At 29.6% G+C, this 57,671-nt stretch carries 56 protein-coding genes (1 of these 56 running past the window's edge); 13 read left to right on the forward strand and 43 right to left on the reverse strand.

Translation table 11 applies throughout. The features are described 5' to 3' along the window. Window positions 1–28 precede the first annotated feature (28 nt). The 3 genes from L8W55_RS02110 to ribA are packed head-to-tail and all read right to left on the reverse strand — an operon-like array spanning window position 29 to window position 1,535. Window positions 29–391 carry a hypothetical protein gene (locus tag L8W55_RS02110; RefSeq protein WP_263677100.1) on the reverse strand — a complete coding sequence of 121 codons (363 nt, stop codon included), beginning with the start codon at window positions 389–391 and terminating at the stop codon, window positions 29–31. Then, the gene (rsmG, locus tag L8W55_RS02115) at window positions 385–978 is read right to left on the reverse strand and encodes a 16S rRNA (guanine(527)-N(7))-methyltransferase RsmG (protein WP_263677102.1); all 594 of its coding nucleotides are present in this window, start codon (window positions 976–978) and stop codon (window positions 385–387) included. The genes L8W55_RS02110 and rsmG overlap by 7 nt, the downstream gene beginning before the upstream one ends. Next, window positions 975–1,535, reverse strand: a complete 561-nt coding sequence (gene ribA / locus L8W55_RS02120) for a GTP cyclohydrolase II (RefSeq protein WP_263677104.1) — start codon at window positions 1,533–1,535, stop codon at window positions 975–977. The genes rsmG and ribA overlap by 4 nt, the downstream gene beginning before the upstream one ends. A gap of 70 nt (window positions 1,536–1,605) precedes the next feature. Between ribA and hemB the strand changes: the two genes are divergently transcribed. Genes hemB through L8W55_RS02140 form a run of 4 tightly spaced genes read left to right on the forward strand, consistent with a single transcriptional unit; the run spans window position 1,606 to window position 5,686 of the window. Further along, window positions 1,606–2,586 carry a porphobilinogen synthase gene (hemB, locus tag L8W55_RS02125; protein WP_263677106.1) on the forward strand — a complete coding sequence of 327 codons (981 nt, stop codon included), beginning with the start codon at window positions 1,606–1,608 and terminating at the stop codon, window positions 2,584–2,586. A 2-nt stretch (window positions 2,587–2,588) separates the two neighbouring features. Beyond that, window positions 2,589–3,074, forward strand: coding sequence for a DUF2603 domain-containing protein (locus L8W55_RS02130; RefSeq protein WP_263677108.1), 486 nt, complete (start codon window positions 2,589–2,591; stop codon window positions 3,072–3,074). Continuing rightward, window positions 3,061–4,416, forward strand: a complete 1,356-nt coding sequence (gene hemN, locus L8W55_RS02135) for an oxygen-independent coproporphyrinogen III oxidase (RefSeq protein ID WP_263677109.1) — start codon at window positions 3,061–3,063, stop codon at window positions 4,414–4,416. The genes L8W55_RS02130 and hemN overlap by 14 nt, the downstream gene beginning before the upstream one ends. 1 nt (window position 4,417) lies before the next feature. Next, entirely contained in the window at window positions 4,418–5,686 is a 1,269-nt protein-coding gene (locus L8W55_RS02140; RefSeq protein WP_263677111.1) for a (Fe-S)-binding protein, read from the forward strand. 5 nt (window positions 5,687–5,691) lie between these two features. Here L8W55_RS02140 and L8W55_RS02145 read toward each other — a convergent pair whose 3' ends face one another. From L8W55_RS02145 to L8W55_RS02155, 3 genes are read right to left on the reverse strand one after another with little or no spacing between them, the layout of a single operon-like run. Next, the gene (locus tag L8W55_RS02145) at window positions 5,692–5,901 is read right to left on the reverse strand and encodes a hypothetical protein (protein WP_263675514.1); all 210 of its coding nucleotides are present in this window, start codon (window positions 5,899–5,901) and stop codon (window positions 5,692–5,694) included. A 37-nt stretch (window positions 5,902–5,938) separates the two neighbouring features. Beyond that, window positions 5,939–6,946 carry an alanine racemase gene (locus tag L8W55_RS02150; RefSeq protein WP_263677112.1) on the reverse strand — a complete coding sequence of 336 codons (1,008 nt, stop codon included), beginning with the start codon at window positions 6,944–6,946 and terminating at the stop codon, window positions 5,939–5,941. After that, the gene (locus L8W55_RS02155) at window positions 6,946–7,938 is read right to left on the reverse strand and encodes a L,D-transpeptidase family protein (RefSeq protein WP_263675542.1); all 993 of its coding nucleotides are present in this window, start codon (window positions 7,936–7,938) and stop codon (window positions 6,946–6,948) included. The genes L8W55_RS02150 and L8W55_RS02155 overlap by 1 nt, the downstream gene beginning before the upstream one ends. Before the next feature lie 102 nt (window positions 7,939–8,040). Between L8W55_RS02155 and L8W55_RS02160 the strand changes: the two genes are divergently transcribed. Genes L8W55_RS02160 through L8W55_RS02170 form a run of 3 tightly spaced genes read left to right on the forward strand, consistent with a single transcriptional unit; the run spans window position 8,041 to window position 9,467 of the window. Next, complete coding sequence (locus L8W55_RS02160; RefSeq protein WP_263677113.1) at window positions 8,041–8,460, forward strand: copper chaperone PCu(A)C; 420 nt, start codon at window positions 8,041–8,043, stop codon at window positions 8,458–8,460. Then, window positions 8,460–8,906, forward strand: a complete 447-nt coding sequence (locus L8W55_RS02165; protein WP_263677114.1) for a hypothetical protein — start codon at window positions 8,460–8,462, stop codon at window positions 8,904–8,906. Before L8W55_RS02160 ends, L8W55_RS02165 begins: the two co-directional genes overlap by 1 nt. A 3-nt stretch (window positions 8,907–8,909) precedes the next feature. Beyond that, complete coding sequence (locus L8W55_RS02170; RefSeq protein WP_263677115.1) at window positions 8,910–9,467, forward strand: SCO family protein; 558 nt, start codon at window positions 8,910–8,912, stop codon at window positions 9,465–9,467. 13 nt (window positions 9,468–9,480) lie between these two features. Here the strand turns inward: L8W55_RS02170 and L8W55_RS02175 are convergent, their stop codons facing one another. From L8W55_RS02175 to mapA, 6 genes are all read right to left on the reverse strand, one after another. Next, window positions 9,481–10,683, reverse strand: a complete 1,203-nt coding sequence (locus L8W55_RS02175) for an ABC transporter permease (protein WP_263677116.1) — start codon at window positions 10,681–10,683, stop codon at window positions 9,481–9,483. Between the two features lie 62 nt (window positions 10,684–10,745). Next, window positions 10,746–11,192, reverse strand: a complete 447-nt coding sequence (locus tag L8W55_RS02180; protein ID WP_263677117.1) for a hypothetical protein — start codon at window positions 11,190–11,192, stop codon at window positions 10,746–10,748. After that, window positions 11,168–11,686: an LPP20 family lipoprotein gene (locus L8W55_RS02185; protein ID WP_263675521.1), complete on the reverse strand. Its 519-nt coding sequence runs from the start codon at window positions 11,684–11,686 to the stop codon at window positions 11,168–11,170. The genes L8W55_RS02180 and L8W55_RS02185 overlap by 25 nt, the downstream gene beginning before the upstream one ends. Before the next feature lie 61 nt (window positions 11,687–11,747). After that, window positions 11,748–14,315: a DNA gyrase subunit A gene (gene gyrA, locus L8W55_RS02190; protein WP_263677118.1), complete on the reverse strand. Its 2,568-nt coding sequence runs from the start codon at window positions 14,313–14,315 to the stop codon at window positions 11,748–11,750. A gap of 21 nt (window positions 14,316–14,336) precedes the next feature. Beyond that, window positions 14,337–14,918: a ComF family protein gene (locus L8W55_RS02195; RefSeq protein WP_263677119.1), complete on the reverse strand. Its 582-nt coding sequence runs from the start codon at window positions 14,916–14,918 to the stop codon at window positions 14,337–14,339. Beyond that, window positions 14,915–15,562 (reverse strand): outer membrane lipoprotein MapA, encoded by a 648-nt coding sequence (gene mapA / locus L8W55_RS02200; RefSeq protein ID WP_263675524.1) that lies wholly within the window; start codon window positions 15,560–15,562, stop codon window positions 14,915–14,917. The genes L8W55_RS02195 and mapA overlap by 4 nt, the downstream gene beginning before the upstream one ends. Before the next feature lie 204 nt (window positions 15,563–15,766). On the opposite strand from mapA, the gene L8W55_RS02205 reads away from it, so the two are divergent. Beyond that, a complete protein-coding gene (locus tag L8W55_RS02205; protein WP_263677120.1) occupies window positions 15,767–17,128 on the forward strand; it encodes a DASS family sodium-coupled anion symporter in 1,362 nt (453 codons plus the stop codon). Between the two features lie 4 nt (window positions 17,129–17,132). Here the strand turns inward: L8W55_RS02205 and L8W55_RS02210 are convergent, their stop codons facing one another. The 19 genes from L8W55_RS02210 to ileS all read right to left on the reverse strand — a co-directional run bounded on the left by L8W55_RS02210 (window position 17,133) and on the right by ileS (window position 40,295). Continuing rightward, window positions 17,133–17,747, reverse strand: coding sequence for a thiamine phosphate synthase (locus L8W55_RS02210; RefSeq protein WP_263677121.1), 615 nt, complete (start codon window positions 17,745–17,747; stop codon window positions 17,133–17,135). Continuing rightward, window positions 17,737–18,870, reverse strand: coding sequence for a 2-iminoacetate synthase ThiH (gene thiH / locus L8W55_RS02215; RefSeq protein ID WP_263677122.1), 1,134 nt, complete (start codon window positions 18,868–18,870; stop codon window positions 17,737–17,739). Before thiH ends, L8W55_RS02210 begins: the two co-directional genes overlap by 11 nt. A 1-nt stretch (window position 18,871) precedes the next feature. Then, window positions 18,872–19,630 (reverse strand): thiazole synthase, encoded by a 759-nt coding sequence (locus L8W55_RS02220; protein WP_263677123.1) that lies wholly within the window; start codon window positions 19,628–19,630, stop codon window positions 18,872–18,874. Beyond that, window positions 19,630–20,430, reverse strand: a complete 801-nt coding sequence (thiF, locus tag L8W55_RS02225) for a thiamine biosynthesis protein ThiF (RefSeq protein ID WP_263677124.1) — start codon at window positions 20,428–20,430, stop codon at window positions 19,630–19,632. Before thiF ends, L8W55_RS02220 begins: the two co-directional genes overlap by 1 nt. Continuing rightward, window positions 20,427–20,618, reverse strand: coding sequence for a sulfur carrier protein ThiS (gene thiS / locus L8W55_RS02230; protein WP_039618872.1), 192 nt, complete (start codon window positions 20,616–20,618; stop codon window positions 20,427–20,429). The genes thiF and thiS overlap by 4 nt, the downstream gene beginning before the upstream one ends. 31 nt (window positions 20,619–20,649) lie before the next feature. Beyond that, window positions 20,650–21,408 (reverse strand): hypothetical protein, encoded by a 759-nt coding sequence (locus L8W55_RS02235; protein ID WP_052243108.1) that lies wholly within the window; start codon window positions 21,406–21,408, stop codon window positions 20,650–20,652. Between the two features lie 135 nt (window positions 21,409–21,543). Then, complete coding sequence (gene dapE, locus L8W55_RS02240) at window positions 21,544–22,644, reverse strand: succinyl-diaminopimelate desuccinylase (protein WP_214135197.1); 1,101 nt, start codon at window positions 22,642–22,644, stop codon at window positions 21,544–21,546. Window positions 22,645–22,647: 3 nt separating this feature from the next. Beyond that, complete coding sequence (locus L8W55_RS02245; protein ID WP_263677125.1) at window positions 22,648–23,241, reverse strand: LysE family translocator; 594 nt, start codon at window positions 23,239–23,241, stop codon at window positions 22,648–22,650. Next, the gene (locus L8W55_RS02250; protein WP_263677126.1) at window positions 23,235–23,933 is read right to left on the reverse strand and encodes an SIR2 family NAD-dependent protein deacylase; all 699 of its coding nucleotides are present in this window, start codon (window positions 23,931–23,933) and stop codon (window positions 23,235–23,237) included. Before L8W55_RS02250 ends, L8W55_RS02245 begins: the two co-directional genes overlap by 7 nt. Before the next feature lie 43 nt (window positions 23,934–23,976). Next, the gene (locus L8W55_RS02255; protein WP_263677127.1) at window positions 23,977–27,843 is read right to left on the reverse strand and encodes a restriction endonuclease subunit S; all 3,867 of its coding nucleotides are present in this window, start codon (window positions 27,841–27,843) and stop codon (window positions 23,977–23,979) included. An 8-nt stretch (window positions 27,844–27,851) separates the two neighbouring features. Further along, the gene (locus tag L8W55_RS02260) at window positions 27,852–30,050 is read right to left on the reverse strand and encodes an endonuclease MutS2 (RefSeq protein ID WP_263677128.1); all 2,199 of its coding nucleotides are present in this window, start codon (window positions 30,048–30,050) and stop codon (window positions 27,852–27,854) included. Further along, window positions 30,050–30,397 carry a hypothetical protein gene (locus L8W55_RS02265; protein ID WP_214100544.1) on the reverse strand — a complete coding sequence of 116 codons (348 nt, stop codon included), beginning with the start codon at window positions 30,395–30,397 and terminating at the stop codon, window positions 30,050–30,052. The genes L8W55_RS02260 and L8W55_RS02265 overlap by 1 nt, the downstream gene beginning before the upstream one ends. Then, complete coding sequence (gene murC, locus L8W55_RS02270) at window positions 30,390–31,682, reverse strand: UDP-N-acetylmuramate--L-alanine ligase (protein ID WP_263677130.1); 1,293 nt, start codon at window positions 31,680–31,682, stop codon at window positions 30,390–30,392. The genes L8W55_RS02265 and murC overlap by 8 nt, the downstream gene beginning before the upstream one ends. An 88-nt stretch (window positions 31,683–31,770) precedes the next feature. Further along, a complete protein-coding gene (locus tag L8W55_RS02275; protein WP_318529899.1) occupies window positions 31,771–33,501 on the reverse strand; it encodes an LTA synthase family protein in 1,731 nt (576 codons plus the stop codon). 148 nt (window positions 33,502–33,649) lie between these two features. Further along, window positions 33,650–34,438 (reverse strand): carbon-nitrogen hydrolase family protein, encoded by a 789-nt coding sequence (locus tag L8W55_RS02280; RefSeq protein ID WP_263677133.1) that lies wholly within the window; start codon window positions 34,436–34,438, stop codon window positions 33,650–33,652. Next, window positions 34,431–34,604: an exodeoxyribonuclease VII small subunit gene (gene xseB, locus L8W55_RS02285; RefSeq protein WP_039618888.1), complete on the reverse strand. Its 174-nt coding sequence runs from the start codon at window positions 34,602–34,604 to the stop codon at window positions 34,431–34,433. The genes L8W55_RS02280 and xseB overlap by 8 nt, the downstream gene beginning before the upstream one ends. Next, complete coding sequence (gene guaB, locus L8W55_RS02290) at window positions 34,604–36,055, reverse strand: IMP dehydrogenase (protein ID WP_039618890.1); 1,452 nt, start codon at window positions 36,053–36,055, stop codon at window positions 34,604–34,606. Before guaB ends, xseB begins: the two co-directional genes overlap by 1 nt. Before the next feature lie 10 nt (window positions 36,056–36,065). Continuing rightward, window positions 36,066–37,430: an Asp-tRNA(Asn)/Glu-tRNA(Gln) amidotransferase subunit GatA gene (gene gatA, locus L8W55_RS02295; protein WP_257939076.1), complete on the reverse strand. Its 1,365-nt coding sequence runs from the start codon at window positions 37,428–37,430 to the stop codon at window positions 36,066–36,068. Window positions 37,431–37,529: 99 nt separating this feature from the next. Then, on the reverse strand, window positions 37,530–40,295 hold the full coding sequence (gene ileS / locus L8W55_RS02300) for an isoleucine--tRNA ligase (protein ID WP_263677134.1): 2,766 nt from the start codon (window positions 40,293–40,295) through the stop codon (window positions 37,530–37,532). Between the two features lie 101 nt (window positions 40,296–40,396). Here ileS and L8W55_RS02305 point away from each other — a divergent pair, with 101 nt between their 5' ends. Continuing rightward, window positions 40,397–41,488, forward strand: a complete 1,092-nt coding sequence (locus L8W55_RS02305) for a CinA family protein (protein ID WP_263677135.1) — start codon at window positions 40,397–40,399, stop codon at window positions 41,486–41,488. Between the two features lie 46 nt (window positions 41,489–41,534). Here the strand turns inward: L8W55_RS02305 and L8W55_RS02310 are convergent, their stop codons facing one another. The 8 genes from L8W55_RS02310 to L8W55_RS02345 all read right to left on the reverse strand — a co-directional run bounded on the left by L8W55_RS02310 (window position 41,535) and on the right by L8W55_RS02345 (window position 49,584). Next, window positions 41,535–42,032 carry a TlpA family protein disulfide reductase gene (locus L8W55_RS02310; RefSeq protein ID WP_263677136.1) on the reverse strand — a complete coding sequence of 166 codons (498 nt, stop codon included), beginning with the start codon at window positions 42,030–42,032 and terminating at the stop codon, window positions 41,535–41,537. Next, window positions 41,993–42,484: a TlpA family protein disulfide reductase gene (locus tag L8W55_RS02315; protein ID WP_263677137.1), complete on the reverse strand. Its 492-nt coding sequence runs from the start codon at window positions 42,482–42,484 to the stop codon at window positions 41,993–41,995. Before L8W55_RS02315 ends, L8W55_RS02310 begins: the two co-directional genes overlap by 40 nt. After that, entirely contained in the window at window positions 42,474–43,130 is a 657-nt protein-coding gene (locus L8W55_RS02320; protein ID WP_012661870.1) for an ABC transporter ATP-binding protein, read from the reverse strand. The genes L8W55_RS02315 and L8W55_RS02320 overlap by 11 nt, the downstream gene beginning before the upstream one ends. Beyond that, complete coding sequence (locus tag L8W55_RS02325) at window positions 43,130–44,245, reverse strand: ABC transporter permease (RefSeq protein WP_263677138.1); 1,116 nt, start codon at window positions 44,243–44,245, stop codon at window positions 43,130–43,132. Before L8W55_RS02325 ends, L8W55_RS02320 begins: the two co-directional genes overlap by 1 nt. Continuing rightward, entirely contained in the window at window positions 44,235–45,527 is a 1,293-nt protein-coding gene (locus L8W55_RS02330) for an ABC transporter permease (protein WP_263677139.1), read from the reverse strand. The genes L8W55_RS02325 and L8W55_RS02330 overlap by 11 nt, the downstream gene beginning before the upstream one ends. Further along, window positions 45,517–46,938, reverse strand: a complete 1,422-nt coding sequence (locus tag L8W55_RS02335) for a Fe-S-containing protein (protein ID WP_263677140.1) — start codon at window positions 46,936–46,938, stop codon at window positions 45,517–45,519. The genes L8W55_RS02330 and L8W55_RS02335 overlap by 11 nt, the downstream gene beginning before the upstream one ends. Window positions 46,939–47,014: 76 nt before the next feature. Continuing rightward, window positions 47,015–47,536 (reverse strand): ferrirhodotorulic acid transporter, periplasmic binding protein, encoded by a 522-nt coding sequence (locus L8W55_RS02340; protein ID WP_012661874.1) that lies wholly within the window; start codon window positions 47,534–47,536, stop codon window positions 47,015–47,017. Beyond that, the gene (locus L8W55_RS02345; RefSeq protein WP_263677141.1) at window positions 47,533–49,584 is read right to left on the reverse strand and encodes an FTR1 family iron permease; all 2,052 of its coding nucleotides are present in this window, start codon (window positions 49,582–49,584) and stop codon (window positions 47,533–47,535) included. The genes L8W55_RS02340 and L8W55_RS02345 overlap by 4 nt, the downstream gene beginning before the upstream one ends. A gap of 325 nt (window positions 49,585–49,909) precedes the next feature. On the opposite strand from L8W55_RS02345, the gene L8W55_RS02350 reads away from it, so the two are divergent. Next, the gene (locus L8W55_RS02350; RefSeq protein ID WP_263677205.1) at window positions 49,910–51,244 is read left to right on the forward strand and encodes a cation:dicarboxylate symporter family transporter; all 1,335 of its coding nucleotides are present in this window, start codon (window positions 49,910–49,912) and stop codon (window positions 51,242–51,244) included. Here L8W55_RS02350 and L8W55_RS02355 read toward each other — a convergent pair. Next, window positions 51,241–52,098, reverse strand: a complete 858-nt coding sequence (locus L8W55_RS02355) for a D-amino acid aminotransferase (RefSeq protein ID WP_263677142.1) — start codon at window positions 52,096–52,098, stop codon at window positions 51,241–51,243. The two genes, L8W55_RS02350 and L8W55_RS02355, sit on opposite strands and share 4 nt — an antisense overlap. Window positions 52,099–52,109: 11 nt before the next feature. Then, window positions 52,110–53,084 carry a glycosyl transferase family 90 gene (locus tag L8W55_RS02360; protein WP_263677143.1) on the reverse strand — a complete coding sequence of 325 codons (975 nt, stop codon included), beginning with the start codon at window positions 53,082–53,084 and terminating at the stop codon, window positions 52,110–52,112. A gap of 133 nt (window positions 53,085–53,217) precedes the next feature. Here L8W55_RS02360 and L8W55_RS02365 point away from each other — a divergent pair, with 133 nt between their 5' ends. Further along, window positions 53,218–53,709, forward strand: coding sequence for a hypothetical protein (locus tag L8W55_RS02365; RefSeq protein WP_087700007.1), 492 nt, complete (start codon window positions 53,218–53,220; stop codon window positions 53,707–53,709). On the opposite strand, the gene L8W55_RS02370 is transcribed toward L8W55_RS02365, so the two are convergent. Next, window positions 53,706–54,623, reverse strand: a complete 918-nt coding sequence (locus L8W55_RS02370) for a hypothetical protein (RefSeq protein ID WP_263677144.1) — start codon at window positions 54,621–54,623, stop codon at window positions 53,706–53,708. The genes L8W55_RS02365 and L8W55_RS02370 overlap by 4 nt on opposite strands. A 3-nt stretch (window positions 54,624–54,626) precedes the next feature. Then, on the reverse strand, window positions 54,627–55,544 hold the full coding sequence (gene rsmH / locus L8W55_RS02375; RefSeq protein ID WP_263677145.1) for a 16S rRNA (cytosine(1402)-N(4))-methyltransferase RsmH: 918 nt from the start codon (window positions 55,542–55,544) through the stop codon (window positions 54,627–54,629). Window positions 55,545–55,605: 61 nt separating this feature from the next. Between rsmH and L8W55_RS02380 the strand changes: the two genes are divergently transcribed. Beyond that, complete coding sequence (locus L8W55_RS02380; RefSeq protein WP_263677146.1) at window positions 55,606–56,184, forward strand: class II aldolase and adducin N-terminal domain-containing protein; 579 nt, start codon at window positions 55,606–55,608, stop codon at window positions 56,182–56,184. 82 nt (window positions 56,185–56,266) lie between these two features. Beyond that, window positions 56,267–57,671: the 5' portion of a peptidylprolyl isomerase gene (locus L8W55_RS02385; protein WP_263677147.1), read on the forward strand. 74 nt of this gene lie beyond the right edge of the window; only the first 1,405 of its 1,479 coding nucleotides appear in the window; its start codon is at window positions 56,267–56,269; the stop codon falls past the right edge of the window.

Raw genomic sequence — 57,671 nt, forward strand, 5'->3', positions numbered from 1 at the left:
AGAAGTTAAACCCATCAAGGGTTTAACTTTACCCAATATAAGATTTTAAACAAACCCCATCAACGCATAACTCGTAAGCTTTTTTTAGATTGTTTTTAAAAGTATCAAGCAAAAATAAAATTTTAGAATCAAACATGTAAAACTCGGCCATTTTTGAAGCAATTTTTGCCAAATTCTCATCTTCTATTAAAATATATTTAGCACCCAATGCATTTGAAAGTAAAATTTCTTCTTCATTCTTAGCATATATAGCAAAGTCTATTTTTTCCTCTTTTGCACTTTTTATATTTTGCTCATTATAGTTAAAACAATTTACATTTGTTTTGATAAAAATATTTTCATAATGACTAAATTTTTGCATATTTATCAAAGGATGTCCAAAAATCAACATATTTTTTCCTTTATCTTTAAAAGACAGTAATTCCTAAAGCCTTGATTAAAAATTTTATAATCTTTCAATCCTTGTAATTCATCATAAACCTCACTACCTTTATAAAGTAAAAACAAAGTATTTTCATTATAAAAACCACTTGAAATTTCTACTAAAGGTTTTATATCCATCAAAGCTCTTGAAGTGATTAAATCTACTCTAAAAGGTGGATAGTTTTGTAATTTTTCTTTTATAATGTTCGCATTTATTAAATTAAGTTCAGTTTTAACCACCCTTAAAAACGAAGCTTTTTTAGCACTAGGCTCAAAAAGAAAAAATTCACTATCTTGCAAAATACAAGCTAAAAATAATGCAGGAAAACCAGCCCCACTTCCAATATCGATAATCTTTTTTTTATCAGTCAAACCATAAAAGTCTAAAATTTTAACACTATCAATAATATTATCATCTATGTTTTCAAGGTGAGTTAAATTATGCACAGCATTAAATTTTTCTAATAACTCTTTATAGAGCGTGATTTTTTTAAAAAAATCATCTTTATTTGCAAAATCTTTTAAAAAATTTAATTGTTCTTCGTATTTTTTCAATTTAAATGTCCCATTTGTGTGTATTTGATTTCTAAATAATCTTTGTTAAAACGATTTGCCTTTATCAAAATAGGCACCCTTAAATTAATTTTTTCTTTTAATGAATTTAGTTTTTCAGGATTATTAGTCAAAAGATTAATTTTAGAAATCTTATAATGTTTGAGTATAAAATCTACTATTTCATAACTGCGCTCATCTGCTTTAAAACCTAATTGATGATTTGCCTCTATAGTATTAAAACCCTTATCTTGTAAAGCATAAGCATTAATTTTATTAAAAAGTCCTATGCCTCTTCCTTCTTGTCTTAGATAAATCACCATGCCACCATGTTCTTGGATATATTTTAAAGAAAAATCAAGCTGTTCTCCACAATCACACTTTAAACTTCCCAAAACATCACCCGTTAAACATTCTGAATGAATTCTAATATTAACTTCTTTATCTAATTTTCCTTTAAAAATACAAAGGTGTTCTTTATCATTTTCTTTGAAACTTTGTATATTAAATTCTCCAAAACGAGTGGGAAGTTTTGCTATTTCAGAAATTTGAATAGTCATTATTTTACTTTACCTTTTTATAAAAAATATGCTAGAATTTAAGCAATTTTAACAAACAAAAAGGAAATTTATGTTTAAACGCTTCAGAAGATTAAGACTTAATGAGAATATTAGAAGCTTAGTAAAAGAAAATACCTTAAATTTAGATGATTTAATCTATCCACTTTTTGTTGTCAATGGCACTAATATTAAAAATGAAATCACGTCTATGCCAGGTGTGTTTCAAATGAGCTTAGATGAAATTTTAAAAGAATGCGAAGAGTTAGTTAATCTTGGTATTAAAGCGATTATTTTATTTGGTGTGTTGGAAAGCTCTAAAAAAGATAGCTGTGGCAGTGATGCATTAAGTGATGATGGTTTGATAGCTACAAGTCTAAGAGCTATTAAGGCAAAATTTCCTGATTTAGTAGTGATTACTGATCTTTGTTTTTGTGAGTATACCGATCATGGTCATTGTGGCATTATTGATCCAAAAAGCAAAAGCGTAGACAATGACTTAACTTTGGAAATTTCAGCCAAACAAGCTCTAATTCATGCTAAAAACGGCGCTGATATGATAGCACCAAGCGGTATGATGGATGGTATTATTGAAACTTTAAGAAAAACCTTAGATGAAAATGGTTTTGAAAATTTACCTATTATGGCTTATTCTACTAAATTTGCCTCAGCTTATTATGGGCCTTTTAGAGATGTGGCTGATTCTGCACCAAGTTATGGAGATAGAAAAACCTATCAAATGGATTTTGCTAATGGTAAAGAAGCCTTATGTGAAAGCTTAGAAGATGAAAAACAAGGTGCTGATATTTTGATGGTTAAACCAGCACTTGCATATTTAGATGTAGTTAAAGATATAGCAAATCATTCCAAACTTCCACTTTGTGTGTATAATGTAAGTGGAGAATATGCTTTATTAAAAGCGGGACAAAAAGCAGGTGTGATTGACTATGAAAAAATAGTACTTGAAACTATGTTTGCATTTAAAAGAGCAGGAGCTAAGCTTATCATAACTTATCATGCAAAAGAAATTGCAAAATTATTAAACAAGGAGTAAGATTGAATAGTCTAAGTAAAAAAAGTTCCCAAGATATTATCAACGAATTATCAAGCTATTTAGGCATAGAAAAACATAATCAAACCATATTTCATCTCACCCATATTAATGAAAAAGAAAAAAAATTAAGTCTAAAAAATGGTCATGAGTTAGCACCTGAACCATGGTTTATAGTAGATGAAAATGATGATGTTAAGACTATGTTTTCTGTAAAAACCTTAATCGAGTTTTTGCAAAATGCCAAGGAAATGCAAAAAGATAATTTTGAGCTTAAATTAGAAAAGGCTATTTATCAACAAATTCCTATTGACTTTAATGATGTTTGGACGGTTGCTATGGATGAGATTAAACATCAAGTTGCCAAAGGTATAAAAGAAGTAAATATTGATTTAGATCAATTAATCAGCAATATTCATATAAAACATCCTAATTTATTTATTGATATGAAAGAAATGATGCAAAAGGTAAAGCCAAATGAAAGATTATAAAAGCTTTGTTAAATACTCTAAAGCAGGCCCAAGATACACTTCTTATCCCACTGCAGTGGAGTTTAACACTCAGTTTAAATATGAAGATTATATACAAATTTTAAAAGATCAAAAAGCACAATTGTCTTTGTATTTTCACTTACCTTTTTGTAGAAGTGCTTGTTATTTTTGTGGTTGTAATGTAATATATACTGCTAAAGAAGAAAGCAAAGAAAGATATTTAAACTATCTTTTTAAAGAGCTTGATCTTTTAGCAAATATCATCAACACTCAAAGAGAAGTAGCTCAAATGCATTTTGGTGGTGGTACACCCACTTTCTTTTCTGCCAAACAATTACAAAGTTTGATTTTAAAAATAAAAAGTATTTTTCCAAATTTTGCCCAAGATAGTGAAGTGAGCTGTGAGATTGATCCTAGATTTTTAAATGAAGAACAAGCTGATGTTTTGATCCAAAATGGTTTTAACCGTATTAGTTTTGGCGTGCAAGATTTTGATGAAAAAGTTCAAAAGGAAATTCATAGAATTCAACCTTTTGAATTAACCAAAAATGCAGTAGATATGGTAAGAAAAAAAGGAATTAACTCAGTAAATATGGACTTAATCTATGGTCTTCCTTATCAAAGCCTAGAAAGTTTTAAGCAAACTTTAGAAAAAGCATTACTAATCAATCCTGATCGTTTTGCTATTTTTAACTATGCACATGTGCCTTGGCTTAAAAAAAATATGAGAAAATTCGATGAAAGCACATTACCAAGCCCTGATGTAAAACTTCAGATTTTAGAATACTGTGAAAAATTTTTAACTCAAAATGGTTATAAAATGATAGGAATGGATCATTTTGCAAAACCACAAGATGAACTTTTTAAAGCTTTAGAAAATGGTAGCTTACATAGAAATTTCCAAGGTTATACTACAAAAGGTGGAACTGATTTAATTGGCATTGGCTTAACAAGCATAGGCGAAGGAAAAAGACATTATATGCAAAATTTCAAAGACATGCCAAGCTACGAAAAAGCTATTGATGAGGGTAGATTACCTTGCGAAAAAGGTATTATGCTTGATGATGATGATGAACTAAGAAAAGCTGTTATTATGGAACTTATGAGTAATTTTGCCCTTAATATAAAAAATATAGAAAATAAATTTAAGATTGATTTTTTTGAATATTTTCAACAAGATCTAAAAGAACTTGAGGAGCTTAGCGAATTTGTTACTATAGATGAAAATTATATCAAAGTTAATGAAACGGGAGTACTTTTAATACGTAATATTGCTATGTGTTTTGATAAATATTTAAAACGCATTAGCGAAGATAAAAAAGTATTTTCTAAAACGGTTTAATATGCTAAATGTTAATGAAATTTCTAATGCCTGCGTAAAATGTGGCAAATGCATACCAGTTTGTACTATACATGAAATAAACCGCGATGAGAGTACTTCTCCTCGTGGTTTTTTAGATTTAATTAGTGCTTATGAAAATCAAGAACTAGAACTTGATAAAAATCTTAAAAAAACTTTTGAATCATGTTTTTTATGCACAAATTGTGTTGAAGTTTGCCCAAGTCATTTAAGAGTAGATAGTGCTATTGAAAAAGTACGCTTTGATATAGCTCAAAAATTTGGTATAGCATGGTATAAAAAACTTGCTTTCTTTTTTTTAAGACACAGAAGGATTTTAGATATTTTAGCAAGATTTGGCTATGTTTTTCAAAGTTGTGCCTTTAGCTTGCAAGATAAAAATTTAGGAATGAAAGCTAAATTTAGCCTACCTTTAATCAAAAAAGATCGTTTACTTCCTTCTTTAGCTAAGAAAAGTTTTTTAACCTCTAATCCTGATTTTATAAACAATCAAGGTGAAAAAACCATAGGACTTTTTATAGGTTGTTTGTCTAATTATTCTTACACTAATACAGGTTTTGCTTTGCTTGAAATTTGTAAGCATCTTAAAATCAATGTGGATTTATTAAAAGATCAATCTTGCTGTGGCGCTCCTCATTATTTTACCGGAGATTTTAGCAGTGTAGAAAAATTAGCTAAAAAAAATATCATTTATTTTGAGGAAAAATTAAAAACACTAGATTATATCATTGTCCCAGAAGCAACCTGCTCTGCGATGATTAATATAGACTATGAACATTTTTTCCATATGCAAAAAGATGAAGAATGGGCAATAAGAGCTAAAAATATTTCTAGTAAAATACTACTTGCAACAAAATATTTTTACGAATACACTAATTTAGAAGAACTTTTAAAAACAAAGAAAAAAATAAATACAAAAATTGCATATCATGATCCTTGCCATGCAAGAAAAATGCAAGGAGTTTTTAAAGAACCAAGAGCTTTATTAAAGCAAAATTATACCTTTAAAGAGCTTATCAAGTCAAATGAATGTTGTGGCTTTGGTGGAGTGAGTATGCAAACGGATCACTATGAAAAAGCTTTGCAAGTTGGTATAAAAAAAGCTCAAAATATACAAAAAAGTGATGTAGAAATCATTAGCGCAGAATGCTCAGCTTGCAGAATGCAAATCTCAAATGCACTAGAGTATGAAAAAATATCCACACAGTTCTTACATCCTTTAGAATTAATAGCAAAATCACTTCAAGATTAGTAAAACTAATCTTGATTTTTTATGCTTTCAATATTTGACCTATTTTTTTCTATTAAAATTCTATTTTGCTCTATGTTTTCACTATTTTTTTTGCATTCATTTTTTAAGATTTCTATATTTTTATATAAAATCTTTATTTTCCTTTCATAGCGATTAATTAGTAAAAACACTATAAATAAAAATAAAATTAAAATAGCCCAGTTTAAAAACGCCATAATTTACCTCTCCTTAGATATATTAGTATTTTTTATCTTAAACTACAATTCTTTTTAAAGTAGGAGAAAGTTTGACTAAAATTTCATAATTAATAGTATTGAAAAAATTAGCCATAACATTTGCATCATTCATAACACAAATCATCTCACCATCATTTTCACAAGAAAAACTATCCATAGACATTTTTCCAAGTATTTTTTTGCCATTAGGAAGAAAAAAATCTTTTTTTCCATCATAGCGCAAAAGCCCATCAGCATAACCTAAATCATAAGTTGCTATTTCAAGATCCTCTTTTGCGCTATACATACCACCATAGCCAACACTTTGACCTTTTTTTAACACTCTTTGGCTTAATTTTTCAGCCCATAAACTCAAAACCTTACGCAAGTCTTTATTAAAATGCGCATAACCAAATTGTACAAGCCCTACTCTACAATACTCATCAACTTCTAAAGTATTTGCTCTAAATAAGGCTTCAGAATTATGAGAGTGAAATACTAAGTTTTTAGCCTCTTCTTGTAATAAATCATAAATTAATTTTTTAGCATGTTGGAATTTTTGTTTTTGTACAAAATAACTTGCATCTACTTCATCGCTTCCTGCAAAATGCATCATCACTCCATGAAGTATCAAATTATTACTTTTTAGCTCTTGCATCACTTCTTGAATTTCTTCAGGCAAAATTCCATTTCTATGCATATTTGTATCTATGACTAAATGAATTTTAGTATTTTTTTTAAGCTTTTTTATATCATTTTTATCATTTAAAGCATAAATAAATTTTTCGCTTTCATTGCCATGTGGATGATGAGATAAAATTAAGATATTATCAAAAATATTTTCAAGCTCTTTTGCTTCAGCTTCATTTTTTACTGCTATAAAATTTATACCTTTTGCTCTAGCTATAGGAGCTAAAAGCTTAGCTCCATGTCCATAAGCATTATCTTTAAAAACACAAATTACTTTTTCATAACCCCCAGCCTTAGAGGCTATTAGGTCAAGATTATACTCATAAGCTAAGCGATTAATTTTTATATAAGCCATTATTGTTCAGCTAAAATTTGCATTTTGTCTTCAACCAGCTTAACATAAAGAACTTTTTCTCCTTTAAATTTATAATTAGTACTACGATAATCTTCATAAAATCCTATTCTAAAAATCTTTTCATTTTTTTCATTTGGATAAGGACTTATACTAAGATCTGAAAATTTAATAGTTTTTTCTTCTTTTTTAGCAAAAATTCTTTCTTTATTTTTTGCAAACTGCTCATATGAAAATTTATTTTTATGTTTAAATATATTTTTATCATAAAAAGATAAATATTTATTGATATCACTTTTTTGCCAACTATCTTTCCAAGCAAACAAATTTGCTAATAAAATAGCTATTTCTTCATGATTTGCTCTTACCTTATTTTTCTCCTCTGTCATTGCATAAGCTTTTCTATCAGCAACTAATTTATTAAAATCTTCTAATAAATCATTTTGTACAGCAATACAACCTCTAGTTTTATAAGTGTCTAAACGCGTTCCATCTAAAGGATAACCATGAATCCAAATTCCACCACCTGTTTTACCTAAAGTTTTATCTAAAACATTTGGATAAGTTGTTGCAAAAGCAAATGGTCCATAATATGGATCACCAGGATAAAATTTCTTTCCAAGTTCATAAAAACCTATAGGGGTTTTTAAATCCCCTTCTACTTCTTTATCTCCAGCCAAACCAGTTAAAACATCTTTTTGAATAAATTTCTTTTCTACTTTGCCATTATTATAATGATAAACTCTAATGATTTTATCACTTTTATTAGTTAAAACGATTGCAACATTTTCTTCATAGTAACCAAGGCTAACATTTTTATCTTTTATCTCATCAAGCCAAAAATCTTTCTTACTTAATTCTTGTTCTAATACCTTTTCAACCGCATTAATACCTTGATTTAAATAAATTTTTGCAAGTTCACTTGCATTTGCAAATACAGCTAAACTAAACAATGCTAATATAATTTTAAACAATTTATACCTTTCTACTAAAATTTAAAACAACAAAGAGCTAATTATAATATTTTTACAATAAATATATTTTTAATTTTTTCCGTGTATAATGTTTATAATTGACTAAAAATATAAAGGAAAATAATGAAAAAAATACTCAGCTTAGCTCTTTTAAGCACTTTTACCTTGGCTAACAACATCACTGTAAATGATCCCTATGTAAGACAAACTCCACCAAATTCTAAAACCACAGCCTTTTTTTTAGAACTTAAAAATAATTCTAATCAAGACATAAAACTCATCAAAGCCCAAAGTTCACTAAGTGATACAACTGAAATTCACGATCATATCATGGAAAATGGTAAAAAAATGATGGTGCAAATCCCTCAAATTACTATAAAAGCTAATTCAAGTGCTGAACTTAAACCAGGTGGCATGCATATTATGGTATTAAATCTTAAAGAAAATATCACACCGCAAACAAAAGCTAATTTAACGCTTTATTTTGATGATAATAGCACAATCAAACTAAAAGATATCAAGTCAAGAAGCATTAAAAAATAATGAAAAATCTACTTGTCTTTGCCTTAGCTATAGTCTTTGCTATATGTGGGGCTTATTTTTATACTAATTCATCAAATACCGGAAAAAAAAGAGAGTTAATCACCACTCTAACGCCTTTAGCATGCGATCTAAATACCCAAGAGTGTGAGTATAATTTTAAAGATAAAAAGGTATTAGTAAATTTAAATCCAAAGCCTATAGCCGCATTAAACGAGCTTGATTTAAATATCACTAATTTGGGTGAGTTTAAAAAACTAAACGCTAGAGTTTATGGACTTAATATGTATATGGGAGATATTGTTCCACAATTTGAAAAAACTAACAACATTTACCATGCTAAATTAGTTTTAAGTTCTTGCACACTAGATATAATGCGTTTTAGAATAGAGCTTTTTGATGATGAAACTCCGCTAGATTTTTATTTTGACTTTGATGTAAAAAGGTAAAGTATGAAAAAAATAAATATTTTTTTATTAATTGTGGTAATTTTTGGGGTGTTTTTTATATCTGTGCAGTATTTTGAAAATAACAAATACAATTTTCACTTAAATTCTGAAAAAGGCGTGCTTAGTTTAAAAGATTTTATCGGTAAAAAATTGATTGTATATTTTGGTTATACATATTGTCCTGATGTTTGCCCTAGTGAACTTGCCTTAATTGCTAATGTTTTAGAAAAAATGCCAAATAAAGAAAAAGCTCATGTGATATTTATCTCACTAGATCCAGCAAGAGATAGCAATCTAACTCAAACTAGTCAATGGGTAAAATATTTTTACCCAAATTCTACAGCTTTAGTTGCTAAAGATGAAAAAGAATTAGAAAAAGTTACTAAAAATTATGGTGTGGTATATGAAAAAATCAATCTTAAAGATTCTGCTATGGGATATTCTATAGCACATAGTGGCGAATTTTATCTGATTGATGAAAAGGGAAAATTTATTAAAACCATAAAAGATATTAGCTATGAAAACTTTTTCAATGAAATTCAAAAATTCTTAAACGAATAAATTTTTACACAATTTATTCGTTTCTTAAAGTATCTAAAATATCTACTTGAGTTGCTTTTTTGGCAGGATAATAAGAAGATAAACTTACAATCACAATAGCTCCAAAAAGTGTAGCACAAAAATCAACTAAAGAAAGTTCTAAAGGCAATTTGCTCATACCATAAACATCACTTGGCAAAGAAATAATGTCAAAATTTCCAAGCACCCACAAAGCTATAGCTGCAAGAATCACACCTGCTACAATACCACTTCCACCTATTAAAAATCCTAAAGAAAAAAAGGTTTTTTTAATCTCTAATTTACTAGCTCCTAAGGAAAGCAATAAAGCTATTTCACTGCGCCTATTCATCACTATCATTAATAAAGAACTTACTATATTTAAACTTGCAACCAAAATAATCAACATTAATACTATAAACAAAGCTCTTTTTTCTAAAGCAAGTGCTGCAAAGAAATTCCCGTTTTGTTCCCACCAACCTATACTAGCATATCTTGCACCCAAAAAAGCCTCAATTTGCTTAATATCCTCAAAGGGTTTATTTGAATACACATGCACTCCATCATAACTTCCTTGGGGATATGATAAAATTTTAGCTAAGGCTTTAGCATCTGTATACATATAAGCTTTATCATAGGCTAATAGTCCTGAAGAAAAATTAGCCTTAACATCAAATCTTTTAACCTGCGGGATAAGCGAAAGCCCGCTTGCATTTAGATTTGAAAAAATTAAAGTAATTTTTTCATTATAATCAAGTCCAAATTCATCCTTTAAACCCTTGCCGATTAAAATATCAAAATTATCTAATTTTTTATCTCCTAAAGCTTGCGCTACTACTTCATTGATCTTTTTTTCATCTTCAAAATTAACCCCAAAAAGCATACCACCTTCTAATTTTAAATCATTTCTTGCTATCACTTGAGTAGCAATATAAGGACTAAATAATAAATTTGGAAATTTAGCTCTTAATTCTTGCAATAATTTATCATCCACACTTGCTCCAAAACGCGGTAATATAGTGATAGGATAATTCATCGTAAAAAGTTTTCTCTCAAATTCTTTATCAAAGCCATTCATAATAGCCATTGCAACTAAAAGCACGCAAAGTCCTATACTCACACCTAAAAAAGCTAAAATTTTTGAAAGCATGATAAAGGGTTGATCTTTATCAAAACGCAAATATTTAAATAATAAATAACGAGGGATACTTTTTTGCATTTTATACTCTTAATATTTTTTTAAGTATTTTAACTTGATTTTTATAAAAGCTAGCTTTGTATTTATTTAAGATAATATACAAAGGCACTATTATCGTGAAATTCAACTATAAATCTTAAAGGCAAAATTCTCACATAAGTTTCACTTTGTGCACTTGCTTGTTCACTTTTTACAAAATCTTTTACATCTATTTTTGAATTAAAAAAGCAATCAATTAAATCATTTTTATGATTATTTAAAAAGTTAAATTTATCTAACTTTGTCATTTGCTCTTCATCTACCATACCAAAATCATTGCGTATTAAAGATTTTAAATCACTTGGTGTATAAACTAACTCACAAGCATATTCTAAATTCTTTTTTTTGCTTTTAGTCATAGCTATAGAAATAGTTTCATTTTGATGATAAAGGATAAAATTTTTATTAGAGAGTTCTGCCCAAAATATAAATTCATCTTGGGCAGTGGCATTAAAAATTATAAGGATTAATAAGCAAACAATTCTTTCCACTTGTCAGCATCGATTTTAAGTTCTACATTTACTCTATAAAGACCATCTTTAAAATCTTGATCAACCACACTTGCATTTTTAATCAAACCATTTACCTGCGCTGTAATAGTTGAACTTTTAAGCATTGCATCTTTTACTGTATCTTTACCATTAACTCTTACACCATATAACTTACTAGCTAATTGTCTATAAGCATCAGTGATTGCTGCTCTTTTAGCCAAAGCTAAAGCTTGACCAACAGAAACTGTATTTAAAGGAGCAATACCCTCACCCACTGCTGTAAAAGTTAGATCATTGTCTGTGCTTGTATCATTTGCAAGCATTTTTTCTTCTCTAATGATATTACGCACATCATCTTTGTCTACTTTTTGAACCACAACATCAGAACTTGCAGCTTGAGCAGCTTGAGTTTGATTTGGATTCACACCTCTTTGATCTAGCGCACATGCACTAAAACCCAAAGCCAAACAAAACATAAAAACAACTTTTTTCATTTTTTACACCTTCAATTTATTTGATTTTATTAAAATAGCAAAAAGCATTCCAAAAATTTTACTATTCTAAATTTAAATCCATATTAGTTTCAGCATCTAATTCCTCATCTTCTTCTTTAGGACATTTAGCAATGCTTACAACCTCATCATTTTCAACATTAACAACAATTACACCACTTGTATTTCTACCTGCTTTTCTAATACTTTGCATATCAACACGTATCATCTTACCACTGCTTGTTAATGCCATCAAATCCATACTTTCATCGACTATAACTATACCGATTAAGTCTTTTGTTTTAGCAGTAAGTTTCATGCATATTACACCCTTACCACCCCTGCTTTGAAGTCTATATTCTCCAGCATCAGTACGCTTGCCTATGCCTTTAGCGCTTACGCTTAAGATTTCTTGAGCGTCATTTTCTATAACAACAGCACCCACAACCTCATCATCTTTTTCTTTAAATTTAATCGCAGTTACCCCTCTACTTACACGACCAATCTCTCTAACTTTGGCAAGCGGGAATTTAATACACATACCTTTTTTAGTAACTGCAAAAAGCATTTTACCGCTAACATTTTCAAGTTCTTCATTAGGTTCAAGCATTTCATTTTCTAAATTTTCTTCATAATTTTGCTCTTGCGTTTCGCTTTCATCTCTTGCTACGATAATTGCAGTAACAAGCTCATCATTTTCATCTAGATTAATCGCTTTTACACCCACGCTTCTAATATTTTGATATTCACTTAAATTTGTGCGTTTTACAATACCATTTTTCGTAAAGAAACACAATGATTTACTTTCATCAAAATCAGTAGTTGGAATAATTGCCATGATTTTTTCATCTGCTTGTAGATTAATGAGATTAACCACAGCTTTACCTTTAGCAGTTCTACTTCCTTCAGGAATTTTATAAACTTTAAGCCAGTAAAGTTGCCCACGATCGGTAACAAACATCAAAGTATCATGTGTGTTTGCTGTAAAGAAGCTTTCTATAAAATCATCATCATAAGTTGTAACTGCGACCTTACCTTTACCACCACGTTTTTGTTTTTCATATTGCTTACTTGGGACACGTTTGATATAACCACGATGAGTAATGGTAACTACCATATTTTCATTTGGTATTAAATCTTCTATATCAATATCATCATAATCATCTTCAATTTGAGTGATTCTTGGTACATCAAATTTGGTTCTAATTTCTTTTAATTCATCTTTGATTAAATTTTCAAGCAAAGTTTCGCTTTTTAAAATTTGATCAAGTCTTTCAATTTCTGCTAATAATTCTCTTAATTCATTGTCAATCTTTTCTCTCTCAAGCCCTGTTAAACGGCCTAATTTCATATCTAAAATAGCATTAGATTGAAGTTCACTTAGGCCAAATTTTTGCATTAATAAATTTTTAGCCGTTGGATTATCAGGAGAGTTTTTAATCAAAGTTATCACTTCATCAATATTATCTAATGCAATTTTTAAACCTTCTAAAATATGCGCTCTAGCTCTAGCTTTTTGCAATTCATAAATAGTTCTTCTAATAATTACAGTTTTTCTATGATTTAAGAATAAATTTAAAAGCTCAATTAAAGAAAAAACTTTTGGTTCTTTATTATGTATAGCAAGCATAATCACACCAAAAGTGCTTTCCATAGTAGTAGATTTAAAAAGATTATTTAACACAATCTCACTCATAGCATCACGTTTTAACTCAATTACCACGCGAATTCCTTCTCTATCGCTTTCATCTCTAACTTCAGCAATACCTTCAATTTGTTTTTCTTTAGCAAGTTCAGCAATTTGCTCTATTAATCTTGCTTTATTAGTTTGATAAGGAAGTTCATCTATAACAATAATATCTTTATTAGCTCTTTTTTCAATATGAGTTTTTGCTCTTACTTTTACCCTACCACGACCTGTGCGATAAGCTTCTATAATACCTTTTTTACCAAAGATAATACCACCAGTTGGAAAATCAGGTCCTTTGATAAATTGCATTATTTCTTCTAAACTTGCGTTTTTATTATCAATTAAATAAAGTAAGCCATCAATAAGCTCATTTAAACTATGCGGAGGAATATTAGTAGCCATACCTACTGCAATACCGCTTGAACCATTGAGTAATAAATTTGGCACCCTAGCAGGTAAAACATCAGGTTCACTCATAGAATCATCATAATTTGGTATAAAATCAACCGTGTCTTTTTCTATATCACGCAAAAGCTCTTCAGCTAAAATCGTCATCCTAGCTTCAGTATAACGCATCGCAGCAGCGCCATCTCCATCAATAGAACCAAAGTTTCCTTGTCCATCTATACTTGGGTAACGCATAGAAAAATCTTGCGCCATTCTTACTAAAGCATCATATACAGCTGTATCACCGTGTGGATGGTATTTACCGATTACATCACCCACTATACGCGCTGATTTTTTATACGCACTACGACTTCCCACACCTAAATCATTCATAGCATATAAAATTCTTCTATGAACAGGTTTAAGCCCATCTCTAGCATCAGGTAAGGCACGACCTATAATAACACTCATAGAATAATCTAAATAACTACTTTTTATAGAACTTTCTATATCTATATTTTCAATATCTGAATCTTTAGTAAAAATATTTTCCATAAAAATCCTTAAAATTAATGCCTATATTGTATCAAATTTTGCATTAGCTAAAACTAAAGCAAAAAGTACTTCGATATTATTTTTTTCTAAAAACTCTTTTGCTTCAAGCAAACTTAAACCCGTAGTTACCACATCATCTACTAAAATTACAGGATATTTTGGACGCTTTAAAAGCTTATAAGATCTTTTATTATCTTTACGAAATTGCAAGCTTTTTCCACTATATTTAAATTCCGAACTAGCTTGTAAGGTGCAATACATAGGTTTTATAAATTGAGTTTTTAAATGTTTAGTTAAAATAGCAGTATGAGAGTAATTTTTATATGTTTTATCATCTAAGGCTATGGCATTAATTTCACAAGAGGGTTGAAAAAAATCTTTAAATTTGGCAAAGCTTAATTTTGCAAGCGCATTTAAAACAAAATATCCTTGAAATTTGTGTTTAAAATAAATTAGATGTTTAATTTGTTCATATTGATAAAAATAATAAACTTTAAAATTTCCCTCAAGTTCTCTTATACCCAAAGAATATTCTAAAAGCTCTTCCTTGCAAGCTGGACAAAAGCTCGCAAAGGAAAATCCATGGCAGTTAAAACACCTCACAAAGAGCTGATGATATCTGCGGATTTATTAGCCACTTGCTTTATAAGAAGCTGAGTGAAGAAAGGTAAATCTTTTATATTATAAAAACCTTTAACTTCTTGTTTAGTTTTAATATTAATAGTTTTATTAGTATTAATATCTTTTAATGTTAGCTGACTAGCAATAATTGAAAATAAAGAATTAGAATCAAATTTAGAATAAAAATCATTAAAACTTAAATCCACTTTTAAAACATAAGGAGAATCTTGTGTATTTTCAACCACCACTATACCTCTATTTTCTAACTCTTCTTTTAAAAACACATAAAAATAGTAGTTAAAATTCTCATTAATATAATAATTATTTCCATTAGAAGAAGAATATTTTAAGTTCTCATTTAAATCATACACTCTATGAATATAAACTTTTTTCAAAGAAACACTTTTATCAAGCGTTCTTTTGTTTGCACAATACTTAAGCCCTACATCACTAATATATACAAGGCCTTTAATTTTTGCTTCATAGGCTTTAGGGCTAGAAGGATTATAACATTGTGCTTGAATTTTTATAACTTCATTAACCTTAGCTACACCTTGATTTTTAGAATTTATGGCACAAGCACTAAAAAATAAAGCTAGAGTCAATATAAATATTTTTTTAAACATGTTCTTTCCTTAGAATCATCTTTATTTATAGATGATTTTTAATTAGCAAAAATTATACCAAAAACAAATAAATTTTACTAAAACTTACTTTTTTTCACACAAGAAAAGTTTTATATAAAAAAATTTATATAAAAATTGACATTTAAAAGAAAATTCATTTAGAATATGTTACAAAACTACAATATTTCAAAGGAGTTATTAAAAATGAGTTCAAATACAAAAACACTCATAGTCATTGCTGATTTGGTGTTATTTATCGCTTTGCTTTATTTCTCCCCTTTTGGCGAAACTAAAGTAAATCAAGGTTTATCATTGTTAGTTTTTATTGCTATTTTATGGCTTAGCGAAGCTTTACATGTTACTATTACAGCTATTTTAGTGCCTGTTTTAGCAGCCATCTTAGGATTATTACCTACTGCTAAAGCTTTAACCGGCTTTGCTGATTCAAATATCTTTTTATTTTTTGGTGGTTTTGCTTTAGCTGCAGCTATGCATCATCAAAAACTAGATAAGCTAATTGCACATAAAATTTTAACCCTAGCAAAAGGACACTTAGGCCTTTCTAGTTTGTATATTTTTATTACCACTGCGTTTTTATCTATGTGGATGAGCAATACTGCAACAGCTGCCATGATGCTTCCGCTTGCTATAGGTATGTTAGCTTCACTTGACCCAGAAAAAGATAGAAACACTTATGTTTTTATCCTTTTAGGTATAGCTTTTAGTGCGAGTATAGGTGGTATAGGCACTATAGTAGGAACTCCACCAAATGCTATCGTTGCTACTCAATTACACATTAGTTTTGCACAATGGTTAAAATATGGTATTCCTATTGTTTTAATCTTTTTACCTGCAATGATTTTGATTTTGTATTTTATGTTTAAACCAAGGTTTAATCTACAAGTTGATTTACACACTGAAAATATAGAACTTACAAGACCTAGAATCATCACTTTAATAATCTTTTTAGTGGTTGCGCTATCTTGGATTTTTAGTGGCAATATAGGTCCTATCATCACAAGTATTTTTGGACATAAAATAGCAAATCTTGATGCAATTATTGCCTTGCTTGCAGCTGTTTTAGTATGTGCATTTAAAGTAATTGATTGGAAAAATGTACAAAAAAATACTGATTGGGGCGTGTTAATGCTCTTTGGTGGAGGTATTACTCTAAGTGTAGTGTTAAAAGATTCAGGTGCTAGCAAGGTTATGGCTGATACCATTATTTCATTTATAGAAAATGGACATTTATTTGTTATAGGCTTAATCATAGCATTTTTTATAGTATTTTTAACAGAATTTACCTCAAATACTGCTTCAGCAGCCTTGCTTGTGCCTTTGTTTATCTCTATAGCAGATACTTTAGGTGTTCCTGCTTTAGGACTTGCTTTAATTATTGCTATTGGCGCTTCTTGTGCTTTCATGCTACCAGTTGCTACACCACCAAATGCTATAGTTTTTGGTACTGGTCATATCAAACAACAAGAAATGGTAAGAGTAGGAATCATACTAAATATATTCTGTTCAATTAGCCTTGCAATAATTGCATATTTCTTCTGGTTATAATCTTTTAGTCCTTTTGGACTAAAAGGTCTTTACATCTTAAAATATATTTTTTTACATTTTCACTTTTATACAAAGCTTCTCTTATACACACACCTGCTAAATTTAAATCTTTTAAGTGGTTTATAGTTTGAGTATTTATGCCACCTATGGCATAAATGGGTATTTTTGAAACTTCTAATAAATCTTTTAAATTTTTTATACCTTTTGGAGCCAAATCAGTCTTACAAGAGCTTTTAAATACATGCCCAAAAAAAACATGACTTACTTTAAGCTTATAAGCTAAATCTAATTCTTCTTTAGAATGGATGGAAGTACCCAAAAGCTCAAATTTTTTATAGCTTTGTAGGTAATTTTGTAAAACAAATAAAGGAGCATGAAAAAATTGATGATTTAATTTTAAACAAACTTCATAATGATAATGCAAAAAGCAAATCTTTTGAGTTTTATTAAAAATTTTTAATACTTCTTTGGCTAATTTAGCGTATTCTAACTCATCTAAATGTTTTTCTCTAAGCACTAAAGCATCAATACTACTTTGACTTAGTTTTTCAATAAAATTTAAAAAATCTCCTTGCGTATTTTGACTATCACTAATAGCAATAATTTTTTTATCCCACATAAATACTATCGCTCATTATAGCTTGCAAATTTGCATTTTTTAGCATAGCTAAAACCTCATCAACACTACGCATATCACTAATTTGAAACTGATCATCGCCTTTTTTATCGCCTTGATGCTCACCCACTCCCACGCTCACACCTGCACTCATTTTAGTAGCTCCAAGTTTAATAACTCCGTCTCTAAATCCTACTCTTTCACGCGTAGAAATCGTAATACTTGCAAAAGGTAAAAACAATCTATAAGCACACAAAACTTGTAAAAGTCTTGTTTCGCTTACATCTTTTGGGTGAATTTTTTTATTATTGATAATAGGTCTTAATCTAGGGATAGATAAAGCTATTTCAGCATGAGGGTATTTTTGCTGTAAAAAATACGCATGTAAAGCCGTGGCAAAAGCATCTTTTCTAAAATCGTCCACGCCAAGTAAAGCTCCAAAAGCAACCCCTCTCATACCCGCTTTTAACGCTCGCTCTTGCGCATGAAAACGATACTCAAATACACTTTTTTCACCTTCAATGTGAATTTTAGAATAAGTTTTTTGATTATAAGTTTCTTGATAAACACTTACATATTCACAACCCTTTTCATGAAGCAGTGCATACTCATCTACATTCATAGGATAAACTTCAATTCCAACAACCTTAAAATACTCTTTTGCTATTTCACAAGCTTTGGCAAGATATTCTACGCTAGCATATTCCCTACCCTCACCTGTTAAGAGTAAAATTTCTTCCAAACCACTTTTTTTAATCTCTTGCATTTCTTTGTGAATTTCAGCCTCATTTAGCTTAGCTCTTTTAATGTTGTTTCCTTTTTGAAACCCACAATAAGTACATTTGCTATTGCAAAAATTAGAAAGATATAAAGGTGTAAAAAGTGAAATGGAATTTCCAAAGTGTCTTTGAGTAACATAGCTTGATTTTTGTGCTAAATCTTCTATAAAATCTTCTGCTGTGCTTGAAAGCAAGGCTTTTAAATCATCTATGTTAAGATAATCTTTAGCTAAAGCTTGTTTTACATCAAAAGCGCTAAATTTACTTTCATTAAAATTTTCAACTTCTTTTAAAACCTTAGTTAAAATTTCACTTTCAATACTTTGCATATGAGGATATTTTTGCATTTTAATCTCTTAAAAAACCACTCAAAGGCGAGCTTGCACTTGGCATGCTTTCATTTGCTATGCCTGCTAAATACGCATTATGTCCTGCATCTATAGCCAAAGCAAAAGCCTTTGCCATTTTTGCTACATCTTTAGCTTGGGCTATGGCAGTATTTGCCATCACTGCGCTTACTCCCATTTGCATGGCTTCGCAAGCTTGTGCGGGATTTCCTATGCCTGCATCTACTATAACAGGTAAGCTAATTTCATTAAGTAAAATTTGTATAAATTCTTTAGTTTTTAAGCCTTTATTGCTTCCTATAGGAGCTCCAAGAGGCATTATAGCAGCAGCTCCTGCATTAGCCATAGCACGCGCTGCATATAAGTCAGGATACATATAAACCAAAGGCGTAAAACCCTCATTTGCTAAAAGTTCCACTGCTTTTATACTTTCATAATTATCCGGTAATAAATATTTACTATCGCTAATTACTTCAACCTTAATCATATCTCCACAGCCAAGCTCTCTTGCAAGTCTTGCTATACGCAATGCCTCATTAGCATTTCTTGCACCTGAAGTATTTGGTAAAAGCTTGATATGCTTTGGGATAAAATCAAGTATATTTTCTATGCCTTTATCATTTACCCTGCGTAAAGCTAAGGTAATAATCTCAACTTTTGCTTCTTCAATGGCTGATTTTATAAGCTCAAAAGAAAATTTTCCAGAACCTAAAATAAACCTAGAATTAAACTCATATTTTCCTATTTTTAATTTTTCCATTACTCGCTCGCTAAAAGTTCTAAAACTAAATTTGCTTGATGTCCTGCACAAATATTTACACGCGGTGCCATAAGTCCATTCCCTACTTTTGCCTCATTTTTTAAATCACCACAAACATAAAAGTTTTTTGCGATTTTTCTTGTTTGTATGCTATTACTATCGCCATATCCTGCTAAGCCAGAAGCACAAATTAATGTTTTTTGAGGATAGTGTTGGTGAAAATTTTGCGCTAAAAGAGCTTTGTATTTTGCACTATCAAAGGCTTCACAAACTATATCATCATTTATAAAAAGTTCGGCTATATTTTCTTTTTCTATTTTTAAAACTTGTGCAAATACTTCTATAAAAGGATTAATTTTAGCGATTTGATCTTTTAAAGCTTCAGCCTTAAATTTACCCAAGTCTTCCACTATATAAGCTTGACGGTTAAGATTGCTTGGTTCCACCACATCAAAATCAATCAAATGAAGCCTACCAACCCCACTTCTTGCTAAATTTATAGCTATATGCGAACCAAGTCCACCAAGCCCACACACTGCTACACTTGCCTTTTTAAGTTTATCATGAAGCTTTGGAGTGTGTCTTGCCCTCATCATCGCATCAAGAGCTTCATATGGGGGTAAAGTATTTTTTTCTATACAAAAAAGCTCATCATTTTCTTTTAGTTTCAAACTTTCTTTTGTTGCAAAACCATTGATTATCCATACATCACTTTCATTTTTACTCACACTTTGAAAAAAATCCAAAGTATTTTTAAAATGCGTGTCTATCACGCTACCATTAAATTTAATTCTCATCAACCACCACCTACAAAAGTAACAATTTCTGCTTTATCATTTTCTTTTAAAATTAAATTTTCAAATTTGTCCCTTGGGATAATTTCTCCGTTTAATTCTAAAGCAATAAACTCTATCTTTAATTGCTTTTCTTTAATATAATCCATAAATCTAAGCTCTTTTAACTCGAGCTTTTGCCCATTGATAATCATTTAAAACCTTTATTTATTTTACTTAAAATACTTACTCGCTTGCATTATTATAATTAAATCTTAAAATAATAGCTTCTTTTATCTCTCCAATATCAATAGCATCTTCTAAATTATAACCAAGTCTCAAAAGTAAAATTTCCAAATCTTTTTTAAATTTTATTTTTGTAGGTTTATTATGATAGGTTTCATTTCTAGCTTTTCTTATTTGACTTAGTTTTGTCTTAAGATGTTCTTTGGTGCCAAAACTTGGTAAGACTTGATTTTTATATATTTTTTTATCTTTAAATATATAAGCAAATTCACTCCAATGATCTATCAATATCTCTTCTAAATCAATCAAACAAAAATCATCAAAAATTTGCCAAGTACTATTATATTCATCTATTTTTTGACATCTCTTTTTAACTTTTTTTAAAAGATTTTTCAAAGCAGGATTAAAAACTTCTTCACCAGATTTAAACCAATCATCATCTAACTTATTATACAAATTTGCTATTTTTACTGCTAAAGTACTTCTTAGAGCATTTTCATAACATTGTAAAAGTAAAAAATTTGCTTGATGATTTTTGCGTCTTTTGGAATAAATTTTCATAATTAACTCAAACAAATCTTCGCATTTTTGATTTTTTTCTAAAATCTTTTGTGCTTCTTTGCAAGCTCCCCACAAATATCCAAAATGCAAAACATTGATCCCTTTTATCATTCTAAATTTAAAATCACATTTTAATTTAAAATTGATAAATAGCTTTTCTATTTTTTCATAGCTACTTACATCAAGCTCAAAAGACATTTTACTTCCTATTAATTCCATTTTAAAAAATTAATGATATAATTTTAGAAGTTTAGAGGGCTAACTTGCCGGTAGCTGCAAGGTACTCTTAAATGAGAGGCTACTCTAAATTCCTATTATATCCATGCTTTTTTTCTAGTTAAAATTCTCTAACAAATCCTTAAAAACTAAATACAATTTTTCAAGCTCTTCTATACTCACTCTTTCATCAATAGCATGAATTCTATCATTACACACACCAAATTCTACTACCTTCACACCAAACTCAGCAAAATATCTTGCATCGCTTGTGCCACCTTTGGTGTTAAGTTCTGGTACTACTTGAGTGATTTTTTGCACACTTTCATTTAATTTTTGTACGATTTTAGAATCACTTTGTGTTAAAAAAGGCTTTGAACTTTGATCCAAACACAACTCATAATCAAGCCCTTCGCAAGTCTTTTCTACATAAGCTTTTACATCTTCTAAGCTAGTTTGCGGAGAATTTCTTACATTAAACATCAATTTTAAATCATTTGGGGTTACATTGCACACTTCCATACCACCGCGTATATCAGTAATAACGATTTTAGATGGTGCAAATACCTCATCACCTGGATCAAGATCAAATCCTGCTAAAAATTTCAAAGCCGAAGCAAAATTATGCACAGGATTAATGCATTTTTGCGGGTATGCTACATGGCCTTGCTTACCTTTGATGAGTAATTTTGCATTGATAGAACCACGACGCCCTATTTTAATACTATCTCCAAATTTTTTATCACAAGTTGGCTCAGCAACCACAGCAAAATCAGGTAGCATATCTTTTTCTTGCATAAATTTAAGCACTTCAAGCGTGCCAAATTTAGCCTCACCTTCTTCATCGCTTGTTAAAATTAATGAAATTCTTCCTTTAAAATTTTCTACTTCCTTAACCGCACACATAAAAGCAGCCACGCCACTTTTCATATCTTGCGCACCTCTTGCATAAATAAACTCATCTTTTTCTAAAGGCTCAAAAGGATCACTGCTCCAACCATCTCCCGCAGGCACTACATCCACATGTCCGCCAAAAGCCAAATGCTCACCATCATCACTAAATTTTTTAGTCAGCAAAAGATTTTTCACACCTTCTTTTTCTATAAAAAAAGCTTCAAAATCACTTAACTCCACTGCGATATAATTTAACGCTCCATCATCATCTGGAGTGATGGATTTAAATTTGCTCAATTCTTTGAAAATTTCAACTACTTGCATGTTTTATCCTATAAAAGCTTTATACAGCATAGAAAGAGCAAAATACTCTAAAATAAATGCTGAAAAAAGATTAATGTAAAATATATGTTTGTTTTTTACAAGGGCTTTAAATTTAGACACAAAAAACGATAAAGTAAAAATCCAAAACACAATAAAACTCACCAAACCAAAAAGCAAGGCAAAAGAGTTCTTACTCTGCATGCTAAGTCCTGCCACACTCACCCAAAAGCCTATCACATAAGGATTTGTAACATTTAAGAAAAATCCCTTGCTAAAACCTTTTAAAGGATGGGTTTTATTTACCTTGTTAAGATCGACTTTTCTTGTTTTTCTTAGCATTAAAAATACCATAAAACTCAAAAAGAAAAAGCCAAAAACAGCTAGTATTTTATAAAAAAATTCATTATTTACAAAGCTTAAAAGCCCAAGATTAATCAAAATCAAAAAAAGTATATCAGCACTTAAAGCACCAAGTCCAACGCAAAAAGCATTTTTAAAAGAAGATAAAGCAGTATTTAAGATCAAAATATTTACAGGTCCAAAAGGCACAGACACACCCATACCTAAAACTATGCCTTGTAAGATTACTTCTAACATTTTTCTTCCAAGAGATTTTCTATATCGATTTTGATTTTATCAATGGCTGTACAAACATCTTCTATATAAACTTTTGTGAAATTACTTTCTAAATATTTATCCTCATCAAGATTGTTTAATATGCTTTGCTTACATACTCTTGCATACTCTCCCACGGGCAAAACCTGCCCGCTTGTACCTATACATACAAATAAATCGCAATTTTGTAATTTTTCATATAAAATTTTATAATTTGGTGCCATTTCTTCAAACATCACGATATTGTGCCTTACACTTTTGCTTTGACATTTAGGACAAATTTTATCATCACTACTTTCATAGCCTATGTTAAAAATATTTTCACACTCTAAACACCTAAGCTCAGGTAAAAAGCCATGCAAATGCACCACTTCTTCACAGCCTGCTCGCTCTAACAAATCATCTACATTTTGCGTTAAAATGCTAATTTGTTTTGGAAATTTTTGTTTTAATAAAGCGATGGTTTCATGTGCGTGATTTGGCTTAACATTAGCTAGTTCTTTTCTTCTTTTATTATAAAATTCCAAAACTTTTTTAGGATTTTTTCTAAAGCCAGTTGCTGAGCAAACTTCCATCACATCATGCTCTTCCCAAAGTCCACCACTAGCTCTAAAAGTTTTTATACCACTTGGAGCGGATAAACCTGCTCCGCTTAAAATCATCACTTGTTTCATTCAATAAACCTCATAAAATTTATAAAGTTTAGCGAAAAATGCTTTAAGAAAATAAATATTTTTGTAAGATTTTTTCTTTTTCTTTTTCCAATCTGTCAAGTTCTATTTTATATTCATTGATTTTTTTCTCAATCTTGTCAGTTATATCTACTATTTGATCTTGAAATTCTAAAGAAGGAAGTTTAATCCTCAATGCTTTTATTCTATCTATTGAAGCTCTAAGTTTTCTTGAAAACCCTTGTTTTTTACCAGCTTCGTTTAAAACAAAACTTATGTATTTAGCATTTATTTTTGCATCATCAACCCTTAACACCCCGCAATGATCAGTTGGATAAAACTTTTTATTTTTTGGCATAAATTCCACCATCCAATCTCCATCTATACCCCATAAAACAGAATCATTATCATAATTTTGTAAAATTTCTTTATTAACAAATCCAAATACTTCTAATACATTTGCACTATAAACAGGAATTTGTCCATTTTCAAGCAGCTCATTATTTAAAACTCTTTTTCCAATACTTAGTTTAAAAATTGGATTTGATAAAGTGTATTCTTTAATTGTTTTATTAAATAATGATAAAGATTTATTATCTAAATTTATTTTACACAAATTATTAATTTTACCTAAAATAGAATTTAGCTCATCCCCCCCCCCATTATCATCTATAATACCACATTTTTGAAGTATTGCTTTGATTAGGTTTTGATACTCATCTATACTCATTCTTATGGTGCTATACTGCTCTTCTACTTTTTCACACTCTGCAACGATTTGTTTTTGAACTTCAAGCGGTGGGAGAGGAATAAAAATTTCTTTTAAAATTTTACTATTTAAACTTTTACCAAAAGCATTATTTCCTCTTATAGAATTTAAATTTAGTATCTTACTTTGAAAAAAATACAACAAATATTTATCAATAATTTGCTCCCTATTCTTTGGAATAAGTCCAGCTATCGCTTCGTTAGTATATAAATCTTTACCGGCAAGTGCAGTTTTACCTATACTCAATTTAAAACTTAATAAAGTTGTTCCTTTGGGTATAAGTTTAACATTAGAATTTTTAATTGCCTCATTTGTAATTTTCTCTTTTGTATCTAAGATTACTTGTCCATTCATCTCTGCAATAGAAACCCAAAGATTATTACCTTGAAAATAACTAGTATTAGCTCTTGACGGGGTTCCGCCTATTAACACCTCACACACCTCCCCCAATTTCACCAACTCATATTTAGAATTTGCAAAAGGATTAGAGCTTTCATTTTGTGTTGAATTACTAGGATTTAAACTTATAGCTTTATTAAATTCCACTTTTTCAAAGTCCATCATATCAACAAGCCTTGCTTTACTAGCATAGCCTTGCAAATCTTTTGGTATATCGCCAAGAGTTTTTAAAAATGCTTTACAAATTAAAGAATTAAGCTTAGTCTCATTTTGCGGATTACCTCTTTCAAAAAGTGGGCTAAAATAAGGCTCGTGCAATTCTTTTAAACCTTCATCGCCTTTTCTATTGCTCCACTCATAGCCTAAAAATTTCTTTTGTTCTTTTATATCACCTGGGGATTTTATGATTAAAACTTCTTGATTAAGACTTAAACAAAAATAAAGCAATTTATCCTTTTCTATTGCTTGAGTATAAGCTAAAAATGTTTTATCTTCTAAATCTTGCTTATTTTTACTCTCTTTATAAATTTTAGATTCTTTAAGTTTTTTATAATCGCTTGTTTGCTCAAATGCATTGCGATAATCTTTAAAGGCTTCTAGCGCTGCAAGTTTAGAATCTAAGCTGCCATTTAAAAAATTTTCATAAAGCTCTTTATCAAATTTTCTAAAGTCACAATACACATTTAGATAATTATGATAAAAGTTTTCATTGTCTTTTAAATTTTCAGCTTCTATACGTTCTTTAATCAAACTATAATCTTGAGAAATAAAATGATTTTCTTGTTTAAAAGTTTCTTTTTTGCGCAAGAATAAAATAATCGTATTTGTTCCTGTTGCACCAAATGTCTGACTTCCAAGTTCCACTATGGCAATAAAATCAAAATTTTGAAGCAATATTTCTCTTGTATTTTTATAAATAGAATCCTTATTTAAAATAGAACTTGGCAAAATAATGGCAGCTTTAGCATTATCTTTTAAAATTTGATTTGCTCGCTCTATAAAAAAGCATTCGATAGCATTATTTGTTTCTATGTTTATATCATCGTTAAAAAGTTTATAGGTATTTTTAGATTTATCACTTAAAGTTTCTAAAAATCCTTTTACAGAATAAGGCGGATTTGCTATAAGTAAATCAAAACTATTTGATTCTATTTGTGGTTTTGCTTTTTCTCCTTCTAAATTATTTGTATTTGCTAGTTCAAAAGAAGCAAGTGCATCAGCGTATAAAATATTGATTTCATTTTGCCCATACATTGCACTTGATACCTTAGAAACCTTACTTAAGCGATATTCTTTTTCAATACCATAAATATTTTTATAATGTTCTTTAAGTTCATCTTCTGTTAGATAACGCTTAAGCTCGTTAGCATAGGTGTTTAAAAAATGTCCAGCACCACAAGCATAATCAATCACCCTTAAAGCTTTAGAGTTTTTGCTTAACATTTCTTGAAGCGGTAAAGAATACATAATAAATTCGCAAATTTGAATAGGAGTGAAAAACTGCCCTTCATCTTGCTTCATACCTTTTTGCAAAAAAAGTTCAAAAAGATTGCCTAAAAATTGATTGGTAGAATTTTGAGTAAGTTTATAATTTGCAAAAAGCTCTACTATTTCTTTTAATACAAGTGCATTTTTTAAGAATAATTCTTTATTATGCACTTCTAAAAATGCAAAATCATTATTTGAATAAAATTTTAATTCTTTAATGTAATTTTGCATTACTTCTTTTAATGTTTTTATCTTTAATTGTTTAAAGTCTTTTTCTATATCTTCATTAGATACAAAGGTAATTTTTTCTCCTAAAAATTCCCTCATAGCTTCTTTATAAAGCCACATTAATCTATCTTGCATATTTGCATAAGTATCCGCCATTACGCCAAAATATCCAAATTTGAGATTGTCTTTATTAAAAGTTTCATCATAAATTTTACAAAGAAAAATATTTACAAGCTTATCAAAGGCGTTTTCCTTGCCTGATATATTATGCTTGCGTAAAATTTTTGCAAATTCATGATATTTACCTTCTTCTTTAAGTTCTTTAAGATTATCAAAAGTTGGAGTTATTTCTAAGATTTTATAAGCATTAACATTTACTTCAAAAATGCCTTGCTCAAAATATTGCAATTCATAACTTTCTTTCCAAGTTTTAAAAAGTTCTATATTGTTATTAGCTTTTTTATAAGAATTTTGCAATTCTTTTTCTTTTAGATATTCTTCGTTGTCAAAAGCTTGTATGATGTAGTTTTTGTATTCTAGTTTATCAATAAAATCACTTGTATAAAGACAAAGGTATTTTACGCCTTTTTCTTGCTGAAGATAAGAAAAAAGTTGCCCTCCATCTTCTTGCATTTTATTCCATTCTTTTGCAAACTCACCATTTTTAAAATCCGTCGTTTTACATTCGATCATCAAATAAGGATTGTCTTCATTATCCTTTACTAAAATATCAGCTTTGCCGCCTTTTGCTTCTCTGCCTAATTTCCATTTTGGTTCTAATTCTAAATGTTCAGCCTTATAACCTTTTTCCAAAAGTCTATGTACGCATTCAAAAACTACAAAATTTTCAGGGCGTAAAAAATTAGAAGTAGTTTTATCATGAGTTTTGATTTCTTTTGGATAATTAATACTTTGATTTTTATAGTCTACTATAAGTGTATAATTATTGATTGTTTTTATATAATTTTCATTTTCATTTTTAAAACCTAAACTTTCTAAAACTTTTTTTAAATTATCTTTTGTAATCATTTACTTCCTTATAATTTAACCACCTTAGCGCCAAAACCACCCTGATTAATCGGAGCATCATTAAAGCTTTTTACACTTTTGTGAGCTTTTAAAAACTCTTTTACCGCAAAAGCTAATTTTCCTGTGCCTATACCATGATAAACTATCACCTCATCAAAACCCACTATCAAAGCATCAGAAATAAATTTATCTAATCTTTCAAGCGCCTCATCACTTCTTAAGCCGTGTAAATCTAAAGTCATATTTAAAGCACTTGGGCGGGTTACATTAACACTTGATTTTACCTTTTGTGTAGGGGTTTGATTGCTTTTTTTAAGAAGCTTTAAAGGCACACGCAAACTTAAACCATCGCTTTGAATCATCGCATCATTTTTTGAAATAGCTGTGATTTTACCTTTGATTTTTTCATATTTTACAAAATCCCCAACTCTAAGTTCTTCATTTTGCTCCATACTTGGCAAAACAATGCTTTTTTTAAGTTCATTGGCTTTGTTTAAACTTCTTTGTTTTTCTTTGATATCTTTTAGATTTATTGTTTTTTTAGCTTCTTCTATGGCTTTGTGATATTTAAACTCTAAATTAGAAACAAGCTTTTTAAATTCTTGATCGTTTTTTTCTTTTTGATCTTTAAGTGAAAGTAAAATTTCATCTACCTTAGCTTCTTTTTTCTCAAGTTCTTCATTTTTCTTGCGTAAAGAAAGTTCAAGATTGATATTTTTACTTACCATTTCTTCTAAATTTTCTTTATCTTCTCCATAAAGCTTTTTAGCATTTTGCACTAAATTTGCACTTATGCCATATCTTAAAGCCGTTTCAAATGCATAAGATTTGCCTATAGTACCTTTTAAAAACTCATATTTTGGGCGTGATAATTCCTCATCATACAAAGCAGCGATGAGTTCAACTTGTGAATTTTTAGCTAAAAGCATAGCAAGGCGTTTATGGTGAGTTGTGATGATGATTTTATTATCTTGTTCTAAAAGCTTAGAAATAAGCTCAGTATATAAACACGCTGCTTCTTCAAAATCTGTCCCAAGCTCTATCTCATCAACCCCTAATAAAACATTTTTCTTACCTAAAAGCTTAGAAAAATGCAACATTCTTCCTGCAAAGGTAGAAATATCGTTTTTTACATTTTGTGGATCTTCTAAAATCGCATCAAATTCTTTGAAATTGCCTATTTGGCTTTTTTGTGCATTAATCTTCATAGGAAGCAAATGCTTTGCAAGTAAAGCTGCACTTAAAATTCCTTTTAAAAGCATAGACTTACCACCTGCATTTACACCCGTGATGATTAAAACTTTTTTATTAAACTCTATATTAACACTTTTTGCATTTTTTAAAGCCGGATGTGCGAAGTTATATAAGCTTAAATTATTAGAACTATCAGCTAAAACAAACTCATAATCATGTTTTTTAGCCATCAAAACTCTAGCGCTATAATGATCAAATAAATCAAAAACATTATTAATAAATTTCAAAAACATCAAATTTTTATAAAAAACCAAGCTGATTTTTTTAGCATATTCATAAAAAATTTCTTCTTTGGCATCTTTGATTTCATCTATTTGACTTTGGATTTTTTCTACACTCAAAGGCACCACATAAAATCCACCACCACTACTTCTACCTATGATTTTTGCTTTTAAGACATGATTAAACCCACCGCGTAAAAGCAAAGCTTCCATGCCATTGATAAGATGAATTTGCGTATCAATTAAATAAGCACTAAGACTTTTAGTATAGGTAAGTTTTTTAAACTCAGCTACCAAGCTTTCTTTTTTCATTTTTAGAGCTAAATTTAGATTAACAAGTCTTTCATCAACACTTTCTTTAATCTCACCCTTTTCATCAAAATACTCAAAAAGCTCTAAGATAGCCTGTGGAATTTCTATTTTCAAAAGCCATTCTTTCAAACTTTCTTCAAATTTTAAACCCTTTAAGTACTCAAAATACATACAGATTTTAATAAATTCAAAACTTTGGCTTAAATGTAAAATTCCTTGCTTGCTAAGATGAGTTAAAGCACTATTTAGCTCATCTATCATAGGCGGGGGATTAAAATCTATCAGCGAAAGCTCATTAATCCTTTTATAATGAAGCTTGCTATCACCTTGTAAAAAAATTTCTTTATCTCTTGCAAAAAGTCCTCTAAAGTCTTCTATATAGCCATCTAAATCTAGCTTTTTAAAAAATTGCCCTTGCATTATTTATCTACCTTGCAATCTTTTATATCAAAAACATAGGCTTTAAATTGTTTATTTTTGCCATTTGAAATAAAACTTTGTGTTCCATGCTCGAAGTTAAAATACTCTTTGGTGACATTAATATCTTTACAAATTAGACTTTGTCCTTGTAAAAACGCATTGAGTGTTTCTTTTTTTAAAACACCACTTCTTGTAGCACTTAACTCAAATTTAATCGCAAAAGCAATCATTAAAATCAACACTAAAATCAAAAGATAATTACTAATCTTGCCTATTTTTTTACGCAAAAAAATGAAAAAAAGCAAAATCGCAAAAAAAGCTAAGATATATAAAAAAATCTTAAACATACTTTCCCCTAAGCTTTATGCTTATATCTCCCGCACCAAAGCCAATTACCAAGCCATTTTCAATCAACTCATCATCAAGATAAATAGCATTTTCTTTTCTTTTAATTTCTTTTATAAATTTAGCTTTTGGAAAGTATTTTTGCATATTAATTTCTATTTTAGCTTCCCCTGCTGCATACACAGGTAAAATATAAAGCTCATCAACATTTGCTAAAACTTCACTAAAATACTCTATATTTGCACTTAAACGCGTATAGCGGTGAGGCTCAAAAATAGCTATGATTTTTTCATATCCAGCTAGCCTTGCATACTCACTTGCTGCTTTAAGTGTTGTTTTGATTTCTGTTGGATGATGCCCATAATCATCAATCAAAGCCATATTTTCATTTGCAAATAAAATATCAAATCTTTTTTTAATGCCTTGATATTTTAAAAGCTTAGTTTTTAGCTCTTCTATATTTATAAATTCACTCGCAGCCAAAATAGCCAAAGCAGCGTCCATTGCCACATGCTCACCCATACCAAAAACGCTAAATTCGCCTAAATCTTTAAGCGTAAAATAGGTTTTTGGCTTGAAATTTTCTACTTTCATATAAATATTTGTGATATCTTTGCTTGGGTAAAGCTTTTTTGCATTATTTAAATTTAAGCTTGACAAAAATTCATCTTCAGCATTAATCACTTGAATTTTAGACAAATGCAAAAAGTCTTCATAAGCTTTGTGTAATCTTGCAAGATTGTTTCCATAATGATCTAAATGCTCTGCTTCAACATTAGTCACTATAGCTAAATAAGGATTTGAGTTTAAAAAAGAACTATCACTCTCATCAGCTTCAAAGATGAGATTTTCACTTTCTTTATAAAGCATATTAGTGCCGCTTTCTTTTAACACTGCACCAATAATCACAGAAGCTTCTATCAAGCTTGCTAAAATGCTTGAAGTTGTACTTTTACCATGAGCTCCCGCAACTGCAAAAACTCTTTTGTCTTTTAAAATCATAGGCAAGGCTTCTTTTCTTGAAAGTGTTGTGATGTTTTGTTTTTTTGCACTAATTAATTCTTCATTGTCTTCTTTGATAGCAGCTGAATACACCACTAAATCCACATCTTTGACATTGTCTTTGTGATGAGGAATTTTTATATCTATACCTTCTTTTTCTAATTCTTTTGTGATTTTACTTTCTTTGATATCAGAACCACTAATCTTAAAGCCTTGTTCTTTTAAAAATCTCGCCAAAGCTGAAATTCCAATACCACCTATACCTATAAAATGAATTTTTTGCATTCTTGCCTCAAATTTTTTGAAAATTTAAGGCAAAATTCTATCATTTATTTACTAAAAATAAAATATAAAAAGCCCTTAGAGATAAAATCTAATCACTATCATTTGATGTTTTGAGATTGACTAGTCTATAATTTAATTGCTTTTGAAATAACTCTTTATATTTTTTTGAAAAATTTTTATGATATAAATCTAACTCAAAAGCTTTATTTGTATCTTTTATGCTAGTATTATTTTCAAAATAATAACCATTATTTCCATCATACACTCCATTTTGATCAATCCAAACAAGCTCATTAAAACCAAATTCTAATTTTTCATTTTTTATAGGTGCTAACATATTTCTTCCACCTAGACTTAAATACTTTGTATTGCTAAGAGTAAGATTATAAAGTGTTGGAAAAATATCCTTATGCGAACCCACACGATTTTTATCATAATAAATATCATTTTTTAAATACTTTGGAAGATATAAATAAAAAGGTACACTATAAGCAAAAGCTTTTTGGGATTTTATATCCATTTTAATATCTCTAAATCTATGATCACCTGTAGCAGCAATAATAATATTTTCTCTCAAACTACTTTCTTTTATGCGATCTAAAAATTTTCCAAATTCATCATTTGCATACGCATAAGCATTTAAAGCACCTATAGAATCACCGATAATAAATTGATTTAATATCTTTTTATCTAAAGCATTCTCATCGATAAGTTGTGTTTTGCTTTTGTGTATATAAGGTCTATGAGTGGAAATACTAAGAGAAATAACTAGCGTAGGATTTTTAGCATTTTCAAAAATAGAATATATTTTTTTATACATAAACTCATCAGCTATACCGTATTTGTGTTTTGTTTTTTTAGCTTGTGGAAAATCTTGCATAAGCGTATTTTCATCTATAATTTCATCTACACCTTGATTTTTAAAATAATTGCCAAGATTATACCAAGAAGCATTACCACTATAAACAAAAACTATTTTATACCCTGCATTCTTGTAAATTTGCAAAGGCGTAAAGGCTAATTTTTCTTTTTGATATAATCCATTTGAAATAATATTTGGACTAAAAAAAACCAAACGATTAAAACTTTCCATGATGTTAATATAAATATGATTTTTAGCATGATTTTGATGTGTCAAAGTAGTATCAAACATAGGAAAAAGTTTTTCTTCTAGTTGATTAAGCTGTTTTATATCTACGCTTTTAAATTCTTGTTGATTTTTATACTCTTTATATGCCCATGAAAAAGCCATCAAAGGATTTGTGGAAATTTCATTAAAAGCTTTTATAGTGCTAAATACATAACTTGAAGCTCTTAGCGCATTATAAGTAAAATGTCCTCTTAGCGCTACAATATAAGCATAAATTAGTAAAATGTTTAATAAAATAAAAAATACAAATTTTACTTTAATAGTCTCTAATTTTAAGCTAAGAATTTTAATATTAAGATAAAAACAAAATATACTAAAAATTACAGCTAATAACAATGCTTTTATAATGGGATAATCAGAAAAAACTATAGATAATATCGCCTTAGTATTATCATCTTTTAAACCAAAAATAAAAATATCAATTTTGCTTGCATAAAGTTGAAAGTAATAATAATATATAAACGCAGAAATTAAAACAACAGAAGCTATAAAAGCTATATAAAAACTAGAAAAATAAATATAAAATTTAGCGATTACCCCCCCCATAGCGTGATATTTTCTATCTTTGAAAACCAAACTTATATAAGAAAACAAACCACACAAAAATAGAGGTAAAAAAATAGCACTAAAGGTTCTCATATCATGACCTAATCCATATACATATACCATTAAGCTATTTTCACTTTCATTAGTTAAATTTTTTATCATCAAAACCTAACTAAAGCAAAAATTCCCATAAAAATAAAACTAAAAGAAAGAATTTGTAATAAAATTTTTCTCATTATATTCCTTTAATAATATTTTCTTGTTAAAAAGATTATTCTTCATAATTTTTCACAAGCTTATCAAAACCCCATAAATTTCTAGCTTCATTTGCTTTACTAACTTCTACCACAAGCATTTCTTCTTGATCGCCAAGTTGCTCTTGCACTTCGCCAAAAGCATTAATAAAAAAGCTATCTCCATAAAATTTCCACTCATTTTCTTGCTTTAAATTACCTATGCGATTAACCCTTAAAATACTTGTTGAGTTTAAAAAGGCTCTTGTTTTTAAAAGCTCTAGCCATCTTTGATTGCTTTCAAAAGTACTAGCTGTGGGAATAATGACTAAGTCTATCTTTTTTTTCATGATCATTTGCCAAAAGATATCAAAATGTGCCTCAAAGCCAAAAAGTAAAGCACATTTTAAGCCCTCATGTGTGAAAGTAAAAAGTTTAAGTTTATCGGTTTTTTTATTATTAAAAAATTTTTCTTCATTCCAGTGTGCATAAGGCATTAAAATTTGTTGCTCATACGCTTTTACATTTTGTGGGCTTACTTTTAAGCATAGTTTTTTTAAGCCATCATTTTCTACACTGATAAATGGTGCAATAATGTTTAAATCATATTTTTTAGCAAGTTTTATCAAGCTTGCTTTTTTACTTTGACTTTGTTCTTTAATCATACTTTTTGGCATAGTTTTTAGCTCACTAAAAAAGCTATTTAAAACATACTCACCTAAAACCACCAAATTCGCACCACTTTCTTTAGCAGCTTTTAGATAATAATCAAGCCTTGATTCGCTCAAAGCCAAAGTGGGAAATTGTAAAGCTACAACACTACTCATCTACCTGCTCGATTTCTAATTTAGCATTTTCAAGCATAGTTCTTGCTTGCTTGATACTTTTTAAACCATCTTTATAAATTTCCACACAAGTTTTAAGGTCTAAATCTTTATCATTAAGTTTTTCCAAAGAAAGCTCAGCTTGTTTGATATGATCTTCAAATTCCATTAATTACTTACCTTATAATTTGGTGCTTCAGCAGTGATAGTTACATCATGCACATGGCTTTCTTTTAATCCTGCTGCGGTGATTTCTACAAATTCAGCTCTTTCTTGGAAAGCTTTGATATCTACTGCACCTACATAACCCATAGAAGATCTAAGCCCACCTAAAAGTTGATGCACTACACTTTTTATGCTTCCTACATAAGGCACCCTACCTTCAATTCCTTCAGGCACTAGTTTATCTTGAGCTGTACCTTCTTGGAAATATCTATCCGAACTTCCTTTTTGCATAGCACCTAAGCTTCCCATACCACGATAACTCTTGTATTGTCTTCCTTGATAAGTAAATAACTCACCTGGACTCTCATCAGTTCCTGCTAAAAGTGAACCTATCATCACACTACTTGCACCCGCTGCAATAGCTTTTGCGATATCACCTGAATATTTTATACCCCCATCAGCAATTACTGGCACGCCGTATTTACTTGCTTCTATCGCACATTCATCTATAGCTGAAATTTGAGGCACACCCACACCTGAAACAATACGCGTAGTACAAATACTACCAGGTCCTATACCTATCTTAATAGCGTCCGCACCTGCCTCACATAGATCTTTAACTGCTTTAGCACTTGCAACATTTCCTACTATCACATCTACATTAAACTCAGCTTTAATCGCTTTTAATGTATCAATAATCCCTTTAGAATGTCCATGCGCACTATCCATTACTATAACATCAACTTCAGCTTCCACCAAAGCCTTTACGCGATCAAGCTGACCCACACCCACAGCTGCAGCTACTCTTAATCTTCCATAGGCGTCTTTATTTGAATTTGGATATTCCTTGCGTTTTTTCAAATCTTTTATAGTGATTAAGCCTTCTAAGTGGTTATTTTCATCTACAATAGGGAGCTTTTCTACCTTATTAGTAGAAAAAATCCTTTCTGCATCATCTAAAGTAGAGCCTTTTTTAGCAGTAATTAAAGGCATTTTTGTCATTACATTTTCTACTAAGTTATCAAAATTAGTTTCAAATCTCAAATCACGATTCGTTAAAATTCCTATTAAAGTTTTATTCTCATCTACCACAGGAACACCTGAAATTCTATATTCAGCCATGAGTTCTAACGCTTCTTTAACACTTGCTTTAGGCCCTATATAAATAGGATCCATAATCACGCCACTTTCACTTTTTTTAACTCTTTTTATCTCTCTAACTTGTGAAGCTATATCCATATTTTTATGGATTACCCCTATACCACCAAGTCTTGCCATCATAATAGCCGCTCTATGTTCAGTAACTGTATCCATAGCAGCTGAAATTAAAGGCATATTCAAGGTGATATTTTTTGTAAGCCTTGTTTTAATATCTACTTCTTTAGGCAAAACCTCAGAATATTGAGGAACTAGTAAAACATCTTCAAAAGTCAAAGCGCGTTTGATGATTTTCATAATTTTTCCTTTATTTGTTTTTGATAATTTCTTCCAAGCTTAAAGCACCATCTAACAAAGTTTGCTCATCGTAAGCTTTGCATATAAGTTGAGCAGAAATATTAAGTCCATTTTCATTTTTTCCTACAGGCACGCTAATGCCACCAAGTCCTGCTAAATTCACCGAAATAGTAAAAACATCTTCTAAATACATTTGCACTGGAGTTTTGATATCATTAAAGCCAAAAGCAACGCTTGGAGCAACTGGCATAAAAATCAAATCACAATCATTTAAAATTTCTTCATATTTTTGCTTGATAAATCTTCTAGCCTTTTGTGCTTTGATATAATATGCATCATAATAGCCACTACTTAAAACAAAGGTTCCTAGTAAAATTCTTCTTTTTACTTCCTCTCCAAAGCCCTCGCTTCTACTATTTACATACATTTGGCTAAGATTGTCACATTTTTCACTTCTTCTACCATATCTTACACCATCATAACGGCTTAAATTTGCACTTGCTTCAGCCGCTGCTATAATATAATAAGCCGCAACATCAAATGTAGAATCCATTAAGTCTTTATAAACAATCTCATGGCCATTTGCTTTTAACATATCTATGGTTTTTAATAAGGCTTGTTTTACATCATCATTAGTTTGTTCTACATAGTTTTTAATCACAGCTATTTTTAGCTTTTTATTTGCATTTAGTTTTGGCGCGGTTGGTTCAAAAGCTATGTTTGCACTTGTGCTATCTTTTTCATCATAACCTGCAATAGCATCATATAAAATCGCAGCATCTTCAACATTTTGCGTCAAAACTCCGATTTGATCAAGGCTTGAAGAATACGCTGCTAAACCATACCTACTAACTCTTCCATAACTTGGCTTAAACCCAACACAACCACAAAATGCAGCAGGCTGTCTTACTGAACCACCTGTATCCGAACCCAAACTTGCTAAAGCTATCCCCGCAGCAACTGCAGCAGCACTCCCCCCACTACTTCCACCTGGGACTTTAGCATTATCAAGTGGGTTTAAAGTCTTACCATAAAAAGAAGTCGCACTCGTACTTCCCATAGCAAACTCATCCATATTACATCTTCCAAATGGAGCAAAATTATTTTTGCGTAAATTTACAATAGCACTTGCATCATAAGGAGCTACATAGCCTTGTAAAATTTTAGAACCGCAAGTTAACTCCCAATCTTTTACACTAATATTATCTTTTATAGCTACTGGCACACCAGCACCTGAAGTGCTTAAGTCTTTATTTAAAAATTGCTCTACATAAGCACCTAAATGCTTTTGCTGATGTGCTTTTTCATTTAATTCTTTTTTTAGATTTTCTAATTCTTCATTTGAAAATTTCAAAGCTTCTTTTAAAGTTACCATTATTTATCCTTAAATTTTTTAACCAAATAAAACAAAAAAAGCGTGATAAATAAAAAGCTCAATAAAGTAATCACTACCACGCTAAAAGGTAAAGCTTGCTCAAACATTTTTTGCTTTTTCCACGCTATTACATCTTGGACATAAGCATTCTTCTTCTTTTGCTAAAAACTTCCAACATCTTGGACACTTGTGCAATGAAGAACGCACGATTTTAAAACTATGATCATCTATTTTAAACTCACTCAAAGCTTCTTTATCATCTAAGCTTTCTACCGAGCTTACCATAAACCAATCAGCTACTTCTTCAATATCTTCACTCAAAAGCTCATTTGCGCTTATTTGCAAGCTTAACTCTAGGGTTGATTTGATGATTTTATCTTTTTTTAACACATCAACAAGCTCAAAGAATTTTTCTCTTGATTTTATAAATAATTCATCTTCGATTTTATACTCATAATCAAAGCCATTTTTTAATACCAAATCAAACACATCTTTAGCATTTTCTTTAATAGCCACATTTGCATGCTCTAAAGCTTCATCTATGGTGTAGGTAAGACTTGGGGCTAAAAGCGCAAAAAGTTTTCTAGCTATTAGCACCATAGCACTTTGCGCACTTACTCTTTTTGTATCATCTTTTGCATTACAATATAATCTATCTTTGCACACATCTAAGTAAATTCCACTTAAATCCGCACTTAAGAAATTTAAAAGTACACTAAAGCCTTTTGCAAATTCATATTTTTCAAAAGCAGCTTCACATGCTTCAAAAGCAACTTTTGCACGCATTAAAATCCACTTATCTAAAAGTGTGAAATTTTTTGTTTCTAAAAATTCCATATCATTAGTATTTGCAAGTAAAAATCTTATAGTATTTCTTATCTTTCTATACTGCTCGCTTACTTGTTTTAAGATATTGTCTGAAATTTTTAAATCCGTTGAATAATCACTAAGCATTATCCAAAGTCTTAAAATTTCTACCCCATAATTTTTAGCTACATTTTGAGGTAAGATCACATTGCCTTTTGATTTACTCATTTTTTGACCTTTCTCATCTACGGTAAAGCCATGAGTAAGTATGTTTTTATATGGAGTTTTATGATTGATCGCGGTAGAAATTAAAAGCGAGCTTTGAAACCACCCACGGTGCTGGTCACTTCCTTCAAGATACATTGAAGCTTGATATTCTCCTGCATCATATCTTGCTGAGTTTAATACTGCTTCCCAAGTACTACCACTATCAAACCAGACATCTAAAATATCATAAACTTTTTCTAAATTATTTGGATCATATTTGCTATTTGGCGGTAATAAATCTTTTATTTCTAAATCCCACCACGCATCAGCTCCATTTGCTTCAAAAATTCCCACCAAATGATCTAAAATATCATCATCAAAAATCACTTCTTTGGTGTTTTTATCTCTAAAAAACGCTATAGGCACACCCCAATCTCTTTGTCTTGATATACACCAATCAGGACGATTTTCTATCATAGAACTAAGTCTTTTTACCCCACTTTCTGGGTAAAATTTCACATTATTTAATTGTTCTAGCGCTAGCTCTCTTAAAGATTTTCCATCTAGCTTTTTCTCATCCATTAAGATAAACCATTGTTTTGTAGCTCTATAAATAACTGGTTTATGTGTTCTCCAACAAAATGGATAAGAATGTATAAATTTAGAACTCTCAAGCAAGGCCTCGCCAAGCAATTCTAAAATGCGCTCATTTGCTTTAAAAATATGAAGTCCTATAAACTCATTTAGTAAATGCTCTGGTAAAAGTCCTTTGGCCCTTAGTGTTTCATCATAACACCCACCATCATCTACTGGCATAATCACTTCAATGCCATATTTTAAGCACACATAATAATCATCCTCACCATGACCTGGTGCAGTATGTACAAGCCCTGTTCCACCTTCCATTAAAACATGATCGCCTAAAATAAGAGTGGATTTTCTTTGATTGAGTGGATTAATAGCATTTAAATTTTCAAATTCAACACCTAAAAGTTCTTTTTGAATTTTTCCTTGAGTGAAGTTTTTATTAATCATATTTTCAAGCAAGGCTTTAGCAAAAATATAACCTTCTTCAGTAATAACATATTTTTCATTTGGATTTAAAGATATAGCTTGATTTGCCGGTAAAGTCCAAGGCGTGGTAGTCCAAATCACTGCTTTTGCTTTTTTTACACCTAGCTTTTCAAGGGAAGTTTTATCAAGCTCAAAAGCTACAAAAATAGAATAATCTTCTTTATCTTCATACTCTACTTCAGCTTCTGCTAATGCACTCTTAGCAGCCCAGCTCCAAAAAACAGGCTTACTTCTTTCTAGCAAAAGTCCTTTTTTAGCGATTTTACATAAAGCTTTGTAAATGTCAGCTTCAAAAGCATTTTTCATAGTCAAGTATGGCTCATCCCAATCAGCAATCACACCCAAAGACTTAAATTCATCTCTTTGGATATTTACAAATTCTCTCGCATGCTCTCTACAAAACTCACGAATTTCTTTTTTGCTTAAACTTTGCTTTTTATCTTTAAGCTTAACTTCAACTTGTTGTTCTATCGGCAAACCATGACAATCCCAACCTGGAGTAAAACGCACTTTTTTGCCTTGAAAATAATGCATTTTTATGATGATATCTTTTAAAATTTTATTTAAAGCATGGCCAATATGCAAATGTCCATTAGCATAAGGAGGGCCATCATGTAAAGTAAAACTCTCACTTACTCCTTGTCTTTTTTGTTTCATTTTCTCATAAGCATAGTTGTTTTCAAACCACTTGCTAAAACGCTTAGGCTCAAGCTCTGCTAAATTTGCACGCATTGCAAAAGTCGTATTTGGAAGCAATAGCGTATCTTTATAATCCATATAATCCACCTTGAAAAATTTAAAAATAGTAAATTCTACTTAAAATACTTTTAATTTGCACTTATTTTTTTGTTATAATCGCAAGAAAAAAAAGGAAAATCATGAAACATCTTATCATCATTATAGGTAGTGAAATCATCATCAATGAAAATTATATGCATTATATACAAGAAGAATACAAAAAGCAGTTTTTAGAACTTCATGAGCTAAAATTTATAAATAAACCCGATAAAGAGCTTCCTTTTTTACTTGAAAAACTTTCTAAAGAATATAGCTATATGACCATTTTTAGCATTAGCGAATACTATGCAACCATAGCTAAAATCATAGCAACCTTAAATGATGATGTTTTAATATTAGAAAATGACACCTTAGTGCCTTCAAAAGCTTTGCGTGAAAAAAATTCCTTTTTAAGTTCTTTTGAGCAATGTCATATTAATTTATTAAATATAAATATAGAGCAAAAATTGCCTATGATTTTACAAAATCCTGAACTTGACTATGCCTATTTTTGTCTTTTAGATATAGATGAAATGAGTGCAAATATCTTACTTAGCACGCTTACTACTTCTTTTGAAATTCAAACTAGCTCAAGTGCATTATTAGATAATCTCATTTGTATTAGAGCAAGCGCTAGTCAGTATGGAAAACTAGAAGGATTTTTAAAAGGGGTGTTTAAACTTTTTACAGGCAAAGTATTTTTAGGAAACGATCCTATTAAATTTATAGCTAAAAAACTTTTAGAAAAAAACTTAAAAATTTCATTTGCAGAAAGCTGTACCGCAGGGCTTTGCGCTTCAAAATTTGCTGAAAATTCAGGAATTTCTAGTGTATTTGAGGGTTCTTTGATCACTTATTCTAATCGTTTGAAAAATTCTTGGCTTGGAGTAAGTAATGATACCTTAGAAAGTGTTGGAGAATACTCTGATCGTTGTATTTATTTTATGTTAAAAGGGGTTTTTAAAACCACAAATTGTGATTTTGCTTTAGCGCTTAGTGGGGTAGCTGGAGAAGAGAATGATAAAAACACCAAAGCAGGCACCATCTACATAGGAGCTATGTATAAAGATGGAACCTTTTTACAAGAATGTATTCACATACAAGGCAATAGAAATTACACAAGAGAACAAGCTAGTTTGGCTGCATATTGTTTAATGCTTAGATTAAAACCTGAAATTTTCTTTGGGGTTTAAATAAATCTTGTGCGCTAAAATTCGTACATTTTTAAAAATTTAAACATTATTGCAGAAATTTAATCTTATTTTCTAAAACACTTTTTGGGGTAAGTCCGATGAATTTTTCATTTATTTTGCCTTTTTCATCATAAAAAACTATCACAGGCACACCATAAATTCCACCCACAGCTTTAGACAAAAATGAACTTGCTTTGACTTCATATATAAGTGGTAAATTTAACTTTTTTTCCAAGAGAATTTTTTGAGCTTCTTCTTTTGATTTAGCTCCATTTAACACCGCTAAAATAGGAAAGTTTCTTTCTTTATAAAGCTCGTTTAGCATAGGAATTTGCGCATTACACGCACCACAATCTTGGGTGAAAAAAAATAAAGCATAAGCTTGATTTGCATTTTGTGTTTTTAAGGTTTTTTCAAAACCATCATATTTAAAAGTATAGTTTTGATTTGAATTTAGGGTTTTAAATTCATTATTTGAGCATGCACTAAAGAAAAAAATGCTTATTAAAGCCAAGAAGCAATAGAAGCTTTTAGTTGCGACCATGGTTTTTCTCCTATGATTTTATCTTGTACAACTCCATCTTTAATGACAAAAGTAGTTGGCACCGCAAAAACACTAAATCTTTGCCATGAGATATCTAAATCATCTTGTAAAAATGTGATATTTTTGTAATCATATTTTGTAGCAAATTCTTCAAAATCCTTACCCTTATCTATAGAATCAAGTGCTAAAACAGTCATTTTTTTAGGGTATTCATTGGCTAGTTTTTCCAAAAGTGGTAAATCTTTTAAACAAGATGCACAACCTTGCTCCACAAAAGTTAAAACAATGAGATTATCAAAATCAGCTAGTTTGATTTTCTCACCTTGTAAATTTTTAGCTGCTATTTCTGGTGCTTTTAGGCCTATTTTACCACCATTTTTATTGTTGTTTTCAAAACACGCACTTAAAAAAACTAAACATAAACAAGCTAAAATGATACTTTTAATTTTCACTTTTCATCACTCCATGGCTTAAAATGATAGTTCTATCAGCAAAGGTTGCTAAGTCTGGATTGTGAGTGATTAAAACTATGGTTTTGCCATCTTGTTTTAATTTACAAAAAAGCTCTAGAATGTTTTTTTCATTTGCCTCATCTAAATTTCCAGTTGGCTCATCTGCTAATAAAATTTCAGGATCATTCACTAAAGCTCTTGCTATACATAGCCTTTGTTGCTCCCCACCACTTAATTGGCTTGGTAAATGCGTAAGTCTGTGTGAAAGCCCTACTTTTTCTAGCGCCATTATAGCGTCTTTTTGTTCTATACTTGAGTGATAAAACTGAGCCAGCATAACATTTTCTAAGGCATTTAAATAAGGTATTAAATGAAATTGTTGAAAAATCAAGCCTATTTTTTCTCTTCTAATCACGCTTTTTTCTTCTTCACTTAAATTTCCAACTTCTTTATCATCTAAAAAATACTCCCCACTACTTTGAGTATCCATCAAAGAAAGTATATTTAAAAGTGTTGATTTACCTGAACCTGATGGACCCATAATGGCCAGCCATTCGCCTTGCTTTACTTCTAGGTTGATATTTTGCAAAGCTTTAACTTCATTAAAATTACGATTTAAATTTGAAATTTTTATAATATTTTTCATCACTCACCCTTTAAATTTTCACAAACATTGATTTTTAAGGCTTTTTTTAGCGGTAAAATACTTGCAAAAAATGCAAATACCAAAGAAACAAGTACCGCAAAAAATACTGAAAGCAATCTAAAATCTATACTTGCATTAAAAATCAAATATCCAAAAATATTTGCCAAAAAATACCCAAAAAAAGCACCAAGCAAACTAGCGCTTAAGCTTAAAATAAACACTTCAGCTCCAAAGAGTTTGATGATTTCTTTATGCTTAGCTCCTAGTGCAAGGTGCAAGGCTATTTCTTTTTTTCTTGAAAAAATCACTGCACTAAGAGTGGTATTTACACTCAAAGAACTAATGAGTAAAATCGTTAAGCTAATCAAAGCCATCAAAGCTTTAATCTTTTCTAAAATCATACCTTCGCTAATGGATACTGAGGCGATGACTTTAGCTTCTACATTGCCCTTGCTAAGTTCTTTTGCTTTTTGATCTAAACTTTCATAATCGCCTAGCAAAATAGCTTGAGCATAATTTATCACTTCTTTAGCTGCTAACTCTTGAGCTTTTTTTAAAGAGATGATTAAAACTCCATCTTGCTCATCATTGCTTCTTAAAATAGCTTTGATTTTTACTTTGACTATTTTGGAAATACTTGGATTATAAATTTGTAATTCTTGGCCTATTTTAAGTTCAAGTTGTTTAGCTAAATCAGCTCCCACAAAGGCACTATCTTCACTAAAATCACTCAAAGAAAAGCTTCCTTTTAAAACCTCCATAAAAGGCTTAGTAAGCTTCAAATTTGCAAAATCAATTCCAACAACTACCGCGCTTGAACTTTCAAGATTATAAAAACCGTATAAAAATGGGGTTAAAGCCTTTGCTTTCAAGCTTTCTTTAACTTGATTAAACTCATCCATACTTGAAAACTCATCATCTTTTGGCGTGATGATAAAATTAGCCCCATAAGCTTTTAATTCTTTAGATAATTTTGTGTCAATATCAAAATAAATATTAAAAAATGAAGCACTAACCATAGCACCCATAAACACAGCTATAAAAATAACACAAACTCTTTTATAAGAAAAAATAAGAGATTTAAAAACCTCTTGTATAAAAAAATTATTTACCATATAAAACCTCTGAAGTAGAAAGTTTAGAAATTCCTTTGATAGAAAACAAACATCCTAAAAATACTATAAGCACTGCAAAAAATAAACAAATTGGTAAAATAATCCAAGATATAGCAATAGTATGATCAAATATACTTAGAGCAATAACTTCTGAAACCCCCACACCAAAAGCAAAACCAAAAACAGCTCCAACTAAAGCTACCACAACCCCTTCTAGCGCAAAAATCATATAAATTTGCAAAGTGCTAGCACCCAAAGCTTTTAAAAGTCCTATTTCGCTTTTTCTTCTAAAAATATCTGCACTCATTAAAGATGATATGGCTATGGAAGCTACGATTAAGCATATAATGCTAACTACTGCCATTAAAGATTGAATTTTAGATACTATCAAACTTTCTGCATCTGAAATCGCACTCACTACTTTTGTGCTAGCGCCTTTAAAATCTTCTGCGATTTGATAAGCAATAGAACTTACATAAGCAGTACAATACCACTGATCATACTCAAGCTGATCAAGACTATCTACATCACGTCTTGCTTTTTGTGCTAAATCATTTTCAGGTATAGTCAAAGCTGAAACTTCTGCTTTTGAGAATAAACCTTCTTTTCTAGAAAGTTTTTGTGCTAAAAGTAAAGAAGTAATGATTTTATTTGAAAAAGCTTGAGTTAAATCCATAATACCAACAATTTTTACTTTAAAAATTTGATCATTTTGCACAAGGGTGATTTCATCATCTATTTTTAAATCATACTTTTGTGCTAAGTCTTTTCCTAGCATTATTTCATCTAAACTATCATCTTTTGGATAATTTCCTTTGATTTGACTATATTTGTATAACTCTTTAATGCCTGCATAAAAATCATCATCATCTTGCACCTTTATAGCTTTATCAAAATAAGTTCCCACTAAAGAGATATTTTCATAATTTGCATTTGGAGTTTGAATTTTTACTTGGGCATCTAAAAATGGCGCAAAGGCATTGATATTATTTCTCCAAAAAATTTCTTTTATAGTATGGAGTTTGCTTTCTTCTAAAAAATTTTGATTTTTCAAAGGCTCATAGATTTTATTACCCACTTCTACACTTAAACTTGCACCTTTAGGTAAAACTAAAATATTTGATCCATAACTTCTTAATTCTTTTGTGATTTCATTACCTATACCCAAAGTAAGATTTAACATAGCAGCCATAAGCAAAGTAGCTAAAAAAATCGTTAGTAAGGCTAGAGATTTTTGGATTTTATTTTGAAAAATGGAATTTTTTACAATCTTAACTTGCATAGTCATTTCCTAATAAATTATGAATTCTATATCTTGATGTTTTATTCATATCGATGTATTTTAAAGGATCATTTTTAAACTCTTCATAGTTTTTTTCATTGGCAAAAAAATATGTTCTACCTTTATAAACATAAGATCTTGGTGCTTTTAAATTAATTAATTCAGTATTATCAATAGGATCATAAACTTTCTTTTCTACTACTTGAGTGAAAAAATTTACCCCATCTAAAATTTCTGAAAAAGGTATAATAACCTTACCATTTTCAAATTTATATTTCATAGGGATAGGATTACACCCACCTGCCTTACCTACACTTGGTAAGAAAATTCTAACATTACATGAGATACAAATTAACTCTCCACCTTTTTTAACATACCCCATATCCCCACATATACTACAAGCATCAAAAACAGCTACTGGCGAGTCTTTATCTTCTCTTTTGTTAATTAAGAAAAATCTCACTACCTTGCCCTCATCACTAATATAAGCAAAGCGATGTAAATTATTATCTCTTAAAATCGCTACATCAAAAACAAATTCATCATTTTCATTTGGCTCTACATAGGTTGGCTCATCTATGGTTACCGGTCTTGAAGCATGTAAGTCATAAAAGAGAAAAATACAAAGACTTAAAATCATAGCGCTAAAAATACTTGCACTAAAGCTAGTTATAGTTGAATTTTTTGCTTGATTTTTTCTAAATTCTATATCAAAATCTTTTTTCTTGATGTTTTCTCCCACTCTTTGCTTTAGAGCTAAAACTATGCAAATAAATAATAATAAAAACCATATATATGTATAAAATTTAGCATAATATACACTTTTTGCCACATAGCTTAAATACAAACTTTCTGTTTCTATCACACCTTCTCTCATAAGGTGTAATAAAATTTGAGCTAAAGCTTCATTTAGATAAAAAATCACAATAATAAATAAAAATAAATTTAAAAACTTAAATTTAAATTCCATTAACCATCTTGTAAAAAGATAAACCCCAAAGCACACAATAAAAGCAAGCAAAATAAGCCCAAAAGAGCTAATCGCTAAAGAATCTAAAAAATTAGTGCTTAATATAGGAAAGTCTATAGAAATATGTAAGTATTTTATACCAAAAGCAAAAGATAATAAAAAAAGCAAAATAGTTTGAATTTTTTCTTTTAAAAAATTATTTTTCATAAAAGAAAAAACGATAATACCCAAAAACAATAAAACAAATAAAACATCATTAGAAAAATATAACAAATCATAACTTAGTGTTTTAGCACTAATAAAAAAAGCAAAATAAGAAAAAACAAAACCCACAAAAGCAAGTTTAAACACTAAAGAATTTTTTAGATTATAAAAAAATAAAGCACTCAAAAGCGCATAAGAAAAAAATACTCCAAAAAAATGTACAAAATAAATCGACATAGGCTCTTCTTTGATAGAATTTATTTATAAAATCAATAATTTCATAAATAAACCCTAGCAAAAAGCTAGGGAAAAATCACTTAGGTTTTCCTGTGTATTTGAAGTTATATTTAACCGAAAATGGCTCAAACCACTTACCAACACCTGTTTCTTTATCAACATGGCGTCCAAAACCTTGTTTTTCTGGGCTTTCTATTAAAAATACTAACTCATAGTTTCCTATGCCTGTATCCATTTTTAAATTTGCACCATAGTGAGGGCCATCATCTGCAACCATAGGCATAAGAGTTCCTGTTTTTACTTTACCATTATCAAGATTAGTTAGCTTATAAGCTATAGTTAAATAAGGGATCCAAAAACCTTCTGGAAAGCCGTTTTTATTGCCCTTTAATGCATGAATATCTGCTTCAAGGTGAATATCTGCTAAACTTGCTGCAAGGTCAATCCCTCTTGGCTCCATTTCGATTGGTTGTAAATAAACCGCTGCTATTTCCATACCATTTAACTCATAAGGATCGCCAATTGGCACCTCTGCTGCAAAAACTGAACTAGCTAAAATACTAGCTGCTGCGCCTAAACTTAATAAAGTTTTTTTCATATTTTTTCCCTTTTATTTGAAATTTGCTTTGTTATAAAAATACCCATAATGAGTAAGATTAAAACCATAAACTGAGGTATGATGCTCTCATAGTAAGGATAAATTCCAAGCCATAAAATTCCTTCAAAATCAAAAGGAAGTAAGCTTGGTGTAATAACCTTAGCTTCTATGAGCTCACCAATGCCTTTGCCTGTAAAGACAAAGACCATATAAAAAATAATGTATGAAGTTATATAGAAAAATTGTTTTACTGGTATTTTTAAAGCACCAGCTTTTAATAAATAATAAAGTATGATAAGTATGATTAATCCACTAGCTAATCCTATAAATATAAAACTATAATCCGTGCTTGTTTTTGCATCAAATAATAAAGCCTGATAAAAAAGAATAGTTTCAGCACCTTCTCTATATACAGCTAAAAACACACTAAACCATAAGGTTTTTGCTGAATTATTAGAGATAGCTTCAACTGCTTGAGTTTTTACATAATTTGCCCATTTTTTATTTTGTGCATTTGATAAAAGCCAAAAACCCACATAAAATAGTAATGCAACAGCCGCAAGCATAGTAATGCCCTCTAAAAATTCTCTGCTTTGCCCTGCTTGTTCTTTAAAAATCCATGATATAAAAAATGCCGTTACAAAGCTTAAAAACACTCCACTCCAAAGTGCTGAATATACTATATTTAAACGCTTTTTATTACCACTTTGAACTAGGTATGAAACTATAGCTACAATGATAATTAAAGCTTCCAAACCCTCTCTTAAAATAATACCTAAAGCCCATATAAATAAAGACATAGGCGAAGATTCTTGAATTTTATCCAAAGAGCTTTCTACTAAGGCACTAAGCTCATCAAAATTTTGCTTTAATTCTTCTTTAGAGGCACTTGCTTTAATAAGTGCAACACCTTTTGAAAAATAACTTTCTATTTTTAATTTTAAAGCACTATCAATAGCACCAATTTTACTTTCCATACCACTTGCTTCAAAAATATCCAAATACACATTTTGTAAAGCATCTATGCTATTTAAATTAAATCCCTCATAATTTTGCAAAATATCATTAAGAGCAATTTTCATATCATCATATACTTTAGTATAGTTTTTAGTACTCATAGTATTTTCATCAAAACCTTTAACTTGAAGTAAGGCTAATTCTTCTTTAGGTAAAGCTAAAAACGCTTCATATAATAAATCTGATATATTTGAAATTTCATCTCTAATAGTTTTTTCATCTAAAGTATTAGCATTGATTTTTCTTATAATAGTTCTAAGTTTAGTTTGAATTTTTTTATCCACCCCTGCTTTAGTATATCTTGCTACTAAAACTTCCACTTTTGAGTTTCTATAGTCTTCAAACAATGCTGATTGAATCAAATCTTTAGCTTTTTGATAGTCTTTATTTACAAAAGCTAATGCAGCTTGATCAAGCTTTGAAATCATAGAATCCATCAAAAATTGCAATCTTGCATCCAAAGCTGAAGCTTCTTGCAAAGCTAGCAATGCTTCATCTTTTTGGGTGCTTTGCTCTTGAGCAATCAAACTTTGAGTTGAGTTTTGTGAAGTTTGCTCTTTAACATTCTCTCCAAGTAAAGCTGCAAACATCGCTTCAGCTTGTGCTTGACGCTCTTTTTCTGCTTTTAAAGATGAGCTTTCAGCTGCTTTTTTATCATAATTTACATCACTAGCTTCAGCTTTAAGTTGAAAGCCTTTTTCTAAAATAGGAACTATTTCATCTAAATCAAAATACAAACTACTAATCAAAGCTTCTATTTTAGAAAAATCTTCTTTATCTTTATATAGCTTTCTTAAATTAACAAATTTACGCTCCATAACAATGGCTTTTCTACCGACATTACGCCCAATAGAACCTTCCATGGTTTCAAAATGCTGAAAGTATGCATCTTCTGCCTTTTTTTTCGCTTCTAAATTTTTATTTTCTTTATATAAAATCATACTTTCATTTAAAATTTGTTTGATTGCTTGGGCTTCTTTTTGATAATCAATCTCTCTAGCATAAACAATAGAACAAAATAAAAAAATCATTAACAAACTTATTTTTTTAAACACTATTTTACTCCGAAATGATATTCATTTTTAAAATCATAGTCGCAAGTATAGTACTAGCTTTCTTAAATTTAGATAAACATTATCATTATTTATTTCATAATAAATAATACAAAAATACTACAAAATGCTACTTTTAGCTACAAAATAAGCTAAAAAATTCTTATTTTTAAGCATATTGTTTATTTTTTATTTATTTTAATCATAAAAATAAGTTTTTCTTTGCTAATATGTGTTGTTTTTAAAATTACAAGGAGTTTTTGTGTTAGTAATCACTCATGAAAAACCAAGCAAGCTCAAAAAAATGTTAAAAAATTTAGGTTTTTGGGTGATTATAGGAATTATAGCTGGCATTAGCCTTGGTTTATTAGATAAAGAACTTGCACTAACTAGTAAAATCGGGGTAGATTATTTTATACAAGCTTTAAAAATTCTCATAGGACCTATTATATTTTTAACTATTGTTTTAGGGGTTGTTAGTCTTGAAAGCTTAAAACAAGTTGGAAGTATAGGCGCTAAAGCCTTACTATACTTTGAAGTAGTGAGTACTTTTGCTTTAGCTATTGGTATTTTTATGGCAAATATTATGGGACCTGGAAAAGGAATGAACCTTGATCCAAGTACCCTAGATAAAGATAGTGTAGCTCAATTTGTCAATAACAATATAGAAATAAGCGCGCAAAATGAGATTTTGCATATTTTAAAAGATGCTATACCTACTGACATCATCGCTGCTTTTAGCGAAGGAAAAACCTTGCAAATTTTAGTTATAGCTCTAGCTTGTGCTTTTATTGTTTCACTTATGAGGGTTGATGAGAGAAAAGCTATACAAAAAACCTTAGAAATAATGCAAAGTTTTGTTTTTAAAATTCTAGAAATTATTATGTATTTTTCTCCTATTGCTGCTTTTTCTGCGATGGCATTTTTAGTGGCAAAATATGGGCTTGATTCTTTATTAAATTTAGGATATTTACTTATTGTTATGCTATTTGCTTCTTTGCTTTTTATCTTTGGAGTTTTAGGACTTATTTGTTTTATTGCCAAAGTTAATATTTTTAAATTTATGCGTTTTATTTCAAGAGAAGTTTTGATAGTTTTTGCCACAAGCTCTAGTGAATCAGCACTAGCTCCACTTATGAGAAAACTTGAAAAAGCAGGAATTTCAAAAGCCACTGTAGGTTTGGTATTGCCAACTGGGTATAGTTTTAATCTTGATTGTACTAATATTTATTTGGCTATGAGTTTGATTTTCCTTGCGCAAGCTTTTAATGTAGAGCTTTCTTTAACGCATGAAATTAGCATTTTAATCGTACTGATGATAGCCTCAAAAGGTGCAGTTGGCGTAACTGGTTCAGGTTTTATCATACTAGGAAGTACACTTGCAGCTTTATCTAATATGCATATAGCAGAAGCTAATAATGGCTTAGGAGCAAGTTTGGGAGAGGTTTTACCTGTGGCTACCATTTCTATACTTTTGGGTGTGGATAAGTTTATGTCTGAAATTCGTGCGGTAGGAAATTTATGTGGCAATAGCGTAGCAGCTTTAATCGTAGCTATTTGGGATAAACAAATAGACTGGGAAAAATTCCGCTACGCTCTTGATAATCCTAAAGAATTTACAAACGCAGGTTTTGATTAAAAAACCTCTTTTTGTATTTTTTCTACATATTTTTCTCTTAGCTTTTGGGTATAAAAGCCTACTTTACCATCATTAATTACCCTACTATCTGCTTTTATAACACCCAAAATCAAAAAAGTAGCTGCGGAAATAAATACCTCATCAGCTTCATACACTTCTTTCATACTAAAAGCTCTTTGATCTACTTTAAGATCAAGTTCTTTGGCAAATTTCAAGATATTTTTACGGCGAATTCCTGGCAAAATTTCATTAGAAAATGGCTTAGTGATTAAAGTTTTATCCTTAATAATAAAAGCTGAACTACTAGAAGCTTCCGTTACTAAAGCATTTTCCACCATAAATGCTTCAAAAACCTTAGCTTTTATAGCTTCTTCTTTTGCAAGACATTGAGCTAATAAAGAAATAGATTTTATATCCCTTCTTTTCCATCTTAAATCAGCTGTTGAAATAACACTCACCCCGTTTTTAGCACACTCATGCTCAATCACCTTACATTCAAAAGCAAAAGCCATAATAGTAGGTTTTAGTCCCTTTAAAAGAGCAAAATTTCTACTAGCAACCCCTCTAGTAACTTGCATATAAAGCCCGCCTTCTTTAAGAGAGTTTTTAATGATTAATTGCTCTAAAATATTTTCAAATTCTTCTTTTGTATAAGGAATTTGTAGTTCAATTTGAGCCAAACTACGCTCAAAACGCTCCCAAAATTCTTCTTTGTCAGCTATTTTTGCATTTACCACAGGAACTACTTCATAAATTCCATCTCCAAAGATAAAACCTCTATCAAAAACACTCACTTTAGCTTCGCTAGCTTTTACAAACTCATCATTTAAAAATACCACTTCCATTTCTTGCATAAACCCTCCTTTTAATCAAATAAATCAATAATATCTTTTGGTAAATCAAGCTGATTAGAATAATAAAAATACTTAGCTAAAACTAAAATTCCTATATAAAATTCTATCTTTTCGTCTAAAAATTGCTCTATGTAAGTATGGGCATTTTGAATGATTTCTTTTGCTCTATGCGGGTTAGCTAAATAATAATCAAGCAAAGCTTCTACATTTTCATAATCATCATCAATCAAAGCAAAATGCTCATTTGGAACTAACTTTCCTTCCATAAACCAAGTTTCATAACGCATTTTGGGGGCTAAAACTAAAGAATTAGAACTTAACGACCAAATCAAATTACTAGCAAAAGTGTTACCTTCAAGTGATATTAAAAATTTATACTGCAATTGATCTTGCTTACTTAAAAATGTTTTTTTCCACTCATTATAACCTTTTCCTGTGTGACCAATATCACATTTTTTATTTGAAATATTTTTTTCAAAAAACTTCACTCTATTGTTTTGGTAGGCAGCACCTCTAAAAATAGCAATGTTTTTTTTATCTTCAAAAACATATTTATCCTTTAAAAAAACAAAATGTCTATTTTTATCTAACTTCATAATTATATTATTATAGTTATTATTGCAAATAGGTCTATCTTTGCAAATTGAAGCTTCTTTTAAAATATAAGAAATATCACCAAAAGCTTTAATCCATAAAAAATCATCATTAAAATATTTACTAATAGCATAAGCATCATAAGCCAATGAAGTTTTCTTAAAAGGGAATTTTCCTATTTTTTCAGCGGCTTGTGATAATGCAATATGCTTTGCTCTATCAAAAGTCAGTTTATTGTAATAATTTATTCTCTTTTTTATATACTCTTTTTTTTCTGTGTTCAGTAATAAGATATCAGAAAAAATATTTTTTAACTTACTCTGAAATAAAATTCTTGGAATAAAAGCTCCGCCTATGCCTTTTACATTCATCATAAATCTAGAATCTGCCATTTTTCTTCCATTTTGATATTAAAATAATATAAATTTTAACACAAGATTTCATTTACAAGACTTAAAAATTTAGTTTATTTAAAAACAAAAATGTTAAAATCACAAAAATCACATACTAATTTTGGGTAAAACAATGAAAATACAAGAATTTATTTTAAACTTTATTTTTAAAGTTTCAAATCAACCTGTTAATTTAAAAGATTTACTAGAAGCAAACGCCTTGCTTAATGAAGGCATGATGGTAGATCCTGCAAAATTAAATTTTAAATTTAAAGTGTTTAATTCTTATCTTATTTATGCATTTTTTTGCGCTTTAATTATCATTCCTCTAATTTTAATTACACATTATTTTTTGACAATTATTGATTTTCATATTAGTATTTTAAGTGCTATTTTTGTTACTGCTTGTGTTTTTATTGGCTATGATATTTTTAAAATTTACACTAGAAAAATCATTAGCAAAAGATTGTTAAAAAAAGCCTGGGCTTTACATTTTCCATATTTTGCTTATGAAAAATACTCAAAAATAGCAGAAAATATTTATAATCAAGCTATTAAAGAAGAAATTCCAAAAAATCAACTCGAGCAATATGTTTTAGAAAAAATCATTCAAACACAAGATTAATCTAAAAAGTCTAAAACTTGATTTTGAAAATACAGTGCTTCAAGCTGTCTTTTAAGTTCTTTGTTTTCTTCATCTAAAACAAGTTCTTGCGATCTTAAATCCGCTATATCTCTACTTACATAATAAATTTGATTTCTAATATAAATTTGTGGGAAAAATATCAACAAAGCAAATGCTATCATCAAACCTGCGTATAATAAATTTTTAGGACTTAAATTTTTATTTTCCTCGCTTACTATACTGTCTAAAAGCTCGTATTTATCTTCTTGATTATATTCTTGGTTTTCTTCAAGTCTTACTTTTTCTTCTAAAATTTTTTGTTCTTGCTTGGCTAGTTTTTCTTTTTCTTTTAATTCCTCTTGAGCTTTTCTTAGTTTTTCTTGTTCGATTTTTTTTTGCTCTTTTAATTCTTGTTTGAGTTTGGCTTTTTCTTTTCTTTTTTCTTTTAAATCTTGAAATTTTGAAGCGACAAAGACATTACTTTGAGTAAGGATTTTAGATATTTGAATAGAATCTTTATTTTCTTGCTTTTTTTCTATTTTCTTAACTTCTTGTATTGATTTATTATTAATTGCTTTAGAATTTGCAATATTTTTTTTATCAAATTTTTCTTTTTGTTTTTTGAAAAAATTAAGTTGTAATTTAAAAGGCTTTTTTTCTTCTAATTTAACATTAATCAAATCTTCTTTTAAATAAATAGCGGATTGTTTTTTAGGTTTTTCTTCGTATTCTTCATCAAAATCTGTAAATTTAGGTCTTTTTTTACGTTGTATTCTATTTTTTAATATACGATCACTTTCATTGAAGTTTTGCTCATATTCTTCATAAGGCCTACCTTCTTTAATAGCCCTAGAATATTTCAACATTTTTTCACGTATATTTTGTTTTTCTTTTAAAAAATCATCTTCAACCATTATTTACCTAAAATAAAAAATTCTCATTTTTGCACAACTTGATCTGCTATTATAGCTTATTTCTTCTTTGGAGGCACTTATAGCTTTTTTACTTAAAATTTTCCCAAGACTATGTCCTTTACCACATTCGCATTTTATGGCTCTTTCATCACAAATACAGTCTTTTTCCCATCTTTTAAAAGTATTTTTTACTATCCTATCTTCCAAAGAATGAAAGCTAATAATAGCTAATTTACAATCTTTTAATTTTGCTTTTTCTATATTTTCAAGTAAGGATTTTAACTCACCAAGTTCATTATTTACTTCTATACGCAAAGCTTGAAATACAAGTAAAGCTAAAGACACATTACGCCCTTTTAACTTAGCATTTCCTATAATTTGACTTAATTCTTTTGCACTTGTAATCTCTTTTTGATTTCTTGCATTGATAATTTTTTGAGCAAGCATTGAAGCAACCGGCGCTAGATCTCCATAGTCTTTAAAAATTTGCTCCAAAGCTTCCTTGTTATAAGAATTAACTATTTCTTTAGCGCTTAAAGGATTGTTTTGATCCATTCTCATATCTAAAAAATCAGAATTTAGCGAAAAACCCCTATCGTTTTTATCAAGTTGCAAAGAAGATACACCGATATCAGCTAAAATTCCTCTTATGTTTTGCGTTGGAATTTGAGTTAAAATATCTTTAAAGCCTATATGGTTAAAACTTATCCTATCTTGAAAATTTTTTAAAAACTCTTTAGAAAAATTTAAAGCTTCCAAATCTTTATCGCAAGCAATTAATCTTAGTTTCTCATGAGCTTGTAATAATGCTTTAGAATGCCCTCCATAACCCAAAGTACAATCTAAAAAATCTCCACTATCAAAATCATCAAAAGCATTTAAAACTTCTTGTAATAAAACAGGAATATGTGGACTTTGCAAAATAAACCTTTAAAATATTTTTTAGTATAATATCTTAGCAAAGTTTAAAACAAGGTTTTTAATGAATAAAGAAAATATTATTTCTCAAATTAAAATGCTTTCTACTTCAATGTTTAAAAAAAATTTTTTTGGGATTTGCCATGGTTCAGTTTCAGCAAAACTATCCCAAAGTTCTTTTATTATAAACAAAAATGACACTTTTTTGAATCAGCTAGATGAAAAAAATCTAAGCATTTTAAAATTTGCAAAAGATTATAGTTGGAGTGAAGCTAGCAATGACTCTGAAATCCATAAAAGTATATATGAGAATATACCTGAAGCCAAATTTGTATGTTTTGCTTGCCCAGCTTACACTTTATCAATGAGTTTAAATCATGATTTTATAGCACCTCAGGATTATTTTGGTGAAATTTTTCTAGAAGAAATTCGAGTTTATAATCCTAAAAGTTATGAGGATTGGGAGGATAGATCACAAACTGAAATTTATCGTTATATGCTAGAACAAAGGCAAAATTTTGTTGTTGTAAAGGGCTATGGCATATTTGCTTATGGTAGAACAAGTTATGAATTAGGTAAAATTATAGATTTAATTGAAAATTCTTGCAAAATTATCCATTTAGCTGAAACAAATTTATCATAATCTATGTAAAATTAATTTTGTATTAATCACAAATTATCTATAATGTATGGTTTAATTTATTTAATTATGGATTGGGGTAAAAATGCTCACTTGGATGCAGCATCATAAAAAATATTTAGTTGTTACTATTTGGATTAGTGTTATTGCTTTTGTTGGAGCAGGTTTTGTTGGTTGGGGGAGTTATGATTTTAACACCGATAGATCAAATTCTGTTGCAAAAGTAGGCGATGAAAAAATAAGCTATGATGAGTTTAATCTCAAATATTCTCAATTATTTAGCTATTATTCTCAGCTAAATAATGGTAACTACACACAAGAACAGGCACAAAAAGATGGCTTAGATACCCAAGCTATCAATGAACTTATACAAGAAAAACTCCTACTTTCTTATGCTAAAACCTTAGGTTTAAATGTGAGCGAGGAAGAAATTGCTTATGATTTAGCACATCAAAAAATCTTTCATAATGCTTCAGGTGTTTTTGATAAAAATTTATACTACAATCTGCTTGCAAGAAACAACTATACACCAAAAACTTATGAAAAAATCATTCATGATGAGTTATTACTTAAAAAAATCAATGCTATTTTAAATTTACAAATCAAACCAAATGAGCTTGATATGTTTGGTGCAAGTTTTTTAATGCAAGATAGTTTAAAAGTTCAAGCTATAAAACTTGATAACAAAAATATAACAATTGATGAAAAAGAGTTAAAACAAACTTGGGAGAAAAATAAAGAACTTTATAAAACACAAAAAAGCTACGAACTTGCAACTTATTTTTTAAACCCTGATATAATCAAAGTTGAAAATAAAGAAATTCAAGCTTACTATGAAGAAAATAAAAATGATTATAAAGATTTTGCGGGGAAAATTCTAAGCTTAGAACAAAGCAAAGACAAAATTATAAAGGATTTGAAGCTTTCAAAACTTAAACTTAAAGCTAACGAAAGCTATGTAGCTTTAAGAAAAAACGAACTCAGTTTTGATAAAAATATCACAATCAGTGATGCTGATATTTATTATCCTTTAGAAAATATACAAAAAGCTAAAGAAAATGATTTTATTAAGCCTTTTAGATTTGAAAATGGCTATATGGTTGCAAAAGTTATAAAAATAAATCCTATACAAACCATGACTTTTGAGCAAGCTAAAAATGAAGTAAGTAAACTTTACATTAAAGAAAAAACTAAAGCCTTATTGGAAGAAAAAGCAAAACTTGCTCTAGATAATTTCCAAGGCATAGACATAGGAACTTATAGCCGCGACTCAGCTAAAAATGCAAAAGTAGGTGATATGATGAATGATGCTGAATTTAGTGAGTTTTTAATGCATGTATTTGACTCAAACAAAGCTAAATCTTATGTATTGTTTGATGATAAAGCAATTGTTTATGAGATCACAAAACAAACTTTAGAAAATAAAAATAAAGAAGAAATATATAAATTCATCATAGAGCAAAGTGCTAAACAAACCAAGCAAGCCTTAC

It is taken from the genome of Campylobacter sp. FU_520 (assembly GCF_025772385.1).
In the GTDB taxonomy this organism is placed as follows: Bacteria; Campylobacterota; Campylobacteria; order Campylobacterales; family Campylobacteraceae; genus Campylobacter_D; species Campylobacter_D lari_C.

Bases quoted from the DNA above. Each gene is read 5' to 3' on its own strand.
- L8W55_RS02110 (WP_263677100.1), bottom strand. From the start codon at position 391: ATGTTGATTTTTGGACATCCTTTGATAAATATGCAAAAATTTAGTCAT.
- ribA (WP_263677104.1), bottom strand. From the start codon at position 1,535: ATGACTATTCAAATTTCTGAAATAGCAAAACTTCCCACTCGTTTTGGA.
- hemB (WP_263677106.1), top strand. From the start codon at position 1,606: ATGTTTAAACGCTTCAGAAGATTAAGACTTAATGAGAATATTAGAAGC.
- hemN (WP_263677109.1), top strand. From the start codon at position 3,061: ATGAAAGATTATAAAAGCTTTGTTAAATACTCTAAAGCAGGCCCAAGA.
- L8W55_RS02140 (WP_263677111.1), top strand. From the start codon at position 4,418: ATGCTAAATGTTAATGAAATTTCTAATGCCTGCGTAAAATGTGGCAAA.
- L8W55_RS02145 (WP_263675514.1), bottom strand. From the start codon at position 5,901: ATGGCGTTTTTAAACTGGGCTATTTTAATTTTATTTTTATTTATAGTG.
- L8W55_RS02150 (WP_263677112.1), bottom strand. From the start codon at position 6,946: ATGGCTTATATAAAAATTAATCGCTTAGCTTATGAGTATAATCTTGAC.
- L8W55_RS02160 (WP_263677113.1), top strand. From the start codon at position 8,041: ATGAAAAAAATACTCAGCTTAGCTCTTTTAAGCACTTTTACCTTGGCT.
- L8W55_RS02165 (WP_263677114.1), top strand. From the start codon at position 8,460: ATGAAAAATCTACTTGTCTTTGCCTTAGCTATAGTCTTTGCTATATGT.
- L8W55_RS02170 (WP_263677115.1), top strand. From the start codon at position 8,910: ATGAAAAAAATAAATATTTTTTTATTAATTGTGGTAATTTTTGGGGTG.
- L8W55_RS02175 (WP_263677116.1), bottom strand. From the start codon at position 10,683: ATGCAAAAAAGTATCCCTCGTTATTTATTATTTAAATATTTGCGTTTT.
- L8W55_RS02185 (WP_263675521.1), bottom strand. From the start codon at position 11,686: ATGAAAAAAGTTGTTTTTATGTTTTGTTTGGCTTTGGGTTTTAGTGCA.
- gyrA (WP_263677118.1), bottom strand. From the start codon at position 14,315: ATGGAAAATATTTTTACTAAAGATTCAGATATTGAAAATATAGATATA.
- mapA (WP_263675524.1), bottom strand. From the start codon at position 15,562: ATGTTTAAAAAAATATTTATATTGACTCTAGCTTTATTTTTTAGTGCT.
- L8W55_RS02205 (WP_263677120.1), top strand. From the start codon at position 15,767: ATGAGTTCAAATACAAAAACACTCATAGTCATTGCTGATTTGGTGTTA.
- L8W55_RS02210 (WP_263677121.1), bottom strand. From the start codon at position 17,747: ATGTGGGATAAAAAAATTATTGCTATTAGTGATAGTCAAAATACGCAA.
- thiH (WP_263677122.1), bottom strand. From the start codon at position 18,870: ATGCAAAAATATCCTCATATGCAAAGTATTGAAAGTGAAATTTTAACT.
- L8W55_RS02220 (WP_263677123.1), bottom strand. From the start codon at position 19,630: ATGGAAAAATTAAAAATAGGAAAATATGAGTTTAATTCTAGGTTTATT.
- thiS (WP_039618872.1), bottom strand. From the start codon at position 20,618: ATGATTATCAATGGGCAAAAGCTCGAGTTAAAAGAGCTTAGATTTATG.
- L8W55_RS02235 (WP_052243108.1), bottom strand. From the start codon at position 21,408: ATGTCTTTTGAGCTTGATGTAAGTAGCTATGAAAAAATAGAAAAGCTA.
- dapE (WP_214135197.1), bottom strand. From the start codon at position 22,644: ATGCAAGTAGTTGAAATTTTCAAAGAATTGAGCAAATTTAAATCCATC.
- L8W55_RS02245 (WP_263677125.1), bottom strand. From the start codon at position 23,241: ATGTTAGAAGTAATCTTACAAGGCATAGTTTTAGGTATGGGTGTGTCT.
- L8W55_RS02250 (WP_263677126.1), bottom strand. From the start codon at position 23,933: ATGAAACAAGTGATGATTTTAAGCGGAGCAGGTTTATCCGCTCCAAGT.
- L8W55_RS02255 (WP_263677127.1), bottom strand. From the start codon at position 27,843: ATGATTACAAAAGATAATTTAAAAAAAGTTTTAGAAAGTTTAGGTTTT.
- L8W55_RS02260 (WP_263677128.1), bottom strand. From the start codon at position 30,050: ATGCAAGGGCAATTTTTTAAAAAGCTAGATTTAGATGGCTATATAGAA.
- L8W55_RS02265 (WP_214100544.1), bottom strand. From the start codon at position 30,397: ATGTTTAAGATTTTTTTATATATCTTAGCTTTTTTTGCGATTTTGCTT.
- murC (WP_263677130.1), bottom strand. From the start codon at position 31,682: ATGCAAAAAATTCATTTTATAGGTATAGGTGGTATTGGAATTTCAGCT.
- L8W55_RS02275 (WP_318529899.1), bottom strand. From the start codon at position 33,501: ATGGTATATGTATATGGATTAGGTCATGATATGAGAACCTTTAGTGCT.
- L8W55_RS02280 (WP_263677133.1), bottom strand. From the start codon at position 34,438: ATGAGTAGTGTTGTAGCTTTACAATTTCCCACTTTGGCTTTGAGCGAA.
- xseB (WP_039618888.1), bottom strand. From the start codon at position 34,604: ATGGAATTTGAAGATCATATCAAACAAGCTGAGCTTTCTTTGGAAAAA.
- guaB (WP_039618890.1), bottom strand. From the start codon at position 36,055: ATGAAAATCATCAAACGCGCTTTGACTTTTGAAGATGTTTTACTAGTT.
- gatA (WP_257939076.1), bottom strand. From the start codon at position 37,430: ATGGTAACTTTAAAAGAAGCTTTGAAATTTTCAAATGAAGAATTAGAA.
- ileS (WP_263677134.1), bottom strand. From the start codon at position 40,295: ATGGATTATAAAGATACGCTATTGCTTCCAAATACGACTTTTGCAATG.
- L8W55_RS02305 (WP_263677135.1), top strand. From the start codon at position 40,397: ATGAAACATCTTATCATCATTATAGGTAGTGAAATCATCATCAATGAA.
- L8W55_RS02310 (WP_263677136.1), bottom strand. From the start codon at position 42,032: ATGGTCGCAACTAAAAGCTTCTATTGCTTCTTGGCTTTAATAAGCATT.
- L8W55_RS02320 (WP_012661870.1), bottom strand. From the start codon at position 43,130: ATGAAAAATATTATAAAAATTTCAAATTTAAATCGTAATTTTAATGAA.
- L8W55_RS02325 (WP_263677138.1), bottom strand. From the start codon at position 44,245: ATGGTAAATAATTTTTTTATACAAGAGGTTTTTAAATCTCTTATTTTT.
- L8W55_RS02330 (WP_263677139.1), bottom strand. From the start codon at position 45,527: ATGCAAGTTAAGATTGTAAAAAATTCCATTTTTCAAAATAAAATCCAA.
- L8W55_RS02335 (WP_263677140.1), bottom strand. From the start codon at position 46,938: ATGTCGATTTATTTTGTACATTTTTTTGGAGTATTTTTTTCTTATGCG.
- L8W55_RS02340 (WP_012661874.1), bottom strand. From the start codon at position 47,536: ATGAAAAAAACTTTATTAAGTTTAGGCGCAGCAGCTAGTATTTTAGCT.
- L8W55_RS02345 (WP_263677141.1), bottom strand. From the start codon at position 49,584: ATGATTTTTTTATTTTGTTCTATTGTTTATGCTAGAGAGATTGATTAT.
- L8W55_RS02350 (WP_263677205.1), top strand. From the start codon at position 49,910: ATGTTAAAAAATTTAGGTTTTTGGGTGATTATAGGAATTATAGCTGGC.
- L8W55_RS02355 (WP_263677142.1), bottom strand. From the start codon at position 52,098: ATGCAAGAAATGGAAGTGGTATTTTTAAATGATGAGTTTGTAAAAGCT.
- L8W55_RS02360 (WP_263677143.1), bottom strand. From the start codon at position 53,084: ATGGCAGATTCTAGATTTATGATGAATGTAAAAGGCATAGGCGGAGCT.
- L8W55_RS02365 (WP_087700007.1), top strand. From the start codon at position 53,218: ATGAAAATACAAGAATTTATTTTAAACTTTATTTTTAAAGTTTCAAAT.
- L8W55_RS02370 (WP_263677144.1), bottom strand. From the start codon at position 54,623: ATGGTTGAAGATGATTTTTTAAAAGAAAAACAAAATATACGTGAAAAA.
- L8W55_RS02380 (WP_263677146.1), top strand. From the start codon at position 55,606: ATGAATAAAGAAAATATTATTTCTCAAATTAAAATGCTTTCTACTTCA.